Source organism: Bradyrhizobium sp. 141, from assembly GCF_023074055.1.
Classification (GTDB): Bacteria; Pseudomonadota; Alphaproteobacteria; order Rhizobiales; family Xanthobacteraceae; genus Bradyrhizobium.
On sequence record NZ_JADPKR010000057.1, the window covers coordinates 1 to 57671 of the forward strand.

Genomic DNA, 57671 nt, shown 5'->3' on the forward strand with positions numbered 1-57671 from the left:
ATCGACGGCCATCCCCATAGCCGCATCGAAGACCTCATGCCGTGGCGATTCCGCAAAACGTCAAGCCAGCCTCAATAGGGTTGCGGCTAAGCGCTTACTGTGAATCCGTCGCGCGAAGCGCGCCTCTTTCAAAGCACTCGACCCGGACATCCGGCCAAAGTGGGTCATGCGCCGTCATAGTAATGGCGACGCTCGAATGCTACGAACTCCTCGCTAGCTCGCGATAGCATTCAACCACAGTGCCAGCCTCACTCGCGTCTCACATGATAGCCCCAACATGAACCGCCGTTCGGACGGACGACCGGCGTACCTGCTAAATAGCTTCGAAGTACCGCTGGCGTTCACAGTCGGAGACTCGATGTTGAACGGCTTCCCACTCCCATCGCCGGGAACGGGAGAACGCTTCAACAAACCTTTCGCCAAAAACGTCCATCGCCTTTGGAGATTGTTCAAACCGGGATGTGGCCTCAGATAAGTTTTGGGGAAGCCGTTCGAACGGAGGATGTTTTTCCTCGCTTGCATCACCAACAATTGGAGCTGCCAACACAGCATTCTCTTCAATCCCCAGAATACCGGAGCCGATAGCACATGCGAGAGCGAGATAGGGGTTCACATCTGCGCCACTCAATCTGTACTCGAGGCGGTGTGCAGACTTGTCTCCCGGAATGACCCGCACCGCACACGAACGATTGTCAACTCCCCAGCTAGGACAGGTTGGAGCCCAGTAGCCTGGCCGCAGCCTCTTATAGCTGTTCACGTTGGGCGCAGCGAGTACACAAAAGTCGTTCATATATTTCAGCTGTCCGCCGAGGAATTGGCTCATAGTTCTTGAGATGTTGCGGCTTGCCTCGCCTTCGTAAAATGCATTTTGACCATTTGACGACATTGAAATGTGAATATGTCCCGACTGTCCCGGCCAATTCTCCGAAACCTTTGCCATAAACGTTGCCATCATACCCCGCTTCTGAGCCCAGGATTTCAACATCGACTTGAATACGACTGCTCGATCCGAAGCCTCCAGGGCATCACAATGACGAAGCGATGCCTCAATCGCCCCAGGGCCGGTTTCAAAGTGGAGCCCGCTGAGCGGCAACCTAGCATTCTCACAAAGCGCCAGAATCTCTTCGAATAGCTCATTACTGGCAAGGGTGCGCGCTGCTGAATAGCCAAAAGGGCCCCTCGTCAGGGGGACCCATTGATCATAAGGCTTTTTCTCAATTGTCTCCGCGCTCTCATTAAACAGCATAAACTCGAACTCAAATCCAGCAGCGCAACTGTATCCATGGTCAGCAGCTCTTCGTAAGACCTTCCGCAAAACACCACGCGGGCAGATGCTCTCATGGCCACCTGCAAACTCTGCGAGGTAAAGATACCGATCATGACGGTTAGACACCGGACGCGCTGTGCCTGACAGAACACGCAGGTTGGCGTCTCCGAATATCGATGGCGGCTCTTGCCCGAAATTGGCAGGTATCACTCGGTCCGAACAATCCCAGCCGAGCACGGCTTCGGAGAACTTTATTATCCAGCCTTCGTCCGAGACATCGTCAGCCAATACGTGCTTGCCGCGAAGAATGCCGTCAAAGTCGCATACTCCGATCAATGCCTTACGCGCCTCGTTCGCGCCTGCAACCTGTATTTCGCTTGCCATCACTTCTGACCCTGCGCCGTCAATCCGAATACCTCGTCCATACGCATTGCTCGCAGATTGCGATAATCCTCATCAAGCTCAGTCAAGTTGTTGCTCACGAGATACACAATACCCGGCGTCGAAGCTAAGTCGGTCGTCGGGACCAGGTTTTGACCTATCGGAACAAAAGCTATCGAATCTGCGAAGCTGGGCAGCTTGCGGATTGCGTCCAGTCCGGGATAACCGCCAACAACACCGTCCATATTGGAGATGAGTGAGACGCACAATGCGTGCGCCAGCCGCGTGTAAGGCCCGCGTCGTCTCATATGATCAGTAAAACCGATGGGATCTGCGTAGCGCCACGCCGTCAGTGTTATATGATTGTGACCCAAAGCCATAGTCCGGGCTTTTGCCGACATTGTCCCCTGAAGCCTCGCTCCAAGATCCACCAGAACCGGCCCCTTATGATCGACGATAATTTCGGCATGAGCAGGTCCGTTGACGATCTCAAGCGCCCTTAGCGCCGGCACCAAGTAGTCGGACAGCTCTTGAACAACTGGTTCCTCACCACCCAGCAACTGCTCGAGCGCGCAGACCGATGCCGCGCCCTTGATGGCAACGGTGTCATAAGTCCACACCTCCGTGACGAAGGTTTCTCCGTTGATCGAGACCGCGTTTACGGTGTATTGTTTGCCGTTTATCTTCTCCTGGCCAAGAACAAAACGATTCATCGCTCCGAGGCAATTCGCCTTGCCGACAATAACATGCACAGCTCTGCGAACATCAGCCTCGGTCGCGCAAAAGAACACGTCCTCCGTACCTGCGCTGTTCAAGGGCTTGATCACGATTTCGTCGTAGCGCTGTTGACGCATCCAATTTATGACGTCCTCCGCATCGTCGGATACAACTTGTCTGATCGATCGCACTCCGGCAGAGGTCAAAGCGTCAGCCAAGCGCGATTTGTCACGTCTTGCAGCGGACAACGCGGTTCCATTTGAAGGTAGTCCGAGCCGCTCGGACAAGGAATCGGCCAGTTCAACTCCTGACTCGCAACCCGCTATGATGAATTCCAACTCCCTACCTTGGAGAGCCTCCAAATGAAATTCAACGATCTCCTCCTTAGTCATGCGCTCGTCCGGCCGAATGACTTCATCATAGATGTCGATGTTAAAGTGCGATTGGAAGATTGGTGGGATCCGTGCATTCGACATCGCATGCACGGTCCTAATTCCGTAGCGCTTGAACTCTTCCGGGAGGTATCGGCCTGTCGAGTATGCGTCGACAATGACACAATTCCGTTCCTTCATGCCGATCTCCGATACTGCAAGTAGACGTTAGCCACGGCGACAGCCGTGATGAGAACGTTTCCAACAAACGTATATAAAGAAGGCACGATACGAGAATCGAAATACTGGAAAAGAAACGTAATGACAGGTGCCGTGGACAAGACCATGTTTGCCGTAAATGGCTCTACGCGGCGAATGCCCTCCTGCACAAGGAGCAAGGGAACAATGATCGTCGAGAGTGCAATCATTATGATCGCGAGCCAATGCTGTGAGATCTCTGGTAAGATGGAGGAAGGATCGCTCAGTGCCAGCAGCAAGAGGATTGCTCCATAGAAGCGATGGGCCAGCACTTGTCGACCAGATAATCCACGGTCGAACAGCAGTTTCACAAGGATATTGGTAAGCGAAAGCGACAGCCCAGCTGCGATTGCCAGGAAGATACCAAAGGATGATCGAGACCCCCATTCGATCCCAGCGTTGCCGCTTGCCGCGATCCAGACCATGTAAATACCAACAGCCGCAATTAGAACGCTCACTGCGATATCTGATTTCGGAGGACGCCCCTGTCTCCTGATCAGTGCGTTCAACCATGCTGTCGCTGTAGGTCCCAATGCGACCATAAACGTGACAACGATAGCAGGCTCGGCGTACTTCAGTCCGATAAACAAGCCGACCCAGCTTATCGCAGTAACGCAATTGAGCGACACAAAAGCCAGAAACGACGACTTCGTAACCTTCGCTCCAATGCTTTCGCGGCGAGCCAAAATGTTGAACGTCAAACTTACGATACCAAAGGAGAACAGGAGAGTGACCCACACGTTTGCTTGCTGAAAATATGATGCCGCAAAGACTTCACCTGCCGCGCTAACGACAACGTAGAGGGCAATAAAGAGCACTCCTGCCGCGAATTCTCTGCTCGGCCTGTCAAGAGGCTCTCCTTCTTTCAATCCCAAAGGGCCGCATTTCGATCGAAACTTCACAGTATGCCCCTATCACTTCTTAGGCGATACGTGACACACGCCTCTCCAAATGCATTGAAAAGTTGCTTGCTCAGGGTATCAGTTTCGACGTGCCATTCGGGGTGCCACTGCACGCCGATCTGCAGCGTCGGCGCGCCTATTACAGAAGCCGCTTCGATCAGACCGTCGGACGCCCAGGCTTCCGGTTTCAGCGCAGCCGCAAGCCGTTCTATGCCTTGATTGTGCAAGGAGTTAACGTGCGCTTCGATCGCGCCCGCGATAGGAAGGAGAACGCCGTCAGGACATAATTTCACGCTGTGCGCTATATCGTACTGGCGATCCCTCGGCAGCCCCGCCTTCTCAGCGTGCATCTGTCCGCTTTCCAGCCTCCATTCGGACAACGACGGGTGAAGCGTGCCGCCAAAATAGACGTTAAGCTCCTGAAGCCCACGGCAGATGCCAAGTATCGGCATCCCAAGGGCAACCGCCTTCTCGACGGCGCCCGCGGACAGCCTGTCACGAGGACGATCCCTCACGCCAGCTTGAACGTCCGCGTGGCCTGTCGGTTTCAGTCTGCGCGAAGCGGACCAACTGAAGATGGCAGGATCGATATTCGATTCATCGCCCGTCAAAATCAGACCGTCGAGCCTGCCCATGATCGACAGATCACTGTCGCCTTCCGCATCGTCAGCATCGATCGTTGGCAATATCGCGCAAGCCACGCCCGCATAGCGAACGAGGGCTTGAACATATTTGCGCCGCAACCAGTCGCGGTGCACGCCATCGGCCAAAAGGCGGTTTGAGGTCACGCCCACCACGGCTCGGACCGACTCTGTTCGCCGCGATATCAAGCCAACTGCTCCTTCGCCTCGGGACTGGCCAGAGACTGCTCATACAAGCATCGATTTCGCTCCTTCAACTGGGCAATTACGCTGGGTTGACCTTGAGGGCCCTTGACGAAGAGCCCTCCCCAGGTTGCGGCAACACTTGCGTAATGAGGATCCTGCATTCGAATTTTCTGAGCTTTGCGCAAGAGCCAGAAAGGAATGCCGGGCGACAGATGGTGCTCAAGGTGGTATTCATCCAGATTCTGACCGAGAATGGCTCGCTCGATAAAATTCCCCTTTCTATTCCGAGTCAGGTAGACATTCTTTGTCTCCGTCTCGCACATAGGTGAGTGCTCGGCGAGCTCGATAAACCAGCCGAGAGCTTGAAACGTGGTGAGATAGGGCACGATCCAAAACAGGACGACGACGTGGAGCAGTCCAAGAAGGTATGACCCACCGAATATGAGCGTCCAAAAGAGATAGAAGCCATACTTGTCGATGAGGATTCCCGACCGGCTCTGGTCCTCGACATCCGTGATCGAAAACCGATTAGTCCAAAGGTACTTCAGATACGCGACTGTCGCGCCACCCAGTATCGGCTTCCAGATGATGTTGAAGGCGTACTGCTTAGGAGGCACAACTTCGTAAACGCCGCTGGCCAAGAAGAACTTCAAGTCGGGATCCTTCTCCGGATCGCCGAGATTCGGGTGATGCAGGTAGACGTGTGAAATCCGGTATGCCCAGTGGCGCTGGAACAAAGGATAGGACGCGAACAAAATGCCCAGAATATAGTTCCAGGTCGTGTTGCTCGCGAGGGTGCGGTGAGCTGCATCGTGAGCGATTGTCGTCAATCCACGCTGGTAGGCGCCAATCAACAGAACTGCGAGGGGATAGAACCACCATGAGACATGGACCGTCGCCAGCACGCAAGCTGCGATCACAGCGTAATCTTTCGCGATGTAAGCAGCTCCCGTCACGTTGTCAGGCCTCAGCGCGGAGAGCTGCTGATTGATCTCGCGGCCAAATTGAACCGCCTCAAAACGTGACGACCTCAACTTCCAAGTATCTGCGTGTTTCATGAGAACCCCTTGCTTAATCGGCTTTCAGGTTGTCAGATTGCGGAAAGCGCTTTTTCCAAGTCCTTGATGATGTCGCTAACATCTTCGATGCCGACGCAAAGCCGAATGGAGCCACCAAATATGCCGGCGGCTTCGCGCTTTTCCCGTGGGACGGTGGTGTGAGTCGTAGATACAGGATGGGTTACCAGCGTGCGGGCGTCCCCCACATTCGACACGTGATACATCAGCTCGACGTTCTGGATGAACTTGCGGCCGGCTTGCTCGTTCTCCACCTCAAACATGACCATCGCCCCGTGCCCGTACCCGGTATTAAGTGTCTGATCGATGATTTCTCGGTCAGCTCCCTCAAAGAGGCTCGGGTAGAAGACACGGCACACTTTCGGATGTTCCTTCAGAACGTTGGCTACAATCCTGGCATTTTCACAGTGCTGCTTCATGCGAAGAGGTAGCGTTTCAAGTCCCTGAATCAGTTGAAAGCTCGCAAAGGGGGCGATGGCCGCGCCAGTATCGCGCAACCACGTCATACGCGCCTTGAGAAGAAATTCGCTCTTTCCGAGGTCGTCGAGCTCCGCCAACGCGTTGCGCCAGATGATCCCGCCGTGCGCATCGTCCGGACTATTGAACAGTGGGAAGCGAGATCGTCCCCGGTAGTCGAACCCACAGTTGTCGACGATCAGTCCGCCGAGCGTCGTCCCATGACCGCAAATGTATTTCGTGGCAGAGTACGTCGTAATCGCGGCGCCGAGAGCTGACGGCTGGCAAACCAAGGGGGTTGTCGTATTGTCCACAACCAAGGGGACGCCGTGCCTTCTGCCGATCTCCGCCAGCTGCTGGACAGGAAGCGGAATCAGACAGGGATTCGAGATGACCTCCCCGAACAGACATATCGTGCGATCATCAATGGCGCGTTCGAACGTCTCGGGGTTTCGAGGGTCTGCCGTCCTTACGTTGATACCAAGACGCTTCAACGTGTTGTGCAGCAGATTCCAGGTGTTGCCGTATAGATACGGAGAAGCGACGACGTTATCTCCCACCTCACCGCTTGATAAGTTTACGATCGCAAGAAACGTCGCCGCTTGACCTGATGCAACAGCCAGCGAGTCGCTTCCCATGTCGACGGCGGCGTACCTTTTTTCCAGCGCCCGGGTCGTCGGATTGATGATGCGGGTGTATGTGAAACCATCAGCCTTTACGTTATAGACGTCAGCAATATGGCTCAAATCACCGTCGAGCTCATAGGCCGTATTCTGATAGATCGGCACTGCCACAGCTTTCGTCACCGGATCACGGCGGTATCCTGCGTGCAGAACAGCAGTTTCGATCGAATATGAATGCCGCGCATTGCTCGCCATTGGGCGCGATATCTCTGTGCGGCTCTCCCGTGTTTCCTGGGCTGACACTCGTCCCACGGTCAGAGTCTCACCGGAGCGGAAGTATGTGCGAAAGGCACAGCCCAACTGCTCGATCCAATTGGATTGAATCTCGCCAATACAGCCGATCCGAAAACTGCGCGTAGGAAGATGCAGTTTAGAGTAGACGTAGAGGTTATGGGCTGCCAGGTGCCGATATAGGCAGTCAAACGCTACCTGGTCGGAGATTCCAGCTGGCGCGGTGAACGCCACGCAAACCGGCGACTGGAGGTTCGCTGGAAGCAGTGGGGACGCCACTCCTTTCAGCTCTTTTATGACGCTCTCTCTTATCTTCTCATACCTGCGGCGCCTGGCATCAATGCCTTCGATGCTCAGGACCTCCAATGCCTTTGTGACTGCCTGAACGATATGCGTTGGTGGGGTTGATCGCCATTCACCAGTGCGCTCAAGCGCGCGCCATTGATCTCTCACGTCGAGCACAAACGATCTTGGCTCTTGAACTGCATTCTCAAGAAGCTCGCAAGAAGCAATGACGAAAGCCAGCCCTGGCGGACCTTCGACGCACTTGTTGCTCGACGTAACCAAGACGTCTGGTCCGCCCCGGCTTAGGTCGATGTCGACGCCGCCGAAAGAACTCATCGCGTCGACGATAGTCTTTACACCACGCCGCCTTGCTCCTTCTGTGATCGGCTCGAGCGGATTCACAATCCCGGTCGTAGTCTCGCAATGGACCAAGCATACGTGCGTGATACCTGGATCTCGGCTCAAGCGCTCGATGACTTCCTCAGGGTCCAACGGTTCGGTGGCCCGCTTGATAAGCTTCACCGCTTGGACGCCCCACAGCCGCAGAATTCTGAGAATGCGCTCGCCATAGATGCCGTTTATGCAAACAAGCGGCCGGTCGGCCTGGGTGACAAATGAAGAGAGAGCAGCTTCCATTCCAAAGGAGCCACCTCCCTGTATAGGAACGACCGAATAGCCCTCCGCATTGCCCGACACATTGAGCATCAGCTGCCTCATGCGAGCGGTCACTTCCTTGAACTCGCAATCACGCGATGCGAGGTCGAGCTGCATCTCGGCCTTCACTGCCGACGATAACGACATTGGCCCAGGCGTCAGCAAAGAACGTTGTCTCGTCACGCTATCCCCGTTTATCTAGTGTCCATCGCAGTTCGGCAGAGTCACACGATGTGCTTCACCCTGACGAAGGCCCAAACCCCAGTGAACGACACCCTTGACCCTAGTCGCAGATTCAGAACGATCTGCGTAAAGCCCGCAGCTCTCCCGGTGCGCACCGTGTTGCCGATCGCACTTGCCGCGAAGCATCAGCTTCCTTCTGGCATTGAGATGCAGGTTTGCGGGCCACCATCTCGCGTCGCTAACAGGCTCTGCTTACGTGTGAGCGGCGTCCTACGATCCGACGGTGAGCCAAGCGTGGTCTGTCGGAGTTGCTATGACCCAGACACAGCGAGCTTCACGACAGTCGTTGATGACCGGGCTCGTCTTGCGTGAGCCTAGGATTTGGGACATTCGCACTCTATGTCACTCGTTCGGACGGCTTCGGGTGCCGAAGCCTGTCACCGCCTATTTCGATACGTTACATCTTGACGTAAGGTGCGATTCAAGCCCCTCAGATAGCCTGTCGTGCGAAATTTTTCGGACAACGCGGCTGTGTCGCATTGTAATCCGAGGCGCCACAGTATGTGTACGATGTCCAAGATGAATCCCATCAAAGCTAAAGACGCGCCCAAAGCACAAGGCAGGCAAATGACCGCTGTGGCTTTGAAGGAGGACGCTTGTCGCGAACGCAGGTATAAGAGGCCGCATTATCATGTCCACTTCACGCCGACCAAGTCCGCAGACCAGACCGTTCTGCCACAAGGCCTAGCGGACCTGGGGCGAACTTAGATTCACCTGACTAGTTTCGGAGCCCGTATCCCTCCGGCGGCGCCCGGCGGCGGCCGGCGGCGGCCGGCTTGTGTGGTTTGAGAGGCGGCCGGGGATTTGATCTTAAGTCTAGCTTTAAGGTCACGTGGCGAATGCAGGCCAATGTGTTCGGCGCCGAACGTCGGCGGCGATGGAGTTGCGACGAGAAGGTTCGTTATGTCGGAGAGACCTTGCAGGCTGGCGAGACGGTCTGCGGCGTCGCGCGCCGGTACGGGTGGCTCACAGCCTGCTGTTCACCAGGCGTCGACAAGCGCACCAGGGGCGACCGGGCGGAGATTCCGTGCCAGCTCTTGTTCCTGTCGAGATCACACCGACGCTGGCTCCGGTATTGATCAGCACGCCGCCACCGGCGTCTTCGCAGCTCGCAAATCGCTTCAGGATTTAGTTGAACGCCTTGCCAGGTCATGGCCGCGGGACAGTTTGGCAAGCTGTTCGCGCATATAGACCTGTCGCGATGCGGGCAGAGGCCCTTTCGCGCAAACCGGGGACATCGGCGCGCTCGCTGTCTGGAGCACGGGCGTCCGTCCAGCAGCGACTTCGGCGCGCAAAGGTGATCTGAAACTGGACGAGGTGCCGAACGATCTGAGCACGTTCTTGCGCTAGCTCTCGCAGCCAGCGTTGCCTAGCTTCGACTTGCTGAGCGCTATCGGATCATCGATCAAGCGGAGCGATACCTCCAATTCCCGACCTCTGCGTTAGGTTCTAAACGCATCGCAATCTTAGAACGAAGTCAGCCGACGATTCGCATTTGAACCGGCACCAGATCGGCGGGCCTTTACCATCACGAATTTAGGGCGGAGGAATTGAACTGGTAGTGACATTAGGTCGAGAGACAGAGCCGTACGGTCACTCAGAAGAAGGTCGACGCTCGGCGGCAAACTCGAAGAGGTCTGGGTAAGCTCCCACAGAGATCCCGCGCGCCCGGCCGATTTTCCTCCTACAAACACTTGTTCCCCAAAAAATCGGTCCTATTTCAGCTGCGCCTGCGTTGGCACTCGCGGGCAGCGATTGCTAGCAATCGTGAAATCTTCAACTGATGTAAATGCTTAGGAGATCTGCATGGAATTCCGTCCGCTTCACGACCGCGTCGTGGTCAAGCGCATCGACGCAGAAGAAAAGACCGCTGGCGGCATCATCATTCCGGACACTGCCAAGGAAAAGCCTTCGCAAGGTGAAGTCATCGCCGTCGGCCCCGGCGGCCGCGACGAGAGCGGCAAGCTGATCCCGATCGACGTCCTGGTCGGCGACCGCGTCCTGTTCGGCAAGTGGTCAGGCACCGAGGTCAAGATCGACGGCCAGGAGCTGTTGATCATGAAGGAGAGCGACATCCTGGGCGTTCTCACGGACGCGTCCGCCAAGAAGAAGGCGGCCTAAACCATCGCTCGCACCGCTCATCCTGAGGAGCGCCTGCTGGGCGTCGCCAAGGGTGAGACCAAGTAAAACATTCAGGAAAACCCACATGTCAGCCAAAGAAGTCAAGTTCGGCGTAGACGCCCGCGACCGCATGTTGCGCGGCGTCGAAATTCTCAACAACGCGGTAAAGGTCACCCTCGGTCCAAAGGGCCGCAACGTGGTGCTCGAGAAGTCATTCGGCGCTCCCCGCATCACCAAGGACGGCGTCACCGTCGCCAAGGAGATCGAGCTCGACGACAAGTTCGAGAACATGGGCGCGCAGATGGTGCGCGAAGTCGCCTCCAAGTCGGCTGACGCGGCCGGCGACGGCACCACCACTGCAACCGTGCTCGCGGCTGCGATCGTTCGTGAAGGCGCCAAGTCGGTTGCTGCCGGCATGAACCCGATGGACCTGAAGCGTGGTATCGACCTGGCCGTGGAAGCCGTGGTCGCCGACCTCGTCAAGAACTCCAAGAAGGTCACCTCGAACGACGAGATCGCCCAGGTCGGCACCATCTCCGCCAACGGCGATGCCGAAATCGGCAAGTTCCTCTCCGACGCCATGAAGAAGGTCGGCAACGAGGGCGTCATCACCGTCGAGGAAGCCAAGTCGCTCGAAACCGAACTCGACGTCGTCGAGGGCATGCAGTTCGACCGTGGGTACATCTCGCCCTACTTCGTCACCAACGCCGACAAGATGCGCGTTGAAATGGACGACGCCTACATCCTCATCAACGAGAAGAAGCTCTCCTCGCTGAACGAGCTGCTGCCGCTGCTCGAGGCTGTGGTGCAGACCGGCAAGCCGCTGATCATCGTCGCCGAAGACGTCGAAGGTGAAGCCCTCGCCACCCTGGTCGTGAACCGTCTCCGTGGCGGCCTGAAGGTCGCGGCCGTCAAGGCTCCGGGCTTCGGCGATCGCCGCAAGGCCATGCTCCAGGACATCGCAGTTCTGACCGGCGGCCAGGCGATCTCGGAAGATCTCGGCATCAAGCTCGAGAACGTCACGCTCAACATGCTCGGTCGCGCCAAGAAGGTGATGATCGACAAGGAGAACACCACGATCGTCAACGGCGCCGGCAAGAAGGCCGACATCGAGGCGCGTGTGGCCCAGATCAAGGCGCAGATCGAGGAGACCACCTCGGACTACGACCGTGAGAAGCTCCAGGAGCGTCTCGCCAAGCTCGCAGGCGGCGTCGCGGTGATCCGCGTCGGCGGCGCGACCGAGGTCGAGGTGAAGGAGCGCAAGGATCGCGTTGATGACGCGATGCATGCGACCCGCGCGGCGGTCGAGGAAGGCATCGTCCCGGGCGGCGGCGTCGCCCTGCTCCGTGCTTCCGAGCAGCTCAAGGGTCTGCGCACCAAGAACGACGACCAGAAGACCGGCGTCGAGATCGTGCGCAAGGCGCTCTCCGCGCCCGCTCGCCAGATCGCGATCAACGCCGGTGAAGACGGTTCGGTGATCGTCGGCAAGATCCTGGAGAAGGAGCAATACGCCTACGGCTTCGACTCGCAGACGGGCGAGTATGGCAACCTGGTCACCAAGGGCATCATCGACCCGACCAAGGTCGTGCGCACCGCGATTCAGAACGCTGCCTCGGTTGCGGCTCTGCTGATCACTACCGAGGCCATGGTCGCCGAGCTGCCGAAGAAGAACACCGGCGCGCCCGCGATGCCTCCGGGCGGCGGCATGGGCGGCATGGACTTCTGAGCCAACTCTCTCTGAAAATGCGATCCCCGGCAGAAAAATGCCGGGGTCATTTTTGCTCGCGACTTTTCCAGTTCATTGTTCTGAACTCGCGCTATGCGCTCTGCGGAAATGACGATCAGCAGTTGCTAGACGTTCCGCTTGGGATTTCGCGAGTCTGCTGGTAGGCATGTCACCGGGAGGACGAGCGGGTGATCGCTTTTGCAAAGTCTTTCCCTGCTGCCTCAACGTCGGCGGCTGGTCAAGGCGAAAACCTGAGAACGCGCGGTCGAGGTAGCCCACCCATTGGCGCTACTGACTTAAATAGCATCGGCTCCCGCGCTTATCCATCACTGTAAACGGATGCGCGAGCTAGGTGGTGGTCCCCGGGAAGGGGCGATCCTCATCTCTCCTAATTTGGGCCGATCTGTTGCACCGTCCAGAATCAGAAGAAGAACATCGCCAACTCAATCGAGACGGAAGATCTTTCGCCCAACCGCTACAATTTCCCGGTCGGTCGGAGGATTACTTGTCGCGACGTGCAGGGTGAGATCCGGCCTGTTCGCTCTCAGGAAGTTCATCAGCTCGGTCTTCTCGGTCCCCGGCCCGATGATCAGCAAATCGGTGCAGCTACTCAGGGCCCAACCTACCCTGACGACAAACGTCGGATCGTCATTCACGTCGGCAGAGCCAGTATTCGCTTTGCAATCAAGACGCTGGGGCGCCAAATGCGCGCGTACGGCCATCGCGCTGACGCCCGTTGAACCTATGGAGAATATCTTAGCAATGAGGTGGTCGATCCACACGACCGCGTGCGAATGAATCTGAGTTGTCATCTCGCTCATGAATGGGTTCCATTGCCTTTCGTGAGTCACCTGTCCGTCGGAGCGCAAGCCCGCACGCAAATTCCCTGCGGCTGACGATGCAATCATGGGTCAAGTGATCAGCCGTAAACTGACTCGCTATGTTGATGCAGCCGGGAACAGATCGCGTTGACCGTGAGCGCTTTGCAGCTGGAAAGCGTCCACAACCTCATGGCGCACGTCACCTCTTCACGACCGAAGTCTTGTGCATTCTCCGCTCCGTGTCGCCGCCTCCTCCGAGATGGATTTAACGCACCATTGCGAATGCTCGACCGCAACTAAGGAGAGCTCTTGTGGTTGTGAGAGGTCTGGATATTCAGGTTTGCGAAGCCGAAGCCATCCCGCGGGACGTTGGGGATGGCTGGAGTGAAGCCATAGAGCACAACGACATCCCCCAATGGCGGGTCATGACACACGGATGCGGCCTGGTCACTGATCTCTCCGACCAAACGCGCTGATGTTGACAGGTCGCCATTTGCACTGGCGACCTTAACGAACTCACTCGTCAACCGCACTCAATCCACAAGCCGCCTGGATGCATAGGTGTATTCGAGTGCCAGCCAAGTGCCCTGGTCGTACCTGTAGATGAAAGCCTTGCTCTGAACATGTGTCAGGGATCACCAGGATCAACAAGTTCTTGGTGACCGCGAACCGCTGAGCGCTTGTCGAGGCTCGGGCTGGAAGACGAGCGATGGCATCGCGCGCAGCGGATCTTGCTTCCATTTGCCCAAGCCATACGAGATCATCGAGCCGGCCGCAAAGCGGGTGCTGCCGGGCAGTATCCAGTCTTCATCGAGCGTCACGAGCAGGCGGCCACTGACGATGCCGCTGATGTTCGCTTTCTTTGGCAGATTTAGCTTGATCGGTCCGTTGGGCCCAAAGAGCACATACTCCTGCTCGAAGAAGCTTATGGCGCGCATGGCGCCGGCCGCATGAACTTTGCCTTCATTATCCCGCAGCACGAAGGGCGCCGCCACGGCATCGGTCGGCTCCCCACGGAAGACCTCGCGCGCTCGAACGATCGGCTGAGCGCGCTTGAGCTCCTTCAAGACAAAAGGGTAGCCAACCTGCGTCAGGGTCCCTTCTCCCCAATCTCGTGCGATGAGGACCGTGTGGCGGTCGACCCAGCTGACGGCTTGCTTTCCCTCCGGAAGAGCGAAACCGGTCGTGACGAAGGCCTTGGTATCCCGGTCGAACTCTCGGACGAGCATAGCGTCCTTACCGCCATCAGAAAATTGGACGAGGCACAGGCGCTCTTCGGGGGGCAGGCAGCTAGCGCCCTTAAAGACCCAGTTTTTCTTATCCGCGACCGCCAGCGCGTCAATATCGAGAATGGTCTCCCAGTGCGGGTCCTGGCCGCGATAGTTGTCGAGCGTGGTACGCCGCCAGATGCCGCGCACGTGGTTCTGGTCGTGCGAGAAATTGCTGAGACCCCGCCGTTCCAACGAAACATACGAAATCCGGTCTTTGGCCTGAAGGATGCTGAGCGCCTCCTCATAGAAGCGGCGATTGCGGGGATCTGATTGGAGCACGCCGAGCGTCTTGTCATTCTCGGCGCGGTCCCAAGCCAGTGCGCGCGGCTCTTCGATTTCCTCGAGGCAAAGGAAGGGATCGTCCACCCGGGCCGCAGCGGCCGACTTCTGGGGCACCGCCGTGAAGGACAAACACGTCAGCGAGAGCAACACGGCGGCGAGGAGCGAGTGTTTCATGGGAATGATCCTGGACTGGGTGGGCCGCCCGGCTCGCGCGACTTGCGAGCTGGCCGGAAGCAGACAGAAGACGTACATTCGGTCTCGACAGCGGACATGCGCGGGACCGTGCCCGCCGGTCCGAACGAAGCAAGCAGCGTGCCGCCTGAAAATTGGAGGTTCTCCAGTCGCTCGGTCGCGCCCGTTGGCTCAAACCTGACAATGTGGTGTTAGCTTCGAAAGTATTGTGATGAGCTTTACGCTTCTCACCGATGGAGCAGAGGTGCCCTGCTCTGGCATTTCACAGACCGGTCCGTAATCGCGCTAGAAGCATTTATGGCGCGCCTAGCTTGTAACGGCACGTGCTCAAGAAAGGCCCTCGCGCGGAAAATTTGCCGCGGCTTGGTGCAGCGAGCGTGAGCACATAACAGCACGGCGCGTCATAATGCGGAGGATCCAGTGACGAGCCCGCCGAGACGGCAGTCGTTCTCGCAATTCGCAGGCATTGCACGAAGTGACTCGCACTCCGCGGGATCGATCATAATTATTTGCAAGCGCAACGCGCCCTTAGGCCCACATACCCAATCACCTGCGCAGGTTCCCGTGAGAACAAGAACTGGCTCGACGGAATCAAGCACAGGCTCTCGGCTTTCGTCAAAATCGTCAGGGCAACGTCCCTTGGTTGTTCATTAAGAGCGGCCACCAATGGTGGTTCGCTACTCACCGACCTCCGAGATCGATGCGGCGTGCCAGGGAGAGGTTGGTCTTACCGGCGGGCAACAGCGGTCGTGATCTCTCCCGAGTCTCTGGTGGTCCGACGCTGACAGCGTGCCAAGGTCGACAAGCGTCCATAATCAAAGGTCTCGAGCATGGCGCGATTTGTCTTTCGACACGCGCTTGATCTCGGCATCGGTGCGTTGGCGCACGGAAGGATTTCGTTTGCGCCGGCTACAGCCGAAGGCCCGGTGTTCGGCACCTGCAATTATCCGGCGGACCGCCAATCTTGCGCAGTCTTACATACGAGTTTGTGACGTTAGATTACCTTCGAAGCACTTGAGAACGGTTAGGGCACATGCTTGCATGGCATCGAGCAACTCGACGTCTTCGCGCCTACTCCGTGGAGGAAGAAGAGAATATGCTGTGCAATGGCAGACGCCGCCAATCTTCTTGTCCTTACTGTTGGCTGTCATCGTCAGCACGATCGTCAAGGCCGAGGAGCCCTCACCGAAGTTTGCTCAGTGCCTTGCAGACTGGCAATACTGTGAAGGTCATACTGGACCTAAACCGCTGCACCACTGTCGATGGCAAACCCGGCCCGGCCACAGGGCGGGTTGATTATCAATGCCTTCAGGGTGACTGCCCAGAATGGCATCAGCTTCTCCAATGCTCATCAAACCGTGGACAGTTCCGGGTACCCGGTGACGGAATACATCCGCCACAGCCTCAGCCGCGAAGGCAAGCTCACGGTGCGGGCCTCAAAGCTGGTGGCAGGGCCGGCCAAGGTCATGAACCTGGGCGAATTCGTCTGCGAACTGCGGGACGGCGCAAAGTTCGTCTAGAAATTGGAATGAGGCTTGAGCCGTTCTTAGCCGCGTCGCAATGTGATAGGTATCCCATTCGGCACGCGCGATGACAACTTCGATCGGGCTACACTCACCTGAGGAGCGCTAGCGACCAAGATGCCCAGTTCGTTCGTGCTCACCGCCGCCTGCGCACATCGATGGATTCCGGCGCCCGTTCGCGCGGCTCCGCGTTCGCTCCATTCATCCTAATCTAGTGGAGCGCATGCGCCCTGAAGAACGGCTGTTGGGGGACGGTGACGTTGTCTCGAAATCCTGATCATGTTGCCGCAACGACACTTTAGAACTCCTTCTCGGAGCCATTTTGGACAACGCTAATCGCGGTGTCATCAAGCGCAGCGAGAGGCGCAAGGGCGAACACATCTCTGCAACTGAGTTGGTGCAACTCCATATGGTAAGGCGTTGAGTTAGCGCTGGTTCCGCAGCGGGGCTGAGGCCGAAGCCACGGGACGGCGTAGAGCAACATACGAGGAGGGAAAACATGTGTGAAGACTGCCCCCCGATCCTGCCTCATCCGATGACGCTGTCTCGCCGTTCGCTAATGCTGTTCACGGCTTCGGCGGCGGGCATGCTGCTGGGCGGTAGGATTGCGGGCGCCATGGAGGCAACAGCGCCGCCAAAACCGGACAACCTTCTCACGCCGGACGCTTCGCTAAAGCGCCTAATGGAAAGCAATGCGCGCTACGTCCAGGGCCTATCACGACGCGACGATTTCAGGCAGGAGCGCGAAGCTTTAATCGGCGGGCAAAATCCATATGCGGCGGTCTTAACCTGCGCCGATTCACGTATCGCACCCGAACATGTTTTCAATAGCGGACTTGGCGATCTGTTCGTCTGCCGTGTCGCTGGTAATTTCGCCAACGATGAGATGCTCGCCAGCATTGAATATGCGGTGGCCGTGCTAAATACCCCGCTGGCCCTGGTACTTGGCCACGATCGCTGCGGCGCCGTCGGTGCTACGATCGAGTCCTTAAGAGAGGGCAAGTCTTTGCCTGGGCACATTCCATCTCTCGCCGCCGCACTTGCGCCCGCGGTAAACGCGTCTTCCCAGGAAAGCGGGGATGCACTCGCAAATGCGATCCGGAAAAATGTAATCGACAACGTCAATAAGCTCAAATCGGCGGCTCCGATTTTAAATATAGCAATCGAGCAGAATAGGCTGAAAGTCGTCGGGGGTCTTTATCGGCTCGACACCGGCCGAGTCGAATTGGTGAGCTGAGCGTCATCAGAGCGCTAATTTCTGAGCAGTGCCGTTTGAAGCGACAAGGTCGAAAGGTTGTTGTCTCTGCCGCCGAGTCGACCAGATCCTGGTGATCGGAGGGACAGATCTTACGCAGCGCGCCGGCGCGGCGCCTTGACCGCAATTGTTATTTAGATCATCTGATGCGAATTCCTAACGTGAAAGCGAAGAACGGCAACCTGAACGAGCGCTCGGGAGCGACATCAGTAACTTGCCGAGGCCGACTGCTTTGACAAGAGCGAATTCCGGACGGCAGGCCACCACCCACTGCATGCTCATCATCGGCTACGACGACGAACAGCAAGCCATTGTGATCCAGGACAGTGGGCCATGGCCACCAGCGCAACGGAAGCCGTAGCTATATCCGAATAACTAAAAGCTCTGGCAGAGGCCCGCGAGGTATATCACGGTTGGGGCTTGGACCAACCTGAGCGCGAAACGCTCGCCGGCATATCAGTACAATAGCTTCTCAAAGCGGTGATACCTCGCACGTCAGCTCGTCGTCAGTTTGCCTGAGTCCTGAGTATCACTTGCGGTGGGCCTGAGCAGCCCGCGCACGCTGACGAAACGTACGTCTAAGGAGACGCAAATCGCTATGCATAATCGAACCGGAGGCTCTCCCGCACGCGCTAGCCATGCTGATGAACTGACTCAGTCCGCTGATACCGCCAGCTTTGGCGACACATTTGCAACTCTCGCTCTGCGTGGGAACCTGCCGCCCGCGGAGTTGCCCGACAAGATGGAATGCTGCGCCAGCACACAAGCCTACGATCCAACTTTTCACCCCAGCACATCCACCCCAGCAAGGCCGAGCACATCCTGTTCGAATACAGAACCGTCGAATTGGCCGACGCGATTGTAGATGGCATTTGCGTGGGGCTGACTGCGGAGTTGGCTCCGCAATCTTAACGAGAGTCCGTCAGGCCGAATGAATGCCCTAATACCCGGATCGCAAAGGCACGCCTCAGCGGCTGTGCTCCAACGGGATTATCAGCGACTCAAAGATCGGTTGCAAAGCGAAGGGGCAGGCACTTCTCAGGCCGACCTTAAGGCACAAAACACCGTACTGACGGGCGCAGATTTGACACCATCCGGAGAAGAGAAAGCGTGCAACTTCGGCGACGAGTCGAGCGTCTCGCGCATGGTGGGCACAATCATCGACGACAGATCGAATTATTTGCTCAGCTGTATTTCGTCGAAGGCGGCGCCCACACAGTTGCAACGTCGGCGTCGGACGGAAGGACTACGCTTTTCGATCCGAACTATGGAGACATTTCTGTTCCATCAGACCAGATGGCTGGCTTGTTGCAAAGCCTTGCCAATCGCTACAGGAATCCAAGTTTACAGGTCGTTGGCGATTTGGCCTTTAGGTAAGGCAAGAGTACGTCCTCGCGTGAACTTATCTAACAGCGGGGCAAATCGAGCCATCACAATTCGGGTGAAATGCGACGTCCGGATTAAGGCCCACAAAATTGCTTCAGGCGAGAATGCTATCGAAGCGGACGGCTTCTTCCTGGAACACGCTTGCCGCGAGTCGTTCGCGACGCGCGCCCTCCACAGTGCCCGAGCGAGTGGATATTTGGGCGATGACAGTTATCCGGATGCTTGATCTGGTCTTCGTCCTGCTTACCAGCTGTCGAGCGGCTCGAACGAAGGCTGTAGGAACAGATGCGCAGCTTTTGCCGATGCAAAAGGCGGAGCCAGCAAGCGAGCGGCATCGGCGCCTTCGGACCATGTGTCGCCCACATCGGCGAACGATCGCTCCGTCGTTCGGAATGCCTGAGCGTTGTCATAACCTTGGATCCGATAATCTAGGCGTCATTACGATCGGCGCCACGACACGACCGTCGTTCTGAAAGCGCTGGTCGATGCGGGCACGCGAGTGGCGCCGCAGCTATTTTCCCTGAGCTCGTCCACGCGCGTTCGGCGTCATCGTGGGACGTCGCGAAGAGCACCTGCAAGCACCCGAACATCTGCATCGAAGGTTGACGGGCGCTCGGCCACATCAGCACGGCTCTCCATGTATTCGAGCACGGCGCGGCCCCTCTCTGCGATGTGCCAGCCGAATGAGTAGCGCTTGACCACCCACATCGTAACAATGATCAGATCAGGGACCTTAGCGGCAAGTCGGCTGGTGCGCTCGGACCAATCCTTGCCACTTCTGGACAGAATGGCCTCGCTTGAGATCGTCGAGTTTGGCTATGCCATTCGGATAGGTAACGAGGAGCTTCAAAATGGTGACCTGAAGATTCATGTCCACTAAGCTAAAACGCGAGCTACTGAAGAAGACCGAACGCATGGTGACATCGCACAAAGTATGACGTGCAAGCTGACTGAAGCGCTCACACGGGGCAAGCCCCCACCCGTGGACAGAATGGATAGTACGTTACGTACGGACCTGGCTACTTCCGGGAAGCCAGGAGCTTGGACAAATTTGTGCGATCATTTCGTTGAAAGGCCTTGAATCGCACGTAACGTCACATTGTACGATCTTGAAATGAGATCGCGACCTCTAACAAACGAACGTAAGCTACTCCTAGCGTGTGGGGCGATGGCATAACTTGACTGTGGAATTTGCACCTCTTTTGCGGCATAGGCTTACGGTTTTGCCGACCTACCACGTCCCGCTTCCGCATGACCGACTCTTACCAATGACAAGCGAAAAAACTGACGACGTTACCAACTTAGTTGCAAACATCGCCCGGCCGCGTTCCGTGATCTCATCTTCAAAAGACAAGGAGGCGACACCAGATTTCGCTCGGATGTCGATCTTGTCGTGTTTCGAATTTGCGGCGAACGCTCGCCGTAAATGAGCCGGCGGCAACTCTCCCTTGCCGACGGTCGGCGCGATGTGTAGCAGCGTCGCTCCTCCTAGACTGACTTCGCCCGGCTTCCAAAATGAGGCCGGGCCTTTTTTGCCGTCGGGACGACGTTAGTGCCTTGTCGACGCGCAACTGCTCGATCATCTCGTCCGGAGCCAGGCAAACTTGCGAGGTCGAGTCCGGCAAGACAACACGCGTTACGACGACATCGGCATGCTGATTGTAAATCGTCAACACATCGCAGCCTTCGGTTCAACCATACAAAGCAACGCTTCCGCAGCCATCAACGACTTGAACGGTTCCGGTCTGTTTTTCCTGTAGAAAGGCCATACTGTGCCTTGCGCACGAACACCAATACCGCAACGTACCGACCTGAAGAGGATTTGGTGACGCGCACACAACGAACGCATTGGTTTTTGCGTCCCAAAGCCAACCGCTGTGCAGTAGTTCTTATTGTGCAACGGCATCTCTGTGCCTCGAGTCGGCGGGTGCGCGAGATCAGCCGCCGACCGACGCGGAGAAAGACGGTTGCATACAGGACGTGTTTCGCCTGTGTAGCACCCACATCCCGGATCGCACCGCCATCACTGCGTGTCTCAGAGCCAAGCAGGCGAGCTTGAGTCATCAATGTCGCGATGTGATTTCCATTGGCGATACCGCCAAAGAAAAGAACAGGCTCGAAGTGAGGTACTACGAACCATCCTGCACCCTCGATCGCCGCCGCGCGGCGCTCCCCAAACCGAGCCGCAAGGTAATAATTGCGCGGTGGATGGCCGACTCAATGTCAACAGATAAGCGAGCGGAGCTATCGAAAGCGGACCAACCCGCTCGCAAGTAACGTAAGATCTCGTTTGAGTTGTTTGTTTGGATAGCGAATGCACACACTGCCTTTCGATACAGTCCTTATCGCCAACAGAGGCGAGATCGCCGCCCGCATCATCAAGACATTACGGAAGCTGGGCCTTCGTTCTGCAGTTGTCTACCACGAGGTCGATGCGCGAAGCCCGGCAGTCTCCATGGCCGACACAGCGATTCCTATCAGCGGTCACACGCCGATCGCGGCCTATCTGGACATCGCACAAATTATCGCCGCCGCTCACAAGGCGGGCGCCGGCGCTGTTCATCCAGGTTATGGATTTCTTTCCGAACAGGCTCAATTCGCCACGGCCGTGATAAAGGCCGGCGTTGCGTTCATCGGCCCCGCACCTGAAACTATTGAACTGATGGGTGATAAGATTCGGGCCCGCAACTTCGTCCAGTCGAACGGCTTTCCAGTGGCCCCATCTGCAATTGAGGAGGACGATCCAGCGACGTTCGTCTCCAGGGCGCGTGCCATTGGAACCCCTTTGCTGGTAAAACCGTCAGGGGGCGCGGGCGGCAAGGGCATGCGGATTGTACGCGACGTCCATGCCCTGGAAGGCGCGATTGAGCAGGCTCGCTCTGAGGGGCAACGGTATTTTGGGGATCACCGGCTTTACGTCGAAAGATACATTGAGAACCCGCGGCATATCGAAGTGCAGGTGCTCGGCGACTCCTTTGGGAACATTGTACACCTGTTTGAGCGGGAGTGCTCGGTGCAACGCCGCTTCCAGAAGATCATCGAGGAAGCGCCCTCGCCAGCCCTGTCGCCAGAACTACGGAAACGCGTCTGCGAGACCGCGGTCGGTATCGCACGCGCCGCGAATTATCAAAACGCAGGAACCGTCGAATTCATTTTCTGTGCAGGAGAATTCTACTTTCTCGAGATGAATACGCGCCTACAGGTCGAACATCCCGTGACTGAGATGATCACCGGCATCGATCTTGTCGCCGAACAGGTCTATGCCACCGCGGGCCGAGAACTTGGTTTTGCTCAGTCAGATATCGTTTCGAACGGCCACGCTATCGAAGTAAGGCTGTACGCTGAAGCCCCCGAACGAGGCTATGTTCCGACGTCCGGCAAAGTACTTCTTCTCGAGTATCCGAGTGGGGTACGGATTGACAGCGGCATCACGCAGGGTCAGCAAATCACCACTGCGTTTGATCCCATGCTCGCAAAGATCATCGCGCATTCGCCGACGCGCACATTGGCCACCGCGACGGCCAATCACGCGATTCAGGGGATCATTCTTCTCGGCTGCGAGACAAACGCTAGCTTCCTCGCCCGCATCCTTTCCGACGAGTCGTTTATCCGCGGACAGTTTCATACGGGATATCTGGAGGAAAACCCGCACATTGCCGCCGGTAACTCTGCTACCGGCCTACCGGCATTCCTGGCATCAGCTGCTCTCCTGATCCGACAAGTCCGCGAATCGGCCGATGCCGTGCCCGCGCTTCACGCTTCGCTGGGCCATTGGAGAAATTGACGTGTATCACTCCGTCGAGGTTGATGGCGTCGACCATCAGTTATGGCTTTCACCCTGCCAATCCGGCTCCTATCATCTTCACTTGCGCGACCAAGTCATTTCCCCGGTCGCGTTCGCCCAATACGGCGAGAATTCAGGTGTCCTGACCATTGCCGGCGAGACCGAACGGGTCCGCTTCGTCATCGAAGGCGACCTGATTCACGTCCACATCCGTGGCATGACGCGCGTTTTGCGCTACAGCGACCCGTTGCGAACGCTCGCTTGCGTGAACCAAGAAGAAAGTTCGCTCATGACCCGCGCACCGATGCCGGGAGTAGTCGTTACGATCGCGGTTTCGCCTGGTCAACCGGTATCCGCAGGCGCGGCGCTGATGATGATTGAGAGCATGAAGCTGGAAACTATTATTCGCTCTTCACAGGATGGCGTAGTCGATCGAATCCATTTCAAAGAAGGGGAGAGCTTCGAGCGGGATGCTGTGCTGATTACGCTATCGAAAGAAGGGCGCTGAAATGCTACGAATCGCTTCTGGGGCGAATGTCAATTCGCAAGACTTTCGTCAAAACGAGCTCCACAACAGGCGGCTTGCTGACGAGTTGAAGGAGCGGCAACGAGCTGTCCGCTTCCAGCGGCCCGAGCGTCAGCTCGAGCGCCTTCGACGTCAAAATAAGCTGTTTGTACGAGATCGCATCGACGCCTTGCTCGATCCAAAAACTCCGTTCCTCGAGCTTTCAACGCTGGCCGCTAACAAGGCCTATAACGGCGAAGTGCCCGGCGCGGCACAGGTCGTCGGCATCGGGATCGTCGCGGGTCGCGAGGTGATGGTTCATGCAGACGACGCAAGCGTAAAGGGCGGCGCATGGTATCCGTTGTCTGTCAAGAAGATAGTGCGAGCCTTGGACATCGCAATCGAGAATCGTCTGTCAGTGATTCATTTGTGCGACGGCGCCGGAGGATTCCTACCTTTTCAGGCAGAGTTCTTCGCCGATCGCTACTTCGCGGGCCGGATCCTCCGTAACCAATCCATTCTCTCCAAGATGGGAGTACCGCAGGTCGCGATCGCAATGGGTCATTGCACAGCGGGAGCGGCCTACGTCCCGGCGCTTAGCGAATTCAACATTATGGTCGAGGATACGGGAGCTATATTTCTCGGTGGCCCTCCAGTCGTGAAAGCTGCTACCGGTGAAGACGTATCGGCACAGGAGCTTGGGGGCGCCCACATGCATACGAGCGTGTCGGGCACGAGCGATTATTCCGCAAGCTCCGAGATGCACGCTATTGCGATCGCACGTGATATCGTTGCCCGATTCCATCGTCCCGCGAAGACTCCGATTGATCAAGCCGCCCCGGAGCCCCCTGCCTACGACGCATCGGAACTATACGGCATTATTCCAAAGGACCCTCGAGTGCAGTTTGACATGCGGGAGATCATCGCCCGCATGATCGATGGTAGCCGATTTCACGAATACCAGCCGCGTTTCGGCACGTCCCTGCTGTGCGGTTTCGCGCGGCTTCATGGATATCAAATAGGGATTCTTGCAAATAATGGCGTGCTGCTCAGCGAAAGTGCGCTGAAGGGCGCTCACTTCATCCAACTATGCGATAAGAACCGGACGCCCCTGCTCTTCCTGCAGAATACAACGGGTTTCATGGTCGGCCGCGAATACGAGCGCCGTGGCATAACCAAGGATGGTGCCAAGCTGATCATGGCCGTCTCGGGAGCGTCGGTCCCAAAATTCACGGTCGTTTGCAACAGCTCGCACGGAGCAGGTACCTACGCTATGGCGGGACGTGCTTTCGATCCTCGGTTCGTCTTCACCTGGCCGCAGTCTCAGATCTCTGCGATGGGCGCCGAGCAAGCGGCATGTGTGCTGACCCACGTTAAGACCCGACAACTGGCCCGTGTCGGTGGGCGGCTCGCAGAGCAGGAGCTGGCAGCCATTCGAGGTCCCCTTCTCGACGAGTATCGGGAACGATCCAGCGCCTACTATGCAACCTCCGAAATCTGGGACGACGGAATTCTTGATCCAGTCGATACCCGAAGTGCACTCGCGATCGCCCTGAGCGCTTCGCTGAATGCTTCCATCGAAGCGCCCCATTATGGCGTATTCCGAATGTAGCCGGCGGGAGTCGAACGTCCGTGTCTGTAGATTCTACTCTCTAACTGGAGTCCACATCGACGGATCGTCCTGTCCCCGGCATGAGCCAGATTGGTGTCGCCCACGTTCCGTGGCAGAACTCGAATTCGCGACCTGGTCACTTAGACCAACCCGGTTCTAAGTGGTGCGTTGAATTCGGTGACCACGTTGTCGATCAGGACAACGGCGTTGCGTCGAAGCAGGCGGAGCTGGGTCGCATAGGCCTGATTGGCCGCGCATCGAACCTCGCGTGGGGATTACGCAAATTGCGTAACACTCGAGATGATCTGCTCGTTACACTTCTAGCATTGCGTAGTGTAACTGCGAGGCCCCTGCGGGTCGAAGCCATCGACATCTGGAGTTCGCGATTGATGCAAGCGCGGGCCGCCCTGCTGACTCTGATCCACCAACGGACGCGTCAGTCACATTAGATCTAAGGTGCGCCCTCCTGATGGATTGTTGGTCCATTCATCACCGACGATAACAATCCTTGGGAGGAGACATGCAAGCCATCATACCGATCGCAGTCAACGATTCCACGACGGGCTGGGCGCACAAGAAGTCGTCCCGCCATGCTCGACTATGGAACCACCCACCGTCTTGTCGTCCAATCGTCTGATCTGATCTCGAGCAAAGAACACTTGCTCCTTTGCAGGTGAACGCCATGGATAGCTTGATTCTTACGTAGCGTCAGGTTGTAAAGATTGCAGAGCGGACTGACGTTCAAGCTGACACCGCGCATGCCTCGACACGCATACGCGGTCCGAGCCGGACCGGTTGCCGAGCTGCATGACCCACTAACGCCCGTTTCGAATGACGCCTCGCTGTTGAACGCAGAAAACGAAAACGGGTGAGATTGATTCATGGAGCGCGCAAGTATGATAACGAGTGACTTAGGATCACTACAAACATCCTCTAAGCCAACAGACGCTGCCGGTAACGAGCGCCAATGATGCCGGCCGAGACGCTCGAAAGTTGCGCAACGCGCTCGAAGGTCAAGTATCTCAAAGAGGAGGAGTAACATTTGTGATCGAGACCGCGCGACATAATGCCATATCAGGAGCAACATGCAGTGTATTTGGTCAGGATTTCGAGCTATGCGCAGCGCCAGCTGGGAACATCAACGGCGAGTAGTCGTGTGTGGCATCGACGTCATCCTGCAACCGTCGAGTTCGGCTCGATCCCACAAAACCGCAACGTTTGTCCGATCATATATCAGCAAAGAACAGCGTGGGTATCGACAACATGGAAGATGGAATCAACTAGCGGATTGAGGTCGCGCTCGCACGCGCGACTGTCCAATTGGAACGACTAAGCACGTGTAGACCAATGAACGCCCTCAAATCGATCATTAGCAAAGTTGCTACAGGTGCCACGCTGACCCGCGAGGAGACCGCAACAGCCTTTGAAATCATGATGTCGGGCCAGGCGACATCCTCCCAGATCGGGGGATTATTAATGGGGATGCGGGTACGTGGCGAAACCGTAGAAGAAGTCACCGGCGCAGCCTCGGCCATGAGGAGCAAAATGCTCCGGGTCAGTGCGCCCCCAGATCCTGTCGACATCGTTGGTACGGGCGGTGACGCTTCGGGCTCAGTCAACGTGTCGACATGCGCCTCATTCATCGTCGCCGGGGCGGGCGTTCCTGTGGCCAAGCATGGCAACCGCGCCGTGTCCTCACTATCAGGCGCTGCTGACGTCTTGGCCCGCCTCGGCGTGAAGGTCGACCTCCCGCCTGTAGGCGTTGCTCGTTGTGTGCACGAAGCTGGCATCGGCTTCATGCTTGCGCCCATCCGTCATCCGGCTATGCACCATGTTGCTCAGATCCGAGCGGCACTTGGGACCCGCACGATCTTCAATCTAGTCGGCCCGCTCGCAAATCCGGCCGGAGTCAAGCGGCAGATCGTCGGAGTATTTTCGCGGCGATGGGTGCAGCCCTTGGCGCAGGTGTTAAAGAACCTTGGTGCTGAGTCGGTGTGGGTGGTGCATGGCTCAGATGGACTCGATGAGATCACCCTCACCGGGCCGACGTTTGTTGCCGCGCTAGAGAGAGATGCGATCCGCACCTTCGAAGTCACCCCGGAAGAAGCGGGCCTCGCCCGCTGCCACAACGAGGCGCTGAGGGGCGGCAACGCCGATGCCAATGCAATCGCGCTGCAAAGCGTGCTCGACGGCATGCCAAGTCCGTACCGCGATGTTGCTCTTCTCAACGCCGCCGCGGCAATGATCGTGGCCGGCCACGCAAGCAGCTTGAAGGAGGGCGTCGCCCTTGGGCAAGCATCCCTTAATAGCGGTGCGGCAGCCGCGCGATTGAAACACCTGATCGCGATCTCCAATGCTTGACACGGCCGATGTACGACATTTTGAACACCAACATCGAAGCCTACGAGCGCGAAGAGATTGCAGGCGCAAAGCGCGAGTTGCCTCTGCCACACGTCGAGGCGCTTACCGCGGTTGCCGGGTCACAGACGCAGCAGCCCCGCTTTCGAAGCGACGGGAGCAGGATGCGCGGAAGGCCTCAGATCGCGAAGACCAGTGCGAAGCCGCCTGCCGAGACAATCAGCAAAGGCCGCGCCGAAGCTTAGGTTCTCAATTTTGAGTGCACGCAACGCGTCAAAGGATAAGCAATGACGTCTCCACGAACGGTAGAAGCGCTCGCATCTATGGCAAAGATAGAACACATCATTCGGAAATTTCGGGAGGTCATCGATACAGACAGCTCCATCCCCTCAAATTTGCGGGGTACGCTGCACACAACACTCGATAAGCATCTTCTCGCTGCAAAAAAGCAGATTGTCGACGATTCCGGAATCCACTAGGTGCTCTCATGCCGCTACGCGCTGAGAGCTGCCGACGCTCCCAAACCTCGGAGGCGGCGTCATCTTGCGGGCCCGGGGTGCCGATGGTTCACCCGTACTTATACCGATGGCGACGACGAGTTCGTGAGCCACGGCTTACGCTTTTTGGCTCAGTCCTGCGCGAAGGCCCTGATGCCCGGAGTGCCTCAGGATCGTAGGGACAACGTCCCTGGAATACGGTCGGTTTCTGACGGCTGAAGTGCGCAACTACTATCTGGATGATATCGCCACAACGAAAACGCGGAAAACCGAACACCTTCCGAGGCAGATTATGAGGGGCCAGTTTTCTTCCGAGATGCGCAATGTTCCGTCAATTCAAGCGACAGAGTTCAGGCAAGCCATGCAAAATCTGCCGAGTGGCGTCGCCATCGTAACGACGGGAACGGCCGTCGGGCGGCGTGGTCTGACGCTCAGTTCTGTGACTTCGATCTGCATGGAGCCGCCCTGCGTGGTGGTCGGTATTAATGCCAGTTCCGAAACGCATGACGCGATATTCGCCAGACGCAGCTTTGGAGTGAGTCTTCTCGGCGGCGCCAGGAGGACCTCGCGTTGCGCTTTGGCGGCCGGGAAGGTGTGAAAGGTCACCAGCGTTTCGATATCGCGCCATGGAGTCAGGGGCTCCTCGACGTACCGCTTCTGCGAAGCGCACCTTGCGCGCTCGAGTGCGTTTTGCACGATCACAAGGTGATTGGCACGCATACCATCTTTGTCGGACGAATTATCGCGACTCGGCTAGCTCATGGCAGTCCATTGATCAACTTTCGGGGCGCGCTTCGAACCTTACCGCATGATTGAGTGCCGCTTGCGCACGTTACCGCTGCTCGAGACGAACAGCGGCTAGATGCGTTCGTGGGGAATCCGAGACATGATCATAGAATATGCCTGAAAGGGGCTTTCAACTGCTCGACCCCTAGACTTTGGCGGGTTCAAGCTCGTATTGAAGGGCCCACTGTCCCCCACACCTGCAGCCTTAAGAGGGAGCACTTTCGTTGACCAAGACCACGCGCTGATTCCTATTGGCTTGGTGCCTACGCTACCCGGACGTCCCAAAGACCGCGAAAACTGTGAAGCAGCCTACAACACGATGGTTGCAAGCGCCCGCAAGCGCGGCTGGATCGACGTTAGTTCACATGCAATACGCGCGACGCACAAAGACACTTCTGACATGAAAAGCTACAACTCACATGGGAAATGGCGCACTTGACCATGTCGTGCAATTGTCTTTGCGTGATTTTGGATCAACACCTACCAGCCTTAATAGCACCGTTACCATCGACTGGCGTGTAGCATCGTTGCCGCGAAATGAGATCACACTTCACAGACACCTACGACCGACAAGTTGGCGAGCCTGATGATTACCGCGCTAGATCATGATCTGATTGAGTGGAACCGCACCACGAACTCGTGCGCGCGATAAAGGCTGAAACCTACAGGCGTCGATGACAGCCATTCCCAAAACCCCATTTTAAGCAGCCTCAATCCTCGACGGCATTCGCCGCTTGGTCGAAATCGGTCGCCGGTCTGGGCGCATCGGATATCGCGCCCGCCGGGCAGCTTGGACCGGAGACGGTTGCAGCGATCGTTTGCTGGCGCGCTCCTCCGGGGAACAGGAGGCGCCTGGCATCGTGGTGCCGAGCCATTTCGACACAGTCCATCCGATCGGCTTCGTCGAGCGGCTGCCATTCAAGATCGAGGGGGAGAGCGCGTTTGGGCAGGAATCTACGACATGAAGTGCGGCGGCTATCTCTCCTATCATGCCTTTCCGGCAAGTTCGCACCAACGGCGCGCGCTCACCGTTCGGCGGTGCTCCAGTTCTACTTATCTTACGAAGAGATCGGCAGCCCGACCTCGGGCGCGCAGATAAAGCCGAGGGCGCAACGCCAATTATGTGCTAGTGACAGAGTTGGCGCGCGATGGCGGCAAGATCGTCACCGGATGCAAGATCTCGCGCGTTTCGAGCCGTTCATCACGAACGTGCCGTGGCATGCCGGCCATTTCGGTCGCGAAGGAGCTCGTGCCAAGGATCCTCGGGCTGACATCGCGCACCCAGGCCGTCAGTGTCAAGGCGGACGCAGAACTTAACCGCCCCCCTATGAGAAGTGAAACGCCGGAGCTGCGCTCTTCTATCATGCCAAACCCTTGCCGCCGGGCTCGGCTTCGATTTGGTCGACGTCCGGCCGCGTTTCCGACGGCGATTTTATCGCCTCGCATCGCAAGACTCGACGGCCTCGGTGTGATGGCAAGGGCGCGCATATCCACCATGAGCAGCTCTACATTTCGTTAGTTGAACCGCGTGGGCGGCTATAGCATCGGCTTTACCAGACGCTGCGATGATTGCTGCGCGACGCGATATCTGCCATCGCCATTTGCCGCCGTACGGCGGCGCGCTCGCGCATTCGCGCGGCTCGTTCTTCACGGCAGGCGCCGCTAGCTGGGGTGCATCTCGTGAATTGCGTTGGCGGACAAAGGCACGCCATGGCGTGAGGGTCGAGTGCGGAAGACGTGGTACTGTGTATTTCTCGGTTGCGGCCACTAACTAAGCTTGGCATCGCGAGCTCTTCCACTTTTCCTATCGGCGTTGCCCGGTGAGCCTCGGAAAAATTTGATCCAGCGACAAGTCCAAGGGGCTTGAATCGCACGTAACGTTAAATTGTATGATCTCAAGGTACACCAGTCTCGGGCTGATCGAGATAAGGATTGCGAATGTTCGAGCATGTCAGAATCGCACCGCACCGTCTTACCTCGATCATCGCGACAGTGCGGCTTGCGGGTGGTCCTGATGGGCTCGACAATCTACGGGCGGCACCATACGCCTTCTTTGATTCACATCGCTGGAGAGCTGGTCAATTCAGAGGACGTCAACGTCACCCCTACCGCACTGTGCGGCTCCCATTGCAGATTGGAAACCGAGTTCCTCCGCGGGCCGGGACACCCGTGGAGATCAGTTGAACCAAGGAGTTTTTGGTTGTGTTCGTTCAGCCCGCTTGGAGCTCGCACGGCACCATCATCTCGGAAATGCACGACGGTCGATCCGACCTCCGATGGTTCCAATCGGCTTAGGCGGCTAATGTCGGTCGGCATGACCGGCGCGACAATCGCGAAAGATTGCTTCGCATTTCGGGGCAGCACGATGAAAAACCCCGACGGTGTCAAGAACGTTCTGTTGGTCGACCACACTGAAGGTCAATGCCGAGCCATAGTCGGCTTCAAAGATGGAAATTCCAGATCTCCCTATATGTGCGGTGAGCTTGTAAGTCGGAACCCTGAAGAAGATAACGTCATGGTGCGCTTATCACTACGCGCAGATGCACGCCAGCGCTGTCGGACAAAACGGAGCCCGTGACGACGCGCCTACGCCTTTACGCTTTAAGAGATTTACATCGAGCCCGGGCTGATGACGTCGTCAAGACCGTATGCTTCCGACTGAGATCGCTTGACTGCTCGCGTGCCTGAAGGCCATCCGATGTGATCTGATCGCGATCGAGAGCTTCCAAACGGCTCAGGAGGTCAGGGGTTTAAGCAGTTTTGCAAGTACGTAGCGAACCTGAGCGAAAAGGGGACAAAGGTGGATCTTTGCACACTGATTGAGCGTAACGCGTCGTTTGCTCCCGACAAACCCGCGATCCACTTCGACGGGGGCACCCTAAGCTACGCCGCCTTCACTCAAAGGATCGAGCAAATCGTTCGTGCTCTAAAACACCAGCTCGGCATCGAGAGAGGCGACCGCGTTGCGATCCTTGGCCTCAACCGGCCCGACTACCTGGCCCTGCTCTATGCCTGCGCGCGACTCGGCGCGATGCTCGTTCCATTAAATTGGCGGCTTACGGTCGCGGAACAGTTGTTCATCCTCTCCGACGCCCGTCCCAAAGTGCTAGCTCTAGAACAGGCCTTTGATGCGCTGCTACCAGCTCTGGCGGGGCAATTGCCCGATACCTTTGTTGCCGGGTTGGACTTTTCGCCTCTCGGCGGAAGTAAGTGGGACTGCCTGGTAGACCAGGGCCGAGGCGACGATCGCAATCAGCACACGGACCTGTCTTGCCCGCTTCTGATTGTCTATACTTCGGGTACCACAGGGCGGCCGAAAGGCGCTGTGCTGCGTCAAGAAGCGTTGCTGTGGAATGGAGTTATGAGTCAGCACATGCATAACCTCGGCTCGACCGATCATGTCCTGACGGTCTTGCCGCTGTTTCACGTTGGCGGCCTGAATATCCAGACCACGCCCGCGTTGCATCACGGCGCGACCGTCACCATTCACACGCGATTTACGCCCGAGGCGACGCTTGCTGCGATCGAACGCGACAGACCTACGCTAGCAGCGTTGGTGCCTGCCATGATGCAAGTCCTAACCGACCATCCTCAGTGGCGGACGACGGACCTCTCCTCACTGAAGGCAATTTGCACCGGTTCAACGATGGTCCCGCAGCACCTTATCGAACGCTTTGTCGCGCGTGGGGTGCCAGTGCTGCAGGTTTACGGTTCGACCGAGACCTGCCCTATTGCTGTGTATACGAGGCTCGGCGGCGATCTTACGCGTAAGGGCTCGAGCGGCTTGCCCGGCCTATGCTGCGAAGCGGCTATTCTCGATGATACCGGCAACAAGTTGCAGGCAGGCAGCCCGGGCGAGATCGCCGTACGGGGCCCCAATGTCTTCAGCGGGTATTGGGGCGCTCAACAAGCAACGCGCGAGCCTTTGCACAACGGCTGGTATCTCACCGGTGACATCGGCCGCCGCGATGCCGATGGATACTTTTGGGTTCATGATCGCAAAAGGAACCTGATCATTTCCGGTGGAGAAAATATCTACCCGGCGGAAGTAGAGCGCGCGCTCAGGGAGCATCCCGATGTCGCAGACTGCGCCGTTGTCGGTCGACCCGATCCGCGCTGGGATGAGGTGCCGATCGCTTATGTGATCAGGCGGCCGGGGGTTCGGCTTGACGCGGAAGCACTAACGGCGCATGCAGGCTCGCAGCTCGCCCGCTTTAAGGTGCCGCGCGAAATTATTTTCACGGAAGAATTGCCACGAACGGCGTTGGGCAAGATCCAACATTTCGCGCTGAAGGGGCTTACACGATCAAGCCAGCACAACGACGGCGACTGAAGATTTCGATCGGGTTTGGCATTTCCTTTACCCCGCAGGCGTGGCCGCTGAGGGCCGCGAAAACCCCACGGGTCACCGCGTCTATGCGAACACGGCAGCTGTCATGGTCGGCGCCTTTCCGTCGAATAACGTTGACCCGAAGTCGCTGATGCCGCGGATCCTCATTATGAATGCCGGTACCGCGCAAATGTCGGGCTCTGATCTGGCGACAACCCAACTTTCGCTTGCCTCCAAGTCGGCTTGGTCTCCGTGTGGTTTGCACAGGAGGGAGATAGGGGGCCCGACCACAGTCCGGGTTTGGTAAGTCAAGGATTCGCCGACTGATATCTCTGGATGCTCGCGCAGTTTGGAAGGAGAAGCACTAGAACGCGTCATTTGAACCTCAGAAACGGGAGAGAACGCTGCATGGACGAGAAGGCAAGAGAGCTCAACAGAGCGGCACTCACAGGCGCTTCTCGGCCCATGCGCCTCCTTCTCGGTCTGCAGAGCAGACCGCCGAGCTGCACGACGCCAGAGTTGGCATGGTTCGGAATGTCTGTTGAAATGCTGCTGGCGGCATACATTGCCATCCTCTCACCGAATATCGCGATTTACATCTCCTGCGCTTTGAACTTGCCAATTAGATCGCAAATGCCGTTGCTGTCGACGGTTCGCACGAGACGTCGTCCATGCCTTCACAGGTGCCGCACTCTTCCAGAAAGTTAATATAGAGGTGCTGAGCCGGAGCGACGTCGCCAGTTGGGGTACCCGTCCTCACTCAGCCGATATTCCGATCGTCCATCCCATCTCCGTTTTTGGCTCCTCGACGCCGCCGGCGCCCGCGTCAGTTAGAGCTTTGCCCGTGTTGCTGCCGGCGTATTTTGGGACGTGATCGAACTGCCCCTGCCGTCTTTGGGAGCACGATTTGTATCAATCTTCCTTTAAACCGATGAGTAGCGCGCCATTCGAGCCCGTCCGGGTTCAAAAGGAGATCGCTCTTGCGAGCCTGCGTGGACGCTCGCCCTTGACGAGTGCTTGCAGCAATCCCCGTACCAGCGCCTTGCTGAATAAAGCTTCTGATTATGCCCGGAAAAATTAGCGACCTGTCGATCGCGCAAGGCGTCTTGAACCTGGCCTGATTTGTTCGGCAGTCCGAAACCGCACAACAAGCGCCGGCCTCATAGTGTTAGCCTCGGACATTGCTGTTGAGGAGCATGCGCCGAAGCTGGAACGCGGCCTCATTTTAATCGGACCGCATCGACCCGGGCCGAGAGTGCGAGATGGTCGTTACCGCTCTCACAGCACGGAAAGCGATTATGCTTGATCCAAGATCAGGGCGTTAAGGGTCACGGCGAGATTGGTCACCAGCATGCCAACGATCCCATTGGTAAAATGAAACCGGCTTTGACTCGGTCCAAAACAACTACAGTCTCGAGGCGCTTCATATCTGGATTTTCCTTTATCAAGCGTCGGGTGAAATGCTCGTACTCTTCCATATTATTTGCAGTCACCAACAGGATGAAATCAGTTTGGCCAGTGACGTAAAATCCGCTCATCACCTCCGTCATAGTGCGGATCCCCCGCTTAAAGCGATCAATGATGTCGGCGCGATCGCGCTCAAAGAAAGTGAGGACCAGCATAGTCAAGCTTCGGCCGATCGCCCTTGGCGAAATGATTGAAACGTCTGATTCTATCACGCCCTCCTTTCGTAGGCGCTTTAGTCGGCGCTGAACTCCGGATGCAGATAGGCCAACTTTCGCGCCGAGTTCTTCACTGCTTAGGCGATTGTTGCGTTGAACGAGATCAAGAAGACGAGCATCGATTGTGTCGATTTCTATGGCTGCATTGCGGACTGTCGAGCGCGACCGCCTCGTCCAAGCATGCGACATAGTCCCATTGAGCGTCCCGGTCATCTCCAAACCTCCTCCCTAGCACCTCTACGAATGTACGTCTTCAGCTGACAATGCGCGCACTGACGAGTTGAAAGCTCAAACCTTATCGGGGACAGCTAACCACCGGTTCGGGGCTTGTGCGCGCCCGGTCGGCTTGCGTCGCCTCTCCTAATTCCAATAAGCCGCTAAAGCTCTTTTCCTCACGGCGCTGTTTGTGGGGGTGAATTTCCTTCAGCTATGTCACATCGCGCCCGTGGCGGCGCGCAGGCCACACTGGCGGTTCTCGAAACCGATTAATGACAGCACTCTTCCATAGGCAGGACGGCTTCCCGCCGGCGTCCCGTCGTGTGATGATCGATCACTGGACGCAATAGATCAGGAAGCAGCGCGCCCGGTATCGTCCCGCTCGCACCAGCATCGAGATCTGGCATCATTGTAATGGCTTCCTCTCCGTCGAAGGGGCCTAGGATTGCCTCTCCTCCGGCGTCAGTCAACGTCCGCGGCTTCGCCGCGGCAAACGGCACCTCGATATTGAAATAACTAAAGCGCGGCATCTCCCGGGCAAGGCGCACCAGAAACGACATTGTTAACGTCACGCCACTGAGCAGCGCATTCAGGACCAGGATCGAAATCTTGGCCGCATCTGCGACACGGCCGAAACGATCGAACATCGAGGGCGCGTCTGCGTTGAGGCTCACGCCGAGATAGGGCGGCATCAGCATCAGAAGGCTTGCGCCACGCGCGGCCGCATAGCGGGCGCGCTCGATTGCAAATTGCGTGCTGAAATGTTTGCATGTGATCATGACCGCCTTGCGACTACCCACATGAGCCAGGACAAATCAACCAATATATCGCACTCCTGCTCCGATAACAGGAACTGCTCGGAACAATGAGCCAGAATGCAGATCCCATCGACGCGCTCGTCGATCATGCATTCGAGCACGCGGCGCTGCCCTCAAGGGCAAGAACTCCGGTTTCCGTGAAAGCCGGTGCGACTGGGAAGAGTCGGCTATAGGCGTATTTCCATGCATTTGGCATGAGCAGGCGTCCAACAAGCAGATGTCCTTGACGGTCAGATGTCTTTGGGCTCGCTCAGGTCATCAAGAACATTCGATGCCTCGAACGGATAATAGGATTCGAGAATGGTCCTCGCAGTGTTCGCCGCCTGCAACCGAAAGGCCGAACTGATCATCGGGCGTCCAGCCATCTGCTGCGAAGACTTCGTAGTTATTATTCCAGAGGGTCCACCAGAAACTAAAGGCTGCGTCGGTGTAGCTCATGCCATAACCCGCTTCACTTTTCTCTTCCGATGCAGGGCATGAGCAATCCCCACGAGATCATTCCGGCTCTGCGGCAGCCTTCCGATGAGATCGGAGCGATAGAACTTTATCCCAGCGGTTGTCCGTGGATACGCGGTGTTTTTCGGTCAGCATTTTGGAGATGACTCGAACTGTCCTGCTTCGGCCTTATGAGGCGCGGCCCTGCCCCGATCGTGATTATTCCAGATGAGGTCGCATTGGTTGCTGGCGTCCGAACTCAGCATCTGGGTAATTTTGGGAAATATCCCTTGTAAGACGCAACCGTCTAATTCAGCTGCCAACTCAGACTTGTCGGTTTATCGCGTATCGCCGACGTGAACGGGATGATTCACCTAACATATGCTGAGCGGTGTCTTCCGCTTGTACAGCTTTGGAAAAGCAGACGGCCTAAAGGCTCCGCGGAAAGGAAACGCTAGCGAGCTTTTGTCTCAATCCCACGGGCTCCTCCTGCGGCCAAGGCATGCTTCTGAGCGAAGCTTGTTCTTGTTCAGGTGAGCGAAGGACACGACGCCCTATTATAGAGATCTTCAAATTGCCGGCCGTTTCAAGGATTCGAGCGCGCTGGCGTCCGCCAGTATCAGTCCCGTGTAAATCCTTGTCCACTGGACTCCGGCTGGACACTTTCGGAATGAAGCTGAGGCATCGGCGATGGTCAGGCGCATCAGGGACAAGACGCTCGAAAGCCGCAGTGCGCGGCTGGACAAGCCGGTGCGCAAAACGCCCGTCTTTGTATCAATCGGACAAGGCCTGTCGATCGGTTATCGGAGGAACGAGACCGCCGGCACGTGGGTGTTTCGCAAAGCCGACGGATCGCGACTATACGGCCCCCCGGACACTCGGACCCCATTGTCGACTACAGCGCGGAGTGCAACCGATCTAAGCGCGTGCCATTACGAGGCCCCGATGCAAAACCACTGTCGACCTCCAAGGTCGCACCGTGCCTTTGTATCTGAATCATGACCGATCCGGGGAGAACAACCCGCAGTAAGCGATCTTAAGCCAAACTCCGTCGTGCCAGCAACGATTGACATAATTGAAATAGTCATTACCGAAAGTCAGGATCACAAGAATTGTAACCGGCAGGCCCTCGCCGATGTCTTCGATCTGCGACAGACTGTACGCCCTGGCGCCACCCGCTCGATCGCATCGGCTGGACAGCCTGCGACCACCTCAATCTCGTGGCTAGCCACGATATCGATGATCTCTTCGCTCATGCCGGCGTCACAGTTTCTTGCTTGAAGGTATCAACTGCGGCCCGGGTCAGCCGAAAAACGCCACGACCACGGGACAGTGGGCGATAGGCAGAGCCGGCTCGGGCCTTGAGAACATTAAACCATTGGTCGGGCGTGAGCCTCGCCGGGCGCTCGCTGATCTGGATCACCCTGCCATTCGGGGCGAAGCGGACGTGAATGATGATCTGCGGATTCATATCGTTCCCGTTTTTTTGCCAGGTTTAGAGACCGGTGGGCTGCTCGATTGTGACGTGTTCAGTTTCGCCCCCTTTGGGGTGGACCTCGCGCCGCGACTTGAACTTCGCACCTGCATTGGTGCCGGGTGGCCCGTTCGGGTTGACGGCGATAATCGCCCGTGTGTTAGGCCTCATACGTACTTCGGCATTGCCTTGAGCCACGTTTCGGACCAACAGTCGATGTCGGCAAACTCCGCCCGTGCGTCCGCGAGATTGATGGCGTGGACGGCCTGAGAAACGAATAGGAGGAGGCGATTACCTCTTGCTCCCGCTCGATACTGACCGCCTTCAGGCCAAGCAGGAGCCCAATCGTGCGCTTGGAACCGCAACGTTATACTTGCGGCCAACATAGACCGCGAAAGCTCGTTCGAGCCTCTCAGTCGTCCACCGACTGGAAATTCGCTGCGAACACAATTGCGCTTCGACGGCAGAGAGTCGGCAACAATGATATCAGGATCCGAGAGCGGAATTGCATTCACCGCCTCCGCGTCATCGAGGCGATTCTCTGCAGGTCCAGTTCTGATCATCGCCCAACATGCCTTCTAGCCAGCACCAATCCAGTCGCTCGCGCCTGGTCGGCCGTAATCTGCATGCAGTGGTCCGATCCATCGATTAGATGCAGGTCAAACTGTGGAAGACGCCGGAATGGCTGCTCCGTCACATCCGACGCAGCACATCGAACCAAGGTGAGCTGCGGAAAGCGGCTCCTTAGGTCAGCAACGGCGCTAGTGTCTGTGTTAGCTGTCGCAAGCAGGCGTTCGATTTCGATCAATTGTTCTGTGGCGAGCGCCATTGTGGCTCCTATATGACTGCTGCTAAATGAGCATCACTGCCAGAACAGCCGCTCGGGATCCGTGTTCAATTCGTCGATCGCAGAGGCCAGCCGGTGGAAAATGCTGTAAAATTTCCAGTTTCCTCGCGCATGGTTCTTGAAGAACAGTTTCCAGATCCCGCTCTCGACATCGTAATGAAATAGCGCGACATCGATCTGACCGCCATCGTTCTCGATATTGCGCGAGCAGCAGGGACTCTCAATGAGATAGCCAGCCTTTACCGGCGTCACACTAGGCGAGACATAGCGATAGTGCTTGCGCGAGATCAAAGCACGTTCGATCCGCTTGCGATCTAGCTCGTTCGGATGCGGGATCAGCCCGACCGGTACCTCTCTCGACACTCTCATTGCGAGAACATCCCCTCAAAGGATTGTGATCTCTTCTTCAAGACAACCAACGACCAGCCGCTCACCAAAACCTACAAGATAAATCGGCACGCGCGCTTCGGTATGCATCGCGACCCGGACAATCTCGCCGATAGCACCGGCGCCGACCAGGATCCCATCAGGCGGCGCGGTGGCAACTGACTCGTCATTGATGAGATTGACTGCGGTTTTCACGCGCTGGCCCGATCGATATTTTGAACGGCTCTGTCATGACACAGCCATTTCCGGCAATGGCAGATCATCTACGCCCTCGTCGACCGGGTCGAGCTCTTTGCGCCCCATGCCGACGCGGTAGCCGCTTTCAAGAAATTCGACACCGTAGATATGGAATTTCTGCAGGAACGTGCCGATGGAAACGACATAACCCACGTCGCCCTTCCTGGCCAGAATGTCGCCGATCTCCTTGCCGCGAAAGGTGTCGTCATTGCGGATGGTACTGCTGGCCCGCACCTTTTCGCCGAGGCTGAACGCGGGCGGCCCGCTTTGCTGGACCACATCACTGTCGCGAACGATCATGTTCATGCACCGCCCCCTCGCGAACCTGCAGGGCGCACGGAGACGCGAGCAGAGGTGCTCTTCTGCAGCATATTGCCCTCGTCTGCGATGAGACATGCCGACTCGTCATCCGCGATGCGAATCGCCACTTCGTAGCGGGCATGCCGTTCAGGTTCGCCAGCGAGTTCCGGAAACTCCTCCTGCCTGGTCGTGATCCTCGCCGCAGGCTCATCCTCAATCTTGGCCTGATAAGCCTTGCGCGTCTCGAGGTCATATTGAACGTCCATGACCATGACCTTCTCTATGGTGAACTCGCTGCTGCGATCATCTCCGAGCAGGCCGACGGCGTCAGCGCGGCACTGGCGGCGATGCCGCATCATCTTTATCTGACCTTCACAAGCATCCTGAAGCGCCGCCAATTCCTGCGCTGTCGGGCCTCGCTGGCCTTTGAGCCCGAATGCTGTGCCGTGTTCGGGCGCGGAGATCTGTGGCATGATAAGTCGTTTTCGGATTGGCCAAGGCATCGCCGGGGCCGGCGATACCGAGCACAGTCAGCTGTGGAATTCTGGTGGCGACCGCGAGCAGCTTTCTCACCGCCTGCTCAGGAGTGAGCTTCTCACTAACAACCCCCGGACGCGATTCATTGGCGCAGTCGTACTTACGATTGGAGTAGTTGCATTGAATATTGCAAGCCGGCGCGACCGCGACATGGATGCGAGCGTAATGATGATGAGCTTCTTCGCTATAGCAGGGATGAGTCCTAACTTTGTCCCAGATTTCGGACGGCAGATCGCCTGGGGCAGCCTGTGACCCATAGCTCCCTTTGCCATTCTTCGAAGAGCTCCGGGAACCCTTATAATCGGTGATGACCCGCATCCCGCCGCTATCCTCAGCATCTTTGACATGTTTTCCGCGTCCGGCCTGAGCGGCCACAGAACGAGAGTTAGCAACTCGCGTGCCATCTCGGATGGCGATGGCATTCCCGCCCTGTGAATGAGTTAGCTAGACGTGATCCGCACAGTTGCGCGCGCTTCAGCGACAGTTCACACGTCGCAAATGCGACAGGCGTCGCGATTGTGACGGAGATGGCCGTTGGGTTCTCATTGAGCTCTCGCGTGAAATCTCCCAACCCGCACCGGTCGTTTGCGATGCGACCTCTTCCTACTAGCGGACCGGGGCGAGCAGCCCACTTTGCGTCGCTACTTGGCGCTCAACATCTCTATCGCGTGCGGGAGCCATATCGCGATCGGTGTCAGGTGTTGCTCGACCAGAAAGCAGAGTTCGTTGCGCGAGAGTGCTTGCGGATCGACGATCGCGTAATGGACGTCAGCCGAGCGTTTGGTGATCTGCCGCGCATAAATAGCAAAAGCCGATCTGAAGCGACAGCCGATGAAGAGGAAGCTCCGTCCGTTCCGCCTTTCCTTGATGATGTCGGGAACTGGTGTCTGGATGTCGATTTCAGTCAGAACCTCAACATAATCAGCGTCAGTAATCAGAAAGCTCTTGACCGGCAGCACGCCGCCATGCGGCTTGCGCAGCACAGTAGGCCAATGGGCCCCGCAGCGGGACTTATACTCCTATGTTCCAGCCTATTCGCCTTTATCTTATAGAGCTTAAGTAATTTAAGGCATCGTATCGCCTCTGAGATCAAAGACAATAATTCTCTTTTCGACTGCCGACTTGCCACCTTGGCCAGCTTGATGTGCCGGGCCATCCACCGGCGGAGATCGTGACAGTCCAGGTTGGTTGCGCCGGCCTCGTTAGCCAGCAGTTACTCTGCGGACCAGCCGGTTGAGCCCTTCGATGGCTGCACGCAGCAGCTTGCCGTCGGTCGGGAAGGTGACGGCTTTGGGCTGCACCGTGGTATCCACGGTGACCCGCTTGAGATCGCGCCTGCGCAGTGCCCCGGCGTCGTGCGCCACCCTCAGGCTCTCGGCCAGCAGAAGCTCGAGCTTGTCACCAAAGCGCTTGCACCAATGGCTGAGATCCGAGCGCTCATGCGGAAACTCGTGCTGGAAAAACGCCTCGCCGGTGAAGTGCTGGGAATACGGATCACGGACCCAGCGATCGCACACGCCTTCGTCGGAGAGACCATAAATGTGCTTGAGCAGCAGCAGCCCAACCACGAAGCGGGTCTCGATCCCAGGGCGGCCCTTGTCGCTGTACAGCGGTGCAATCTGCGCATCGACCCAAGCCCAGTCGACCTTGCCGGCGAGCTGCACCGGCTCGTGCTTCATGTTGATGATCTGATCGAGCCTGGCACGAAACAGATCGCCTTCTTCCGTCGCTTTCGGCTTCTTCGGTCGCATCGGCTCCTCCGATACGGCCATCGAATCAGGCTTTGCGATTCGACGGAATCTCAAACTGCAAATTGCAGGCTTCCGATGCTCAAACCTATCAACGCCTGCAATCCGAAACGCACCAACGTCCGGAAACCCGATTCCTGATCAGCACCTTAGGCGTTGTTCACGGACGACGGCCTAAGAGGGATGTTTCAAGAACGAGGCGGGAGCGAATTGACGTGAGTCAATGCGAACCAAGCGTGCCATCGATCGCTTTATGCCGAGCGGCATCAGCGCTCAGATACTGTTGCCGTTGAGAGGCGGCGAGACTCCCAGGCACTCCGTCCCACTTGGCCGCGCCTGCGCCGTGGCCTCAGCCAACGGCTCAGGCGCCGAGAATCGAGGTCCATACATGAATGGTGCACTGCGCATCGCGGGATCTTGGATCTGATCGAAGCAACAGCACCTTTCCCCGATATATGCTGAGATATCAGCACTTCTCGTTCCAGCTCTCCAATAAAACGTTCGAAGCCCACAACGGCATCGAAAATTCTCCTTCGGCAACCCGATCGTCGGGCGCGGCCTTGATCGCCTAGATTGTCCGGTCTAAGAGTGCGGTGCGCACGTTCGGCTCTTAGAGGACCGGCGCCGCCCCAGTCGTTCAGGCTCGCGCCGACGTAGTTCGACAGAATGGGATCGTGCCGGCACTGGCGATGCCAGCTCACGAGCTCTCGTGTCCTCTGGCTGGACTTGGGGCGTGCCAGGGCGCGGCTCCATCAGTTCGAGCACCGCTCGTCCCTCGTCCGTGATGCGCCACCCTCCATTCACACGCTCGACGAGTCGTTGCGAAAAAAGGTCGAGCTCGGGCACGCGGGCGCCCATTCTCTTGGTGCGCGCCGCCCAATCGGGACCGCTCGTGGCCAAAATGGCCATGTCTCGCTTGAGGTCCGGCATGGATGCGAACCCGTCCGGGTAGCTCACAAGGATCTTCAACACCGTGACCTGGAAATTCACATGAGCACTATCAGTGTTGTCCGCACCTACCGCCACATTGTTGGCGCAGAGCGAAGAGCTTCCATGCCGACCTGCCTAAGGCGGTCCGCCGTGATCTCACCTCTGTTGGCGGCGTCCAAGATCTTGGAAGCGACATGGGCCCGAGTGCCGGTTTCGCTGCGAGGCAGACCCTCGCAAACCTCCTCAAGAACAGCACGCAAAAGCGCAGTGGTCGTTGCGTCGAACACTTGGCGACTCCGGAAGGCGCAAAAGAATGGTAGCACGAGGAAGCACGCTGAAACTTTCAAATGAACTACTAGCTGATTCCAAGACTATGAACTTCACCACAGTTGCCGTTGTTCGTTGATTGCCTGAGACGTCGCGGCCGTGTCCTCCTCACGGAGGATAGTTATGATGCTCTTGCTCCGCCACGCCAGTGCCGAGGAACCACCTCCGTGATGGAATTTCAGCCCCGGAGAGACTCTTTTTGACGATTTTCATCGCGATGGCTGTCCTCACCGCGCAACATGAACTCATTCTCGTGGCGGCGCATCTTCAGCATCAATATCGCGCGCTGAGGCTGATTGAGCTCGCTCACCCGATGCTCAACTGCGCGCACGGCCATTCGTAACTTGCCTTGAAATCCTTAATTCTCGTTGAAGCCAAGGTTTCGTTGGGCCGAGACCACGTTCTGGAATCGTGTTGCATAAAGATTGATGACAGACCGCAGGGAGGGTCATCGTCGCGCAAATCGGTCACGAATCCCTCAACACGACTGGATGCTGCGAGCTGGCGCTCATGATTATCGGCATGCTTCTTGATCGATTCTTCACTGGGCTTGCGCTCGAATTCGGTTGCAATTTGCCCGGATTCCAAGAAGGTTTGTGACAACGATACGACATGATCTTTGAATTCGTTGCTGGCATTCGACTCATGTTGCGCCACGCTCCCGTAGAGCATGGCGACAGTGCAGAGTGCGCCTGTGACAATGACCCCTGAAATCCCCGGCAGTGCCAGCTGTTCGCGTAGCCCAACGCGGAATCCGCGACGCGGTGATGATGTCCAATTCCGATCGCGACTTTGCGCATTTTGCCCCTCAAATGACTTGTTCGTACGCGCCCGATGCTGGTTCGCACTGTCGCGACGCGCAGCTATCCTGCCAAATCGCCGAGCTCAATGTTTCTCTGCCTCTCGTTGACGAGCGCTGACTAATTTAGATTGATTTGCTAAATCCTGAAACCGAGCTATCGAGGGTACGGACGCGTACAACGAGCGAGTGTTCGATGGCCTCAATGAACAGTACGCAAGTTCGAATATTCTCGCGAGAAACGCTTCAAGATAGCAGTTGCTGCGAACTTGGCGAAATCTGCGCACGAAAACTGCAAGATATCGCTGCGAACGCCTCCAATCCTCCCAGGTAAATGAGTATCCGATATCCGCTTGCACGATCTGACGACGTTTCGTGCAAGATTGGAGTTCCCAGTGAGTTCATTTACTTGCCGAGCTCCTATTCAGTGCCCTTCGGGGCTTTTCCTCCCTGACTCGGCCGCGCGGTATCTCGCGCGGCCTTTTTTCGCGATCGACGAAGACCTGATTGCTCGGATTTGAAAACCTCCAGGAGCAACGCGACGACCCCGACCGCCGCCGCACAACCCACGCAAGGCTCGTCCTTCCTGCGCTAGCGTCTGAAGAACCCGTCACATCTGCGGGAGGCCTGCTACACTGATGGCGCCTGAGTCGGCTCACCTCGCCTTTCGGTAAAAACAATCTGGCGATCGGCATTGAGCTCGCCAAACTGCCGCAGCTCTCGGCCGACGGCTGCACGAGAGCCGTGGAGGCTGCTGAACGAGCGCTCCCTGCATGGGCTAAGCTCACAGCCAAGCAACGTTCCAACATCCTGCGCAAATGGTACGAATTGATCGTTGCCAATCGCGAGGATCTCGCGCTAATCCTGACCTCCGAGCAGGGCAAGCCGCTCTCCGAGGCGCTAGGCGAAGTCGATATCGTTGGCGCCTATGTCGAGTTCTACACCGAAGAGGCGCGCCGCATCTATGGCGAAACGATTCCCTCGCCGCGCCCGGATGCAAGGCTGCTTGCGATCAAGCCACCGATTGGCGTCTGCGGCGCCATCACGCCGTGGAACTTCCCCAACTCGATGATCACCCGCAAGGTATGGCCGGCGCGCCGCAGGCTGCACCGTGGTGCTGAAACCAGTCAGTGAGACGCCGCTCTCGGCGCTTGCGCTCGCAGCCCTCGCTGAGAAAGCCGGCGCGCCCAAGCGGGTCTTCAACGTCTTCACCGGAGATTCGCGACCGATCGGCGAGGTTTTGTGCGAGCACGCGGCCGTTTGTCGGCTTCACCGGCTCGACCGCGGTCGGCAAGATCCTCTACCGTCGGGCCTCCGTCGGCCTGAAGAAGCTCGGCCTCGAGCTCGGCGGTAAGGCGCCTTTCGTGGTGTTCGACGACTCGATATCGATGCCGCCATCGAAGGCGCCATCGTCTCCAAATACCGCAACATGGGCCAGACCTGCGTCTGCGCCAACCGCCTCTACGCACAGGCAGGCATCTATGAGGAATTCGTGCAGAAACTCTCGACGAAGGTCGCGGCGATAAAGATCCGCGAGGCTGCGGTTCGTGCCTGCACACTGTCCATGAGCGGCGCGATCGCGGCGGTTGTGCTCAGTCATAATTCGGTCTTGACAGCCGCAGCTCTGGTTTTGGCGGGCGCCGTATGGACGTGGACGCTGTTCAACATTGGCGTGCAGCTCTCCGCCCCGCGCTAGGTTGCGGGCCAATCCGTTGCGGCTTGGTAGGCTGCGTTCTCTGGGGGCCAAGCAGTTGGCAGTTGGGGCTGGGGGCGCCTCACCGATGCCGTCGCTGTCGACATCACGCTGCTCGTCTCTGCCGGACTGATGCTGCTCTTGCCGCTGCTTGGGCGCTGGCTGCGCATGCCGGCCATCACCGAGCGCGGGGATGACGCCGACATGCTTGCCGATCCTAAGGTGCGGCTCCCGCTGACCTGCCGGAGCGGCCCACTGGTAGTTGAGCTCGACTATCGCGTGGCCTCGGAAAATGCGCGAGCCTTCGACAACCTCATGCAGGATGTGCAGCTCTACCGGCGACGCAACGGCGCCTATGGTTGGTCAATTGCGCGTGATATCGCCGACCCCGAGCTGTGGACCGAGCGCTAGACTACCCGACATGACTCGATATTTGCGCCAACGCAACCGCTGGACCAGTCGGAGCGCGCACTACACGAGAAGGCCATGGCATTCCATATCGGGCCTGAGCCCCTGAGTATCTGTCGTATGCTGGAGCGCCCGTTTGGATCGGTACGCTGGAAGGATGATGTGCCCGACCGCGCCGCGAGTGAGCGCTAGCTGCTGGTTGAGAGCGCGGCTCAGGCACTAGCTGTCGTCCCTTCCATCGCACCCGCATTCAAGGACCCCGGGTACGTTGACGCCCTTGCGCTTGGCTAAGCCTTCGCCGTCAATCAAGTTGGAGAGAGGACTTCCACCTCCAAGCTGTCGCTCATACTCGGCACACAAAAAGGGCCACTCTGATGAGCGGCCCAAGTCTGCGACGAAACGTCCCGTAGGGGACCTCTAGGATCAGGCCGCAGCCTGTTCGATCGGCGAGAAGGGAAGACCAAGGCTCTCGGCGACAGCCTTATAGGTTAGCCGGCCCCGATAGACATTCAGGCCTGCGCGCAGATGCGGATTTTCGAGCACAGCTGCAAATCCCTTACTGGCGAGAGCCAAACCAAAAGGCAGCGTAGCGTTGTTGAGTGCCTGGCTTGAGGTGAGCGGCACAGCTCCCGGCATGTTTGCGACACAATAGTGGATAACGCCATCCACCTCATAGGTTGGATCGGCATGTGTCGTCGCCCGCGATGTCTCGAAACATCCGCCCTGATCGATCGCTACGTCCACGATCACGGAGCCTTTGCGCATCGAACTCAACATACCGCGGCTGACCAGTTTCGGCGCGCTCGCGCCAGGAACGAGAACGGCACCAATGACAACATCCGCCGCAAATACCTCTTCTTCAACGGCGGCGATCGTCGAGAATCTCGTACGTACTCGTCCTTCGAACAGCTCATCCAGTTCGCGAAGCCTGGGAATCGAACGGTCGAGGATCGTGACCTCAGCGCCCAAGCCTGCCGCCATCCGTGCAGCGTGAGTGCCGACAACGCCCCCGCCGATCACCACAATGCGAGCGGGTGGCACGCCCGGTACCCCGCCAATCAGCAATCCCCGTCCGCCCGCGTACCGCTTCAGCGCCGCACCCGCGGCTTCAATCGCAAGTCTTCCCGCAACCTCGCTCATAGGGGCAAGCAGTGGAAGGCCACCGTGCGCGTCGGTCACAGTTTCATAGGCAATTGCGGTGCAGCCAGACTTCATGAGACCCTTCGCCTGCTCCGGATCCGGAGCCAAATGCAGATAAGTGAAGAGGATCTGGTTTTCTCGAAGCTGCGTCCATTCGGAGGGCTGTGGCTCCTTGACTTTCACGATCATTTCGCTCGACGCGAATACCTCGCGAGCAGAGGTCGCAATCGTCGCGCCAGCTTTGCGGTAGTTATCATCTGTCGCGCCAATCCCGGCGCCGGCATTGCTCTCGACCAATACGCTGTGGCCAGCTGCAACGTATTCGCGGACGGCCCCAGGCGTCAGGCCGACGCGGTATTCGTGCGTCTTGATTTCCTTGGGAACGCCGACCTTCATTTGCAATCTCCTTGGTGAGCAGCTCGTTGTAATCGGAAGAGCGGTACAAACCTGCGAGCCGAGAAGCCAAATAGCGCAGTAATCCGGCGATCTTCCCTGCCTGTTTGCAGGATTTCGAACAGACGACCGAAGACCGCCGAGTTGGCAGGGATGCTACCACAGGGTGGCAAGACCTGATGCGGCCCCGGCAGCCAAACCAGGCGCTCGTGATCAGGATTGATCTACGCCGGACTGGATCGACTTCTTCGTTGTTTTGCCTCATTCGCAGCGATGCTCGATTCGCTAGCACGAGTAGCGCTTGCGAGGGAGGCCCGCGGATTCATCAAAGATGGATCGGGTTTTTCAAAGGTTTGCTGAACGATTGACCGAAAGCACGCATCGAGACGCAGCTCAGCAGAGCATGGCTGAGGTCGCCGCTGCGCTCAAACTGTCGTGCTTCGCATATCTCGCTCTTCCCCGCGAGCCAGGCAGTGCTCCCAACCGATCTCGACATATCCCCCCTCCTGGACCGCCATCTATCTGCAGCGCGGCTACGAATCCGTCGATCCGGTGGTACGTCGGGCAATGCGCCAGCCTAAGCCCTTCCGATGGGGGCTTGGATTTGAAGCGCGAAATCGGTCGGAGTCCGAACGCGCTTTGTTCGAAAAAGCCGAAAAATTTGGGATTCGCTGCGGGTCTACATTTCCTATCCACGATGACAAGGGCGCAATCGCCGCGCTGAGCTTTGCAAGTGACGAGCGTTGAACTGGTTTCGAGCGCGCGCTTGTCGAGCACGCCCAGAGCCTGCGATTAATCGCAACGTTTTCCATGAGCATGCAAAATGCTTCTGGACGATTGATCGCATGATCGGCGGCGTGGTGCTGCCTCCTCGCGAGTACCAGTGTCTCGAATGGTCCGCGCGGTAAATCGGCTGGGGAGATCGGGATCATTCTCGGCATCGCAGAGCGAACTGCGGGATTTCACCTGGACAACGCCCGTGCGAAGCTCGGTGTCAGCTCGCTTCGTCAAGCGATCGTGCTGTTGACCGAAACAAAATCTCGAAAATTAAACACCGGCCTTCCATAAACACCTGTGGAACTGCACAGGATGCGTTTGCCTAGGCCTCTCTCCTTAGTTGCCGAAACGAAGCAGGGAGGCAAAAATGATGCAGCTCATCACGCCGGAATACTACGGGGAATTCCTCCAACGGTCTCGCCGAGATGCACCGGCTGCGCTACCGCGTTTTCAAGCAGCGCCTGGATTGGACCGTCGAGGTCAGCGGCGACATGGAAGTCGACGAGTTTGACGTCCTTCGACCGGTGCATCTACTGAACCGCTCGGGAGCCGGACGTATTCAAGGTTGCGTCCGACTTTTGCCTTCGACCGGTCCCACCATGCTGAGGGACACCTTCCGATCCTGCTGGACGGGCAGCCGGCGCCACGAAGCGATCGGATCTGGGAGAGCAGCCGATTCGCGCTCGATGTTCCCGCGGATGCGCCGAAGGCGAGCTGCGGACTTGCTGCTGCCAGTTACGAGCTGTTTGAGGGTATGATTGAATTCGGCCTTTCCATTGAATTGATCGAAATCGTCACTGTGACCGACGCCCGCATGGAGCGCATTCTTCGCCGGGCCGGATGGCCCCTTCGCAGAGTGGGAAAAGCTCGCCCTCTCGGAAACACCATGGCGGTTGCCGGGTATCTGGAGGTCTCGCCCGATGCGTTGGACCGCATCCGCAAGGCGGGGCACATCTCGGGACCGGCGCTCTGGGCTCCGGTCATTCAAGCGGCTGCCTAGGTTCTGGAAGCAAACCCAATCGCAGCATCGCACTAGATTGGTGCGGAAGGCCGCTCTTCTCTCTCAAGACTTGCGATGCACAAGCCACGTCGAACACGACCGTCACTTCAAGCCAGTAAAGCGCTCGAACTGAAACACCTGAGATCGGCCGTGGCTGCGGCCGATTGCGGGAGCGTTCGTGGAGCCGCCGAGTTGCTGAGGTCCCAACAATCGAGCCTCAGCCGAACAATCAGCGAGTTTGAGCACCACTTGGGCGTTCCAATTTTCGAGCGCTTCAGCGGAGGTGTGCGCCCAACGCGGCCCGGCTGCGACGTCCTTCGATTGGCCAGGACCATCCTGGAGGAATTCGACCCACTCATCGCAACCGCGCGATCCGTTCACAACAGCGAAACCGGCCGTCTGAGCGTCGGTTTCTGCACATCGCTTTCGGCCGGCAATCTGCAAGCCTCCTTACTTGAGTTCAAGGAGCGGTTCCCGCAGATCGCGCTTGCGAGGTTGAACGATCAAGAACACGTTTAGCAGCGGCACTCCGCAACGGAGCGCTTGATCTCCTGATCGTCACGGGGAGCTTGCCGTTTTTGGACACTAAAGCCATGTCTCTGTGGAGCGAGCGTGTTCTCGTTGCCTTGCCTCATGACCATCCTCTCAGTTCGCGCCGAGACTGTCTGCTGGACCGACCTGCGCGGCGAGACGGTGCTGCTCAGCCACTACGACCCCGGAAAGGAGCTCGAATATCTTCTGGTTTCCAAGCTCGTCTCGCCTGAGGTCCGCCCAAAAATCGAGCGCCACGACGTCAGTCGCGGCATCATCAAAAGCCTGATCAGCATGAACACAGGAATAAGCCTCGTGCTCGAGTCCGACAAAGGCGCGAATTTGGCGGTGTCTACCGAGAGCTGCGCGATGGCGCGGGTGCGAGCCGATTCGAGTTTTCTGCCTATTGGCACGCCGACAGTGAGACCCGGCCCTGCAGGAATTCCTGATGTTACTCTCCGAGCGCTATTCCTCGCCTTCGATCGGTCGCTGACGCGCGCGGCGCGCTTTCCGGAAGCTCCTGTCGGCCGCCATGAACCGGGCCAGCATGGGCGCGATAAGCTTGGCCGGATCTCCGATCGGGTGAGCGGTCTCCTGTGCAAGGATCTGGGAGTATGCCACGAGATCCCTGTGCACGCTCGCGGGCAGTTCATGCGTAATCTTGATCGGCTTGTCGTCTTCGATTGCTCCGAGCTTAAGCTTTGCCATCGTCCTCAACCTCTATACGGTTCGAGCATCAGGTCACGGTTGACGATCACCCGCACCGGAAATCCCGGACGGATCGTCAAAGTCGGCTGTATGTTGAGATTGCGGCGGACCACCTGCTGGCCTGTTTGATTGATCGAATCCCCAGCTCCACGGCGGAGGGCGGCAATGAGATCGTTGTTGGTATTGCCGTTATCCGCCCCGGAATTCACCTCCGTGCCGACGGAAAGCAGCGTCGAAAGAGCGGCGGCCCCCAACAATTCCTTCCAATGATTGTCGACTTCGTCCTCAAGACCAGAGTAGCCTGCCGCATCTGCACCGGGCTGCCGTTCCAAAACAATCGATCTCCCATTCGGCATGATAAGGCGCGTCCAGACCAGGAGCACGCGCGACTGCCCAAATGCGACCTGGCTATCGTAGCTCCCGATCAGCCTTGCTCCCTGGGGGATAAGGCGAGCTCGACCGGTAGGAGAATCGTACACCGATTCTGTGACTTGCGCCGTGATCTGGCCAGGCAGGTCGGACCGGATTCCTGTGATCAGAGCGGCCGGGATGACCGTTCCGGCCTGAACGACAAAAGGCGAAGCCGGCCTCACAAGGCGATCGGAGCTTGTCGTTCGGCGATCGACCGTTGCACTGACGAACGCGAGCTTTCGGTCTTGGCCATTCTGAGCAAATGCTTCGTCCGATGATGGCGCGGCGCTTGAACGAGCTTCGCTCGATGAAGTGGCAGGGGCTTGTGGCCGGACATTGGTGCTGGCAAATACCTTGCTGGTCCGTGCTGCCTCGCTCTCCTGGTTGATACGCTGCTGTTCGGCATCGATACCGAGCGAGCTGGACGTCGAAGATCCCTGTGCTGCGACGATCGGCCGGCCGAGATCGCCCGGCAAAGGCGGCCCCAGGCGCGGCACGTCCTTCGGGATCTCGGTGTAATCCTTTGGTAAGGTCGCAAGCTGATCGGCGATATTGCGGTGGTCGGTCGCGTAAAGCTCCTCGGGCGCTGAAGTACGTGACCGTTTCTCGTGCAGCGCCCAGAGCACCGCGCCAGTGATCAGCGCGAACACAAGGGCGCTGCCGCCGATAAGGACTTTCCGCGAGAGGCGCGTAACTTTTGGCCGATCCGGCCGGAGCCGCAGGGTTTCGGCGATCTCTTCCGGCGGCTTGCCCCGAGGCGCTTCCTTTGGTGTATCGATTGCCTGGTCAGTATCGTTCAAAGCGACCTCCCGTCGGTTCGCACGATCCTGACCTTCTGCTGGCGCTCCTCGCCCAGCCTCAGTTCCGCGGCCGCGAACAGCCGGTCAACAATCAGCACATTTCCGTAAGCGCGGTAGTTGACGATCTCGGTTTTGCCGTCGGGCCCGATCACGAAGAGCGGCGGCATCTCGCCCTGACTGACGCCGGGGGAGAATTCAATGTAGGTTTTTCGGCCATCATCATAAGCGTTGACGGGACGCCAAGGTGGGCTGTCGCCCTCGATGGCGTAGCGGTAGCGGCGCGCCGGCAGGTCCGGAATAAAGGGTGCCGGCGGTAAAGCTCGCGTTCGCCCGCCACGATCCGCCGGATAGAACCAGGCGACCGAGGGCATATAGGGCTTTTCTTTGGCGCGAAGCTCGATCAGGTAAGTACGGCGATCAGTATTGACGACGAGGTTGGTCTCGATCGAGGGACGGGTGGGCTTGACCATGATGTGAACGCGGCGGGTGTCGCCGCTGCCACTCTCGGTGTCGCCGACCACCCAGCGGACGGTATCGCCTGCGGCGACCGGTCCTGAGCCGATCAGCTGCTCACCGGGCTCGAGGGCAACGTCCGTAATTTGCCCCGGCGCGGTATAGATCTGGTAGAGCGCGCCCGGACTATAGGAAAACACTTGCACCGCATTGTAGTAGCCGGCTTTGCGAGGCTGCACGCGTGCAGCCTCATTTGCGGTTTCGATGCGCTCGACAGGCACCTTGGCCTCCGCGCTGTTGCCGCCTCGTGCAGCCTTCCAGGCCGGCGGCACATGCAGCGGTCGCGGGTGATCATCGGCAAGCGCCGGCAAGTCCGGTGCCGGCGGGAGCTCGTTGTCGTAGCTGATTTGCGGCGGCCTGAAGGTCGTGCAGCCGCCGAGCGTCGAGACACAGACCAGAAGAGCCAGAGGCAAGCACGGCCGCACTTTTCGTGACACAATAACGAGACCTGACGGCATGTTAGCCGAGCTCCTTTGACCAGTTGATCGCCTTGACGTAGATGCCAAGGGGATTTTTGCGTAGGCGATCCAGATCGCGAGGCATTTCCACGACGATGGTAAGGATCGCAGTCCACCGTTCCGTTGCGGCAAGTTGGCCGTTGTCGTAGCGGCGCTCGATCCAGGCGAGGCGAAAGCTCTCAGGCGAGGCTCGGATGACGCTCGAGACCTCGATCGCGATTTGCGTCTTTCCGAGCTTGGCGAAGGGGTCGTTGTTGCGGGCATAGTCGTTGAGCGCGGCGGCGCCGCGATCGGTCGTGAAGTCGTAGGCACGCAGCCAGTTCTCGCGGAGGACAATCGCGTCCATCGGCAGGCCGCGGACGTGCTCGATGAAGCGCGCCAGGTGAAACGCTATTTGAGGGTCCGTCGGCTGGTAGGCAGCATTTGCAGGGGCAACTGCTTTCGCTTCACCCAATTGATCGACCTCAACCACCCAGGGCGTGATCGTGCCATGGGCTGATTGCCAAACCAGAGCTCCAGCAAAGCCCGCGGAGAGGAACAGGCAACCGAATGCCATGAGCCGCCAGTTCTTGGCCTGGACTCGTGCTGCACCAATGCGGTCATCCCAGACTTGAGCTGCGCGTTGATAGGGCGTGACCGGCTCCGGCGTGCGGCCATAGTGAACGGCCGATCGTTTGAACATTTGTGGACCTCAAGGCGTGGTTGGAAATGGATTTGGAGAGACAGCGAACTCAGCGATTGTCTTGTGAGAGGTCGACCGATGCGCCACTCCCGCCGTGATCGCCTGACCGAACCGCGTGCGTGGTCGCTGATGCTCCATGCTGGATGGTCTGCGCCCGCTTCATACGCCGAACCCAGGCTGGCGGACTGTCGGGCGCGGCCGAGGAGCCCCCCTCCTCCTGACCGACTTGACCAGCCCCTCGCCCAAGGCCGGCTGCGAGCGAACGCAAGGGACTTGCCGCGCCTGGCGCGCTCGCCTCGACGCCGGAGCTTCCCGCCCGCAACATGTTCGTCGCGCCACTTGCAATCGCGCTTCCACCGCGCAGCGAGCCCGCAATCGCGCCTGCAGCAAGACCTGCAGCGCCGGCGGCAACGCCAGCTCCTGCCGCGATCACCCCACCGGCAGCGAGGCCCGTGCCGACAGCGGTGCCTGCGCCAAGCTGCGGACCTCCGGAGACGATGCCATTGGCGATACCGGGGCCGAAGATGCCAAGGCCCAAGAGGGCGAGCGCGCCCAGGACAAGTGCCATCGCATTCTCGATGGTCGGCTGGTTGCCGCCAAAGCCGCCCGTGAACTGCGAGAACAGGGTCGATCCGATGCCCACGATGACGGCAAGGACCAGAACCTTGACCCCCGATGAGATGACATTGCCCAGCACCCGTTCGGCCGCAAAAGCGGTCTTGCCGAACAGGCCGAAGGGGATCAGGACGAAGCCGGCAAGTGTCGTCAGCTTGAATTCGATGAGGGTGACGAACAGCTGGATCGCCAGGATAAAGAACGCGAGCAGCACCACGATCCAAGCAAACAGCAGGACCACGATTTGCACGAAATTCTCAAAGAAGCTGACATAGCCCATCAGCCCAGAGATGGAGTCCAGGATCGGCCGGCCTGCATCAAGGCCTACCTGCGCAATGCGGCCCGGCCTTAGGAAATCTGCTGACGAAAGGCTTGTCCCTGAGGCTTTCAGACCTAGCCCCGCAAAACTTTCGAAGACCATCCGGGCGAGGTTATTCCAATTGCCAATCAGGTAAGCAAAGACGCCGACAAACAAGGTTTTCTTGACCAGCCGGGCGATGATGTCCTCGTCCGTTCCGAACGACCAGAACAGGCCAGCCAGGGTGATGTCGATTGCAGCCAGCGTTGTGGCGACATATCCAACTTCGCCCCCGACGAGACCGAATCCGGAATCGATGTAGCGGGTAAAGGTTTCCAGAAACTGGTCGATGACGCCCGTGCCGCCCATGGCTCACTCGCGTTGGCTCGGAATGGAGGAAAAGCCGGACGGGAGGCGACTTTCGTCCTTACGCGGGACTGGAGAGGGGAATGGCGCCGCGCCGGTCCGGCTATCCGAACCATCAATTGCCCTGCTTCCGCCTAAGAACTGATTGCGCTGCTCGGCCCAGATCTTCTGGCATTCAAGCAGAGCATCTTTCTGCTCGTAGGTGACGGTACGGCATTGCTCGAGCTTTGCTGCAGTCACATCCGGTTTTGAGGCCAGAGAGACGGAAGACTGGGTCGCGCTCTCGTCGGTGCGCAGGCGAATGGCGCAGGCGGCAACCAACAGGACAGCAAGACCAGCTGCTGCCGCGACAGGTAGTCGTTCAAATCGTATTTTCATGATCAGTGGAACATCTGCACGGTTGTCGGTTGATAGTTTTGGCCCGGGCTGAGAAAGCGCCGCAGTTGCTCCCTACCCTGCTCCTGCGCTGCAGCCCGCTGGGCGGATTCGAGCGTCTGTGCGCGACCTTGCGCGGCAACAGTCGCCGTAAGGTCCGCAAGCTGCTGGGCTTGCAGCGCAAGGAGCTGGTTGCCGGCCTGACTTGCCTGGAGCGCCCCCGCTGCGCCCTGGCTCGCCGTCACGAGGGCGGACATCTGGGTGCGGTTGGCGTCGAGATTGCCGACAACGCTCGCTTGGACCCTCATGGCGTCCTGCAGCCCGGCAACTGAGTTCTGCCAGCGTGTTTGGGCATTTGCGACCAGGAGCCCATCGGACATGCTCGCGGATGCCGGCGCATAGGTGGTGGAAAACGCGCGATCGATCTGCTGGACGTCGTAGGCAATCCGCTGCGCCTGCGAGAGTAGCTGCTGGGTGCGCTGAATCGACTGCTCGAGCTGTTGCAACGATGAATAAGGCAGGCTCGTCAGGTTCTTCGCCTGGTTGATCAGCATCTGCGCTTCGTTCTGGAGCGAAGTGATCTGGTTGTTGATCTGCTGCAGCTCACGCGCGGCCGTCAGCACGTTCTGAACGTAGTTGTTGGGATCGAACACGATCCACTGCGCCTTCGCTTCGCGGGGCGATTGGATCATGGTCATGGCGATGATACTTGCCGCCAGAATCGGCCGGATGCGGTTCATCAGAGCGCTCCTTGTTGGGCGAGCTGCGGAATGAGATTGCAGGCCCAGCCGAGGTCGCGCGCCTTGAGCCAACCGGTGACGAACTCGTCCCTTCCGTGTTCGGCAAGCACCCGATCGACGAGAGCCTGGTCGGCTTTGGACGAGGCGGCCACGAAGGTGAGCGCGATTTCGCCAAGTCCGAGCTCGAAGAGGCGGTTGCCGCGTCGAGATTGGCAGTAATAGTGTCGCTTGGGGGTGGCGCGGGCGAGGATCTCGATCTGGCGGTCGTTCAGCCCAAAGCGCCGGTAAATCGCCATGATCTGCGGCTCGATGGCGCGATCGTTTGGCAACAGGATCCGGGTCGGGCAGCTCTCGATGATGGCAGGCGCGATTTTGGAGCCGTCGATATCGGCGAGCGACTGGGTCGCAAAAACGACGGAGGCGTTCTTCTTGCGAAGCGTTTTGAGCCATTCGCGGAGCTTGCCGGCAAAATCGGCATCATCGAGCGCGAGCCAGCCTTCGTCGATGATGAGCAGTGTCGGACGGCCGTCTAAGCGGTCCTCGATCCGGTGAAACAGATAGGCCAGAACTGCGGGCGCGGCAGAGGTCCCGATCAATCCGTCAGTCTCAAACACCTGGACGGAGGCTTTACCCAGCCTTTCGTGCTCGCCGTCCAGCAACCGCGCGTATGGCCCACCGAGGCAGTAGGGCTGCAGCGCGCGCTTGAGAGCGTTGGATTGCAGGAGAACGGAGAGCCCAGTCAGCGTCCGCTCGGCAACCGGCGCCGAGGCGAGCGAGGTCAACGCCGACCAGACATGATCCTTGGTCTCAGGCGTGACCTCGATCCGCTCGCGCGACAGGATCGATGCGATCCAGTCGGATGCCCAGCCTCGCTCGCCGAGATCGTCGATGCGCGCGAGCGGCTGGAGGGCGACGAGTTCTGACGGATCGAGCGCGCCGCCGAGATCATGCCAGTCGCCGCCCATGGCGATGGCCGATGCGCGGATCGAGCCGCCGAAGTCAAACGCAATGATCTGCGCCGCGCTGTAGCGGCGGAACTGCAGCGCCATGAGCGCCAGCAGGACCGACTTGCCGGCGCCCGTGGGTCCGATGACCAGCGTGTGGCCGACATCTCCGACATGCAGAGAAAACCGGAATGGCGTGGAACCTTCAGTCTTACCGAAGAACAATGGGGGCGCCTTGAAGTGGTGATCCCTCACCTCTCCGGCCCATACCGCAGATAGCGGGATCATATGGGCGAGGTTCAGGGTCGAGACCGGCGGCTGGCGGACGTTCGCGTAAGTTTGTCCCGGCAGGCTGCCGAGCCAGGCTTCGACGGCATTGACCGTCTCGGCCATGCATGTGAAGTCCCGGCCCTGGATGACCTTTTCGGCGAGGCGGAGCTTTTCGTCGGCTGCGCGCGGATCCCTGTCCCAGACCGTGACCGTTGCCGTGACGAAGACCTCGCCGATCTGATCCGAACCCAATTCCTGGAGCGCACTGTCCGCATCCATCGCCTTGTTGTGGGCATCGGTATCCAAAAGCGCGGAGGCCTCGTTCGTCATCACCTCCTTCAGGATCGAGGCGATCGACTTGCGCTTGGCAAACCATTGCCGCCTGATCCTGGTGAGGAGCTTTGTGGCATCTGTCTTGTCGAGCATGATCGCCCGCGTCGACCAGCGATACGGGAATGCCAGCCGGTTCAGCTCGTCGAGAATCCCGGGCGTGGTCGCAGTCGGGAAACCCACGAGCGTCAGAACGCGCAGATGCGCTTCGCCCAGCATGGGTTCAAGACCGCCTACCAGCGATTGATCGGCCAGCAACGCATCGAGATACATCGGGATTTCTGGCACGCGCACACGGTGCCGTTTGGTCGAGACCGTCGAATGCAGGTAGGTCAGCGTTTGCTCGTCATCAAGCCAACCGCATTCCGGCATGAAACCCTCGACGAGCTGCAGGACGCGGCCAGTCCGGTCGACAAAGCCGGCAAGCACCTCGCGCGCATCCGCTCCCGCAGCGCGATGGCTGCCCTCGTACAGCAGGCGCTCCGCCACGGCCGCACTCTCTGCCGGAGGCAGATAGAGGAAAGTCAGATAGTAGCTCGACTCATAGTGGCTGCCGGCCTCCTCGAATTGCGCTTTCCGCTCCGCATCCACCAGCGCCGAGGCGACGTCCGGGAATGTATCAGGCGGATAGCGTCCTGCCGAATGCCGCTGCGCCTCGACGAAGACGGCCCACCCCGATCCG

The 57671-nt window shown here is 58.2% G+C and carries 40 protein-coding genes and 9 pseudogenes (1 of these 49 running past the window's edge); 17 read left to right on the forward strand and 32 right to left on the reverse strand.

Going from position 1 to position 57671, the window contains the following annotated elements:
• Window positions 1–313: 313 nt before the first annotated feature.
• The 6 genes from IVA81_RS16305 to IVA81_RS16330 are packed head-to-tail and all read right to left on the reverse strand — an operon-like array spanning window position 314 to window position 8291.
• Window positions 314–1651: a glutamine synthetase gene (locus IVA81_RS16305; RefSeq protein WP_247319864.1), complete on the reverse strand. Its 1338-nt coding sequence runs from the start codon at window positions 1649–1651 to the stop codon at window positions 314–316.
• Complete coding sequence (locus IVA81_RS16310; RefSeq protein WP_247319866.1) at window positions 1651–2937, reverse strand: ATP-grasp domain-containing protein; 1287 nt, start codon at window positions 2935–2937, stop codon at window positions 1651–1653. The genes IVA81_RS16305 and IVA81_RS16310 overlap by 1 nt, the downstream gene beginning before the upstream one ends.
• A complete protein-coding gene (locus tag IVA81_RS16315) occupies window positions 2934–3896 on the reverse strand; it encodes a DMT family transporter (RefSeq protein ID WP_247319868.1) in 963 nt (320 codons plus the stop codon). The genes IVA81_RS16310 and IVA81_RS16315 overlap by 4 nt, the downstream gene beginning before the upstream one ends.
• Entirely contained in the window at window positions 3893–4693 is an 801-nt protein-coding gene (locus IVA81_RS16320; protein WP_247319870.1) for a gamma-glutamyl-gamma-aminobutyrate hydrolase family protein, read from the reverse strand. Before IVA81_RS16320 ends, IVA81_RS16315 begins: the two co-directional genes overlap by 4 nt.
• 29 nt (window positions 4694–4722) lie before the next feature.
• On the reverse strand, window positions 4723–5781 hold the full coding sequence (gene rtxC / locus IVA81_RS16325; protein WP_247319871.1) for a dhydrorhizobitoxine desaturase: 1059 nt from the start codon (window positions 5779–5781) through the stop codon (window positions 4723–4725).
• 32 nt (window positions 5782–5813) lie between these two features.
• Window positions 5814–8291: a 2-aminoethylphosphonate--pyruvate transaminase gene (locus tag IVA81_RS16330; RefSeq protein ID WP_346659393.1), complete on the reverse strand. Its 2478-nt coding sequence runs from the start codon at window positions 8289–8291 to the stop codon at window positions 5814–5816.
• A gap of 1866 nt (window positions 8292–10157) precedes the next feature.
• On the opposite strand from IVA81_RS16330, the gene groES reads away from it, so the two are divergent.
• Window positions 10158–10472: a co-chaperone GroES gene (gene groES, locus IVA81_RS16335; protein ID WP_247277985.1), complete on the forward strand. Its 315-nt coding sequence runs from the start codon at window positions 10158–10160 to the stop codon at window positions 10470–10472.
• Window positions 10473–10557: 85 nt separating this feature from the next.
• Window positions 10558–12198 carry a chaperonin GroEL gene (gene groL, locus IVA81_RS16340; protein WP_247319873.1) on the forward strand — a complete coding sequence of 547 codons (1641 nt, stop codon included), beginning with the start codon at window positions 10558–10560 and terminating at the stop codon, window positions 12196–12198.
• Between the two features lie 443 nt (window positions 12199–12641).
• On the opposite strand, the gene IVA81_RS16345 is transcribed toward groL, so the two are convergent.
• Both IVA81_RS16345 and IVA81_RS16350 read right to left on the reverse strand, forming a co-directional pair.
• Window positions 12642–13019 (reverse strand): hypothetical protein, encoded by a 378-nt coding sequence (locus tag IVA81_RS16345; RefSeq protein WP_247319874.1) that lies wholly within the window; start codon window positions 13017–13019, stop codon window positions 12642–12644.
• 644 nt (window positions 13020–13663) lie between these two features.
• Window positions 13664–14746 (reverse strand): hypothetical protein, encoded by a 1083-nt coding sequence (locus IVA81_RS16350; protein WP_247319875.1) that lies wholly within the window; start codon window positions 14744–14746, stop codon window positions 13664–13666.
• A gap of 1280 nt (window positions 14747–16026) precedes the next feature.
• Between IVA81_RS16350 and IVA81_RS16355 the strand changes: the two genes are divergently transcribed.
• The 10 genes and pseudogenes from IVA81_RS16355 (at window position 16027) to IVA81_RS16405 (ending at window position 32803) form a co-directional block, all read left to right on the forward strand.
• The gene (locus IVA81_RS16355; protein WP_247319876.1) at window positions 16027–16284 is read left to right on the forward strand and encodes a VirK family protein; all 258 of its coding nucleotides are present in this window, start codon (window positions 16027–16029) and stop codon (window positions 16282–16284) included.
• 502 nt (window positions 16285–16786) lie between these two features.
• The gene (locus IVA81_RS16360) at window positions 16787–17524 is read left to right on the forward strand and encodes a carbonic anhydrase (protein ID WP_247319877.1); all 738 of its coding nucleotides are present in this window, start codon (window positions 16787–16789) and stop codon (window positions 17522–17524) included.
• 904 nt (window positions 17525–18428) lie between these two features.
• Window positions 18429–18919 (forward strand): annotated as a pseudogene (locus IVA81_RS16365) (YopT-type cysteine protease domain-containing protein).
• A gap of 2323 nt (window positions 18920–21242) precedes the next feature.
• Window positions 21243–22712, forward strand: coding sequence for a biotin carboxylase N-terminal domain-containing protein (locus tag IVA81_RS16370; protein ID WP_247319878.1), 1470 nt, complete (start codon window positions 21243–21245; stop codon window positions 22710–22712).
• 1 nt (window position 22713) lies between these two features.
• Window positions 22714–23220, forward strand: coding sequence for a biotin/lipoyl-containing protein (locus IVA81_RS40665; protein ID WP_247319880.1), 507 nt, complete (start codon window positions 22714–22716; stop codon window positions 23218–23220).
• A 1-nt stretch (window position 23221) separates the two neighbouring features.
• Window positions 23222–24829 (forward strand): carboxyl transferase domain-containing protein, encoded by a 1608-nt coding sequence (locus IVA81_RS16380; RefSeq protein ID WP_247319881.1) that lies wholly within the window; start codon window positions 23222–23224, stop codon window positions 24827–24829.
• 1347 nt (window positions 24830–26176) lie between these two features.
• Complete coding sequence (trpD, locus tag IVA81_RS16385) at window positions 26177–27190, forward strand: anthranilate phosphoribosyltransferase (RefSeq protein ID WP_247319883.1); 1014 nt, start codon at window positions 26177–26179, stop codon at window positions 27188–27190.
• Window positions 27191–27198: 8 nt separating this feature from the next.
• A complete protein-coding gene (locus tag IVA81_RS16390; protein WP_247319885.1) occupies window positions 27199–27432 on the forward strand; it encodes a hypothetical protein in 234 nt (77 codons plus the stop codon).
• Window positions 27433–28045: 613 nt separating this feature from the next.
• Window positions 28046–28500 (forward strand): annotated as a pseudogene (locus tag IVA81_RS16395) (flavin reductase family protein).
• 2770 nt (window positions 28501–31270) lie between these two features.
• On the forward strand, window positions 31271–32803 hold the full coding sequence (locus tag IVA81_RS16405; RefSeq protein WP_247319887.1) for an AMP-binding protein: 1533 nt from the start codon (window positions 31271–31273) through the stop codon (window positions 32801–32803).
• Window positions 32804–34143: 1340 nt separating this feature from the next.
• Here the strand turns inward: IVA81_RS16405 and IVA81_RS16410 are convergent.
• From IVA81_RS16410 to IVA81_RS16475, 15 genes and pseudogenes are all read right to left on the reverse strand, one after another.
• Window positions 34144–34620: an Lrp/AsnC family transcriptional regulator gene (locus IVA81_RS16410; RefSeq protein ID WP_247319968.1), complete on the reverse strand. Its 477-nt coding sequence runs from the start codon at window positions 34618–34620 to the stop codon at window positions 34144–34146.
• 347 nt (window positions 34621–34967) lie between these two features.
• A complete protein-coding gene (locus tag IVA81_RS16415) occupies window positions 34968–35477 on the reverse strand; it encodes a hypothetical protein (protein WP_247319888.1) in 510 nt (169 codons plus the stop codon).
• A gap of 297 nt (window positions 35478–35774) precedes the next feature.
• A complete protein-coding gene (locus tag IVA81_RS16420) occupies window positions 35775–35954 on the reverse strand; it encodes a hypothetical protein (protein WP_247319890.1) in 180 nt (59 codons plus the stop codon).
• Window positions 35955–37203: 1249 nt separating this feature from the next.
• Complete coding sequence (locus tag IVA81_RS16425) at window positions 37204–37422, reverse strand: hypothetical protein (protein ID WP_247319892.1); 219 nt, start codon at window positions 37420–37422, stop codon at window positions 37204–37206.
• 562 nt (window positions 37423–37984) lie between these two features.
• A complete protein-coding gene (locus tag IVA81_RS16430; RefSeq protein ID WP_247319894.1) occupies window positions 37985–38254 on the reverse strand; it encodes a DUF6129 family protein in 270 nt (89 codons plus the stop codon).
• Between the two features lie 33 nt (window positions 38255–38287).
• Window positions 38288–38641 (reverse strand): DUF3024 domain-containing protein, encoded by a 354-nt coding sequence (locus IVA81_RS16435; protein ID WP_247319895.1) that lies wholly within the window; start codon window positions 38639–38641, stop codon window positions 38288–38290.
• Window positions 38642–38656: 15 nt separating this feature from the next.
• Window positions 38657–38875 (reverse strand): annotated as a pseudogene (locus IVA81_RS16440) (nitrogen fixation protein NifZ); the annotation flags it as partial.
• Between the two features lie 12 nt (window positions 38876–38887).
• On the reverse strand, window positions 38888–39202 hold the full coding sequence (locus IVA81_RS16445; protein ID WP_247319897.1) for a nitrogen fixation protein NifZ: 315 nt from the start codon (window positions 39200–39202) through the stop codon (window positions 38888–38890).
• Between the two features lie 146 nt (window positions 39203–39348).
• Window positions 39349–40051 (reverse strand): annotated as a pseudogene (locus IVA81_RS16450) (hypothetical protein); the annotation flags it as partial.
• Between the two features lie 323 nt (window positions 40052–40374).
• Window positions 40375–40719 (reverse strand): annotated as a pseudogene (locus tag IVA81_RS16455) (SIR2 family protein); the annotation flags it as partial.
• Window positions 40720–40938: 219 nt separating this feature from the next.
• Window positions 40939–41484 (reverse strand): annotated as a pseudogene (locus IVA81_RS16460) (transposase); the annotation flags it as partial.
• Window positions 41485–42063: 579 nt separating this feature from the next.
• A complete protein-coding gene (locus tag IVA81_RS16465; RefSeq protein ID WP_247319899.1) occupies window positions 42064–42471 on the reverse strand; it encodes a hypothetical protein in 408 nt (135 codons plus the stop codon).
• A gap of 26 nt (window positions 42472–42497) precedes the next feature.
• A complete protein-coding gene (locus IVA81_RS16470) occupies window positions 42498–42698 on the reverse strand; it encodes a hypothetical protein (RefSeq protein ID WP_247319900.1) in 201 nt (66 codons plus the stop codon).
• Between the two features lie 218 nt (window positions 42699–42916).
• Window positions 42917–43048 carry a hypothetical protein gene (locus tag IVA81_RS40485; protein ID WP_256469340.1) on the reverse strand — a complete coding sequence of 44 codons (132 nt, stop codon included), beginning with the start codon at window positions 43046–43048 and terminating at the stop codon, window positions 42917–42919.
• On the reverse strand, window positions 43045–43410 hold the full coding sequence (locus tag IVA81_RS16475; RefSeq protein ID WP_247319901.1) for a hypothetical protein: 366 nt from the start codon (window positions 43408–43410) through the stop codon (window positions 43045–43047). Before IVA81_RS16475 ends, IVA81_RS40485 begins: the two co-directional genes overlap by 4 nt.
• Window positions 43411–44135: 725 nt before the next feature.
• Between IVA81_RS16475 and IVA81_RS16480 the strand changes: the two are divergent.
• Window positions 44136–45830: pseudogene (locus tag IVA81_RS16480) on the forward strand (aldehyde dehydrogenase family protein).
• A 231-nt stretch (window positions 45831–46061) separates the two neighbouring features.
• Here the strand turns inward: IVA81_RS16480 and ald are convergent.
• On the reverse strand, window positions 46062–47174 hold the full coding sequence (gene ald, locus IVA81_RS16485) for an alanine dehydrogenase (protein ID WP_247319902.1): 1113 nt from the start codon (window positions 47172–47174) through the stop codon (window positions 46062–46064).
• Window positions 47175–47606: 432 nt separating this feature from the next.
• Between ald and IVA81_RS16490 the strand changes: the two genes are divergently transcribed.
• From IVA81_RS16490 to IVA81_RS16505, 4 genes and pseudogenes are all read left to right on the forward strand, one after another.
• Window positions 47607–47918 carry an autoinducer binding domain-containing protein gene (locus tag IVA81_RS16490; RefSeq protein ID WP_247319906.1) on the forward strand — a complete coding sequence of 104 codons (312 nt, stop codon included), beginning with the start codon at window positions 47607–47609 and terminating at the stop codon, window positions 47916–47918.
• Window positions 47919–48110: 192 nt separating this feature from the next.
• Entirely contained in the window at window positions 48111–48239 is a 129-nt protein-coding gene (locus IVA81_RS16495) for a hypothetical protein (RefSeq protein WP_247319970.1), read from the forward strand.
• A gap of 76 nt (window positions 48240–48315) precedes the next feature.
• Window positions 48316–48948, forward strand: a pseudogene (locus tag IVA81_RS16500) (acyl-homoserine-lactone synthase).
• 75 nt (window positions 48949–49023) lie between these two features.
• A pseudogene (locus IVA81_RS16505) lies at window positions 49024–49972 on the forward strand (LysR substrate-binding domain-containing protein).
• Here IVA81_RS16505 and IVA81_RS16510 read toward each other — a convergent pair.
• The 8 genes in view from IVA81_RS16510 to trbE are tightly spaced (at most 49 nt apart) and all read right to left on the reverse strand, a layout consistent with a single transcriptional unit that may run on beyond the window.
• Window positions 49945–50187, reverse strand: coding sequence for a DUF2274 domain-containing protein (locus tag IVA81_RS16510; RefSeq protein WP_247319907.1), 243 nt, complete (start codon window positions 50185–50187; stop codon window positions 49945–49947). The pseudogene IVA81_RS16505 and the gene IVA81_RS16510 overlap by 28 nt on opposite strands.
• 5 nt (window positions 50188–50192) lie before the next feature.
• Window positions 50193–51398 (reverse strand): TrbI/VirB10 family protein, encoded by a 1206-nt coding sequence (locus IVA81_RS16515; protein WP_247319908.1) that lies wholly within the window; start codon window positions 51396–51398, stop codon window positions 50193–50195.
• Complete coding sequence (gene trbG / locus IVA81_RS16520; RefSeq protein WP_247319909.1) at window positions 51395–52369, reverse strand: P-type conjugative transfer protein TrbG; 975 nt, start codon at window positions 52367–52369, stop codon at window positions 51395–51397. Before trbG ends, IVA81_RS16515 begins: the two co-directional genes overlap by 4 nt.
• A 1-nt stretch (window position 52370) precedes the next feature.
• Window positions 52371–53051 carry a conjugal transfer protein TrbF gene (gene trbF / locus IVA81_RS16525; RefSeq protein ID WP_247319910.1) on the reverse strand — a complete coding sequence of 227 codons (681 nt, stop codon included), beginning with the start codon at window positions 53049–53051 and terminating at the stop codon, window positions 52371–52373.
• A gap of 49 nt (window positions 53052–53100) precedes the next feature.
• Window positions 53101–54333 (reverse strand): P-type conjugative transfer protein TrbL, encoded by a 1233-nt coding sequence (trbL, locus tag IVA81_RS16530; RefSeq protein WP_247319912.1) that lies wholly within the window; start codon window positions 54331–54333, stop codon window positions 53101–53103.
• A 3-nt stretch (window positions 54334–54336) separates the two neighbouring features.
• Window positions 54337–54708, reverse strand: a complete 372-nt coding sequence (trbK-alt, locus tag IVA81_RS16535) for a putative entry exclusion protein TrbK-alt (protein ID WP_247319921.1) — start codon at window positions 54706–54708, stop codon at window positions 54337–54339.
• Between the two features lie 2 nt (window positions 54709–54710).
• The gene (gene trbJ / locus IVA81_RS16540) at window positions 54711–55445 is read right to left on the reverse strand and encodes a P-type conjugative transfer protein TrbJ (protein WP_247319923.1); all 735 of its coding nucleotides are present in this window, start codon (window positions 55443–55445) and stop codon (window positions 54711–54713) included.
• Window positions 55445–57671, reverse strand: partial view of a conjugal transfer protein TrbE gene (gene trbE / locus IVA81_RS16545; protein WP_247319925.1) — the 3' portion only. 206 nt of this gene lie beyond the right edge of the window; the window shows 2227 of its 2433 coding nt (coding positions 207–2433); its start codon lies off the right edge, out of view; its stop codon occupies window positions 55445–55447. Before trbE ends, trbJ begins: the two co-directional genes overlap by 1 nt.

Coding starts and splice junctions, on each gene's coding strand:
- IVA81_RS16305 (WP_247319864.1), bottom strand. CDS start 1,651: ATGGCAAGCGAAATACAGGTTGCAGGCGCGAACGAGGCGCGTAAGGCA.
- IVA81_RS16310 (WP_247319866.1), bottom strand. CDS start 2,937: ATGAAGGAACGGAATTGTGTCATTGTCGACGCATACTCGACAGGCCGA.
- rtxC (WP_247319871.1), bottom strand. CDS start 5,781: ATGAAACACGCAGATACTTGGAAGTTGAGGTCGTCACGTTTTGAGGCG.
- groES (WP_247277985.1), top strand. CDS start 10,158: ATGGAATTCCGTCCGCTTCACGACCGCGTCGTGGTCAAGCGCATCGAC.
- groL (WP_247319873.1), top strand. CDS start 10,558: ATGTCAGCCAAAGAAGTCAAGTTCGGCGTAGACGCCCGCGACCGCATG.
- IVA81_RS16345 (WP_247319874.1), bottom strand. CDS start 13,019: ATGAGCGAGATGACAACTCAGATTCATTCGCACGCGGTCGTGTGGATC.
- IVA81_RS16350 (WP_247319875.1), bottom strand. CDS start 14,746: ATGAAACACTCGCTCCTCGCCGCCGTGTTGCTCTCGCTGACGTGTTTG.
- IVA81_RS16355 (WP_247319876.1), top strand. CDS start 16,027: ATGGCAAACCCGGCCCGGCCACAGGGCGGGTTGATTATCAATGCCTTC.
- IVA81_RS16360 (WP_247319877.1), top strand. CDS start 16,787: ATGTGTGAAGACTGCCCCCCGATCCTGCCTCATCCGATGACGCTGTCT.
- IVA81_RS16370 (WP_247319878.1), top strand. CDS start 21,243: ATGCACACACTGCCTTTCGATACAGTCCTTATCGCCAACAGAGGCGAG.
- IVA81_RS16380 (WP_247319881.1), top strand. CDS start 23,222: ATGCTACGAATCGCTTCTGGGGCGAATGTCAATTCGCAAGACTTTCGT.
- trpD (WP_247319883.1), top strand. CDS start 26,177: ATGAACGCCCTCAAATCGATCATTAGCAAAGTTGCTACAGGTGCCACG.
- IVA81_RS16390 (WP_247319885.1), top strand. CDS start 27,199: ATGTACGACATTTTGAACACCAACATCGAAGCCTACGAGCGCGAAGAG.
- IVA81_RS16415 (WP_247319888.1), bottom strand. CDS start 35,477: ATGATCACATGCAAACATTTCAGCACGCAATTTGCAATCGAGCGCGCC.
- IVA81_RS16420 (WP_247319890.1), bottom strand. CDS start 35,954: ATGAGCTACACCGACGCAGCCTTTAGTTTCTGGTGGACCCTCTGGAAT.
- IVA81_RS16425 (WP_247319892.1), bottom strand. CDS start 37,422: ATGAATCCGCAGATCATCATTCACGTCCGCTTCGCCCCGAATGGCAGG.
- IVA81_RS16430 (WP_247319894.1), bottom strand. CDS start 38,254: ATGGCGCTCGCCACAGAACAATTGATCGAAATCGAACGCCTGCTTGCG.
- IVA81_RS16435 (WP_247319895.1), bottom strand. CDS start 38,641: ATGAGAGTGTCGAGAGAGGTACCGGTCGGGCTGATCCCGCATCCGAAC.
- IVA81_RS16445 (WP_247319897.1), bottom strand. CDS start 39,202: ATGAACATGATCGTTCGCGACAGTGATGTGGTCCAGCAAAGCGGGCCG.
- IVA81_RS16475 (WP_247319901.1), bottom strand. CDS start 43,410: ATGCTCTACGGGAGCGTGGCGCAACATGAGTCGAATGCCAGCAACGAA.
- ald (WP_247319902.1), bottom strand. CDS start 47,174: ATGAAGGTCGGCGTTCCCAAGGAAATCAAGACGCACGAATACCGCGTC.
- IVA81_RS16510 (WP_247319907.1), bottom strand. CDS start 50,187: ATGGCAAAGCTTAAGCTCGGAGCAATCGAAGACGACAAGCCGATCAAG.
- trbG (WP_247319909.1), bottom strand. CDS start 52,369: ATGCCGTCAGGTCTCGTTATTGTGTCACGAAAAGTGCGGCCGTGCTTG.
- trbF (WP_247319910.1), bottom strand. CDS start 53,051: ATGTTCAAACGATCGGCCGTTCACTATGGCCGCACGCCGGAGCCGGTC.
- trbL (WP_247319912.1), bottom strand. CDS start 54,333: ATGGGCGGCACGGGCGTCATCGACCAGTTTCTGGAAACCTTTACCCGC.
- trbK-alt (WP_247319921.1), bottom strand. CDS start 54,708: ATGAAAATACGATTTGAACGACTACCTGTCGCGGCAGCAGCTGGTCTT.
- trbJ (WP_247319923.1), bottom strand. CDS start 55,445: ATGAACCGCATCCGGCCGATTCTGGCGGCAAGTATCATCGCCATGACC.